The organism is Nocardioides baekrokdamisoli, from assembly GCF_003945325.1.
In the GTDB taxonomy this organism is placed as follows: domain Bacteria; phylum Actinomycetota; class Actinomycetes; order Propionibacteriales; family Nocardioidaceae; genus Nocardioides; species Nocardioides baekrokdamisoli.
In genome coordinates, this window is record NZ_AP019307.1 from 1028828 (window position 1) to 1085249 (window position 56422).

Genomic DNA, 56422 nt, shown 5'->3' on the forward strand with positions numbered 1-56422 from the left:
GTACACCCGACCGTTGGTCGGGCGGGTCTCGCGGAGGATGAGTCGCAGAGCAGTCGACTTGCCCGATCCGGACTGACCGACGAGGAAGACGAACTCCCCCTTGTCGAGGTCGAGACTGACCTGGTCCAGCGCAGGACGGCCGGTCCCCGGATAGCTCTTGGTGACCTTTTCGAAGCGAATCACCTGATCGAGGCTAGCCCACCGACCAGAATGGATCGTGATTGACGCGCGTGGCCGCAAGGAGCCCGCGCGCAAGCTGGCCATTCGGGCCAGCGAGCACGGAGCGACGCCGCGGACGCGCCGTCAGATCACGATCCCGAGCGGCGCCAGCGGATGCCGGCCTCAATGAAGTCATCGATCTCGCCGTCGAGAACAGCCGACGGGTTGCCCGACTCCTGACCGGTCCGCAGGTCCTTGACCAACTGGTACGGGTTGAGGACGTAGTTGCGCATCTGGTCACCCCAGGAGGCGGCCACGTCGCCCTTGAGGTCCTTCTTGAGCGCGGCTTCCTCGGCCTTCTTCTTCGCGAGCAGCTTGGCCTTGAGGACGACCATCGCGGACGCCTTGTTCTGCAGCTGCGACTTCTCGTTCTGGCAGGAGACGACGATGCCCGTCGGGATGTGCGTGAGGCGGACGGCGGAGTCAGTGGTGTTGACCGACTGACCACCTGGGCCACCGGAGCGGAACACATCGGTACGGATGTCGTTCTCGTCGACCTCGATCTCGTCGGTCTGCTCGAGCACGGGGACGACCTCGACGGCCGCGAACGACGTCTGTCGACGGCCCTGGTTGTCGAACGGTGAGATCCGGACCATGCGGTGGGTGCCGGCCTCGACCGACAGGGTCCCGTACGCGTACGGCGCGTGGATCGCGAACTCGGCCGACTTGATGCCGGCCTCCTCGGCGTAGGAGACGTCGAAGACCTCGACGGGGTATTTGTGGCGCTCGGCCCAGCGCGAGTACATCCGCATCAACTGCTCGGCGAAGTCCGCAGCGTCGACGCCGCCGGCGCCGGAGCGGATCGACACGATCGCCTCACGGACGTCGTACTCACCGGACAGCAGGGTGCGGACCTCGAGGGCCTCCACGTCCTTGCGGATGCGACCGAGGTCGGCGTCAGCCTCCCCGAGGGTGTCGGCGTCGCCCTCTTCCTGAGCGAGCTCGACGAGCACTTCCAGGTCATCGACGCGGCTGGCCAGCGACTCGAACCTGTCCACCTCGCCATTGAGCATGGAGAGCTTGGACGTGACCTTCTGCGCAGCGGCCTGGTCGTTCCAGAAATCGGCGGCGGCCGTCTGCTCGCCCAGCACGTCGATCTCGGCCTTCATCGCACCGAGGTCCAGCACCTGCTCGACGGTGTGAAGGGTCGCTCGGAGCTGCTTCAGCTCGGCATCAAAATCGGTGGCAGCCACGAACGGGCAATCTACCCGTCGTTCGCCTGGTCGAACGGATCGCCGAAGGTCTCCAGCCTGCGTACGACCTCGCGGAAGTCCATCTGCTCCAATCCGAGCGGATCCTCGGCCCCCGCCTCAACCTCGGCCCAGCTCACCGGCGCTGCGGCAGTTGGTCGGTCTCCCCCACGCAGTGACCACGGCGCGAGCGTGGTCTTCGAGCCGGAGTTCTGGGACCAGTCGACGAAGACCTTCCCGGCGCGTCGAGCCTTCGTCATCGTGGCGGTGACGAGCCTCGGGTGGCTGACCTCCAGGCCATCGGCGATCGCCTTGGCGATGCCGGTCGCCACCTCCGGTTCAGCGGGCGCGGGCAGGGTCGCGTACAGGTGGAGGCCCTTGGATCCGCTCAGGACCGGGATCGCGGTGAGTCCGTGGCCTGCGAGCGTGTCGCGTACGAGCAGGGCAACCTGCGAGCACTCCTGGAGCCCGGCCGGGGCACCGGGGTCGAGGTCGATCACGATCCGGTCTGCGCCGACGGGTTCTCCGGAGTCGTCGACTCGCCACTGGTGGACGTGCAGCTCGAGCGCAGCCAGGTTGGCCATCCAGGTGAGGGTGGCCAGATCATCGGCGACCGGAAAGGTGAGCGTGCCCTCGCGTTGGTCAGCGGTCCGGCTCCCCGACGTCGGGACCGTGACGGTGCGTACCCAACTCGGCGTGCCGGCCGGGGCGTTCTTCTCGAAGAAGTTGGCCTGTCCGGTGCCGTGCGGCCACCGGACACGAGTCACGGCTCGATCGCGCAACTGCCGCAGGATCGCTGGCGCAACCCGGGCGTAGTAGTCGAGCACCTCCCCCTTGGTGGTGCCGGTCTGCGGATAGAGCACCTTGTCCAGGTTGCTCAACTTCACCATCCGGCCGTCGATCTCGACGCGCATCTCGCTCACGGGCACCTCCGCCCGATCTTCCGAACGTTCGGACGGCGCGTGGCGGAACCTTCCGAACGTTCGGAAGATCGCGAGGTACTGCCGGCGGCTCGGGCCGTGCTCACAGGTCTGTCCTGACTCCGATGAAACTCGGCTGCCGCAACCGATGGACCGCCGGACCGTGGGACTCGACGTCGACTATGACCGCTGGCGCGACCCACGTGGTGCCTTTCGCGTCCAACTTCGGGACCTCGTCGGCGAATGGGCTGTCCGCGATCGGCTGCAGCAGCGCCTTCAGTGCGACGGAGTCCCGGCTGCTGATCCCACTTCCCACCCGACCTCTGTAGAGCAGGCCGGCATCGGTGACCTGACCCACCAGCAACGAGGCCAGTCGATCTGCCGTGCCGACCTGCGGTCGCCAGCCGCCGACAACGTACGAATCCCGGTGACGATGGACGAACTTGAGCCAGTTCTTCGACCGCACGCCGGGCTCGTACGCACTCTCACGCCGCTTGGAGACGATGCCCTCGATCCCGTGGGTACGAGTGAACTCGAGCAGCATCGCGCCGTCGTCGTGCACCTCGGGCAACTCCCAGGCCCCGAGATCGAGGCTGTCCAACAATTGACGGCGCGCCGACCACGGGAGGCCGGTCGTGTCCTGCCCGTGCAATCGCAGCAGGTCGAAGACCATCAGCTGAGCCTGCGCCCCGCCGCCCAGGGCACCGAGGTGCGGTCGCCCGTCAGGCGCGAACGCGACCACCTCACCGTCCACCAGGACGTCGTATCCGGGATGCACCACGATCGACGGCCAACTGGCCGTCCGGTCGTTGCCGTTCCGGGTGGTCATCCGCACTCCGTCGTCGGTGCAGTCGACCAGCAGCCGGATGCCGTCCCACTTGAACTCATGAGCCCACTCCGGACCACCCGGGACATGCGTGCCGGCGGTTGCGAGCATCGGCAACAGCGCGGGCATACGTGCATCCTGCCAAGCCACGCGCGAGGATGGGGTCATGCGTGCGATCTGGAAGGGTGCCGTCTCCTTCGGCCTCGTCAACGTTCCGGTACGGGTCTACTCCGCCACCGAGTCCCACGACGTCTCGTTCCGACAGGTGCACGAGGCTGACGGCGGCCGGATCAAGTACCAGCGGGTCTGCTCGATCGACGGCGCCGAGGTGCCGTACTCGGAGATCGCCAAAGGGTTCGAGACCGAGGACGGCGACCTGGTCGTCCTGACCGATCAGGACATGAAGGATCTGCCGTCGAACTCGACCCGTGAGATCGCGGTGCAGAAGTTCGTACCCGCCGATCAGATCGACCCGCTGCTCTTCGAGAAGTCGTACTACCTGGAGCCGGACCAGACAGCGGCCAAGCCGTACGCACTCCTGCGTCAGGCGCTGCTGGATGCCGACCGGATGGCCGTGGTCACGGTGGCGCTGCGGCAGCGGACGACGACGGCCGTGCTGCGCGTACGCGATGACGTGATCGTGCTCCAGACGATGATGTGGCCAGACGAGATCCGTACGCCCGACTTCGCGATCGATGCCGGCGCGCCCACCGACGCCGAGGTCCAGATGGCCCACCTCCTGGTCGACACCCTGGCCGGGGACTTCCACTCCGAGGACTACGAGGACGACTACGCGACGGCGGTCCAGGAGATGGTGACCGCCAAGATCGAGGGCGGCGAGGTGCGGCGTACGCCCGAATCGACCCCGACGACCGGCGAGGTCGTCGATCTTCTCGCCGCGCTGCAGCGCTCGGTTGCCGCCGCGCGAGAGGCCCGCGGCGAGGCTTCCTGACCCGCCCCGACGATAGGGTCGAGGCATGGCCAAGACCATGACGTTGGAGTTCGAGTACGCGGCGGCCGAAGCCACCGTTCTCGGGTTGCTGAAGGACCCGGCCTTCCGGGAGTCGGTCTGTGAGGCGCAGCATGCGACCTCCCACACCGTTGCGGTCGAGGGCGACGTCGTCGAGATCCGCTACACCCAACCCGTCCGTGGGCTACCCGCCTTCGCCACGAAGTTCGTGGGCGATTCGGTCGAGATCCACCAGCGCGAGGTCTGGTCCGGTCAGCGGGCGACCTTCGAGTTGTCGCTCCCGGGAAAGCCGGGCGACATCACCGGCACCAGGACCCTCAGCACTCAGGGCAGCGGGTCACGCGAGGTCTTCAGCGTGATCGCGAAAGTCTCGGTGCCGCTGGTCGGCGGCAAGTTGGAGGACCTGATCCTGCAGATCTTCAAGAAGGGCGCCGAGCGCGAGCATCGCACCGCGCTCGCAGAGCTCGGCGGCTGAGTTACTTCGCCCTGCGCTGGTCGATGACGTAGAGGACCACGTAGGCCGGCACGATCGTCAACGCAATGACGAACAGCAGGATGACCAGCAACAACAGGACCGCTTGCACGCTTCGACGCTAGCAACCGCCCCAACCGTTTGTGAAATGACAGACGGCGCGACCCGCGGTCACCCCAACAACGCCGGGATCTCCTGGACCCCGAACCAAGCCAGATCCTCGTCGGCATCAGCATCCGCCGGGCGCTCGTCGAGATCGGCATGGACGGCCAGCACCTCCCGGAACGGCACCGGGGCCGCCGCACCCGCATCCACGACGAGCACCAAGCGCCGTCCGGGGCCGGCGAGACGTTCGGCCGAGGCATCCGCAGCCGACATCAGGGCGGCGTACTCGCCCTCCTCGGTCTCGTCAGGTGCCTCGTACGCGTCCGCAAAGGCAGCCGCCGGGACCGAGCCAGCGGCGTGCCACTGCGACAACTCGTCGATCGTGGCCGGCACGTAGATACGCGTCATTGGTCCGTCTCCCGCTTCGTCTCCGAGCGACGACGGCCGCGCGGCGCCTGCTCCCGTCCTCCGTTGGACGCATCCAGCAGCTCCAACAGCGCTTCGCTGATGCATTGCCCCAGGACCTCGGCATCCGGAATCAGGTCACGGTCGGCGTTGATGCCGATCATCACCTTCCCGGCGTACGAGGTGATCCCGATCGCGAGCCCGTGGCCGGGCAGCAAGGGGTGCACGGGGTAGCTCGCCACGAGTTCGGCGCCGGCGGCGTACCGCAGTGTCTGGGGCCCTGGGACGTTCGTCACGGAGACCTGGAAGTGTCGCTCCTGGACGGCCGCGACCCGCGCACCCATCGCGTGGAACGTCGTGGGCGCGAAGCCGGTGATGCCGGCGAGCCTGTTGGCGGCCACCGCCCTGGTCACCTGCTGGTGCTTCTCGAAGGAGTACGACACCTGGTGCAGCCGGACGACCGGACTGTTCTCCGCGATCGGCAACTGCACGAAGTGCGGCGCGATCTGTGAGCCGAGCGCGGTCGCCTCGAGGTCGTCATCGATGACGCTGACCGGCACCAGCGCGGAGATCTCGCGCAGCCCGACCAGCGACTCGGCACGCGTCATCAACCAACCGCGCAGCCCGCCGGCGATGACGGCGAGGATAGCGTCGTTGATCGTCCCGCCGTGAGCCTTGCGGATGGTCCGGTAGTCCTCGAGCGAGCTGTCCGCGGTCACGAAGATCCGCTGCTGGGACAGGTCCCCCAGCAGCGGGTTGTCCGGCACCACACGACGTACGCCGAGAAGACCGCGTACGGTCTCGACCCGCCGGCCGATCATGCCGGCCCGCTTGCCCAGGGACGTACGCGCCCCGTCGACCGTGTTGGTGAAGGTGTCGACGTCCATCAGCGTGTCGCGGACCGCGCCGAAGACGAGACCGCGGGCGGAGGCCCGTCGCGGGTTCCAGGCATCCGCGCCGAGCGGCTTGGCTTCGGGACTGACGTCGAGCAGGATCTGGCCGAGATCGACGGTGTCGAGGCCGTCGACGAGCGCTTGATGGGTCTTGGCCAGGATCGCGATCCGACCGCCCTCAAGACCTTCGATGAAGTACATCTCCCACAGCGGGCGCGACCGGTCCAGCGGTCGCGACAGGATCCGCGCCGTCAGATCACGGAGTTGAGCCATGTTGCCCGGACGCGGCAGAGCTGACCGACGGGCGTGGTACTCCAGGTCGAAGCGCTCGTCGTCGATCCACACCGGGTTGGCAATGCGTCCCGGGACGACCTGGATCCGCTGGCGGTAGCGCGGGACGAAGGAGAGCCGGTCCGCCACCAGATCCAGGAACGCGTCGTAGTCGAATCCGGAGTCGCCCGGCTCGAGGATGTCGAGGGTGGCGTTGTGCCGCGGAGCGGTCGCCGTCTCCTGGACCAGGAAGGCTAGGTCGCGCGGGCTGAGTCGATCTGCCACCGCTGCTCCTGCCCGGACCTGATGGCCCTGGTTTTGGTACATCTGCGATTCTGTCAGAGCCCACCAGCCTTCATGCTCCCGACGCACGGGCGTGGAACTCCCCCGAAAGGCTCGTCATGCGCCGCAACGCTGCCGTCATCTCCGCCGTTCTCGTCGTCCTCACGCTCGGTGCGACGACTGGGTGCTCTTCGACCTCCTCGTCGAACGGCTCCTCGGCCTCGCAGGGCACCGACACCTCCAACCGCAAGGTCATCGAGATCACGTTCTCCGGTGGCAAGGTCACCCCGATCGCGGAACAGGTGGACGTCAACGTCGGTCAGACGGTCGTCCTCGACATCACCGCAGATGTCGCAGGCGAGATCCATGTGCACTCCACGCCCGAGCAGCATGTCGACTACACCGTCGGGCACACCCAGGTACCCCTTAACCCCCTGACCCTGCCGGGGACGATCGAGGTCGAGTCCCACTCCCTCGGGAAGACGATCCTCCAACTCCAGGTGCACTGACGTGCAGCTGTTCGCCCACGGCTTCGGCGGCGTCAAGGACCTGCCGATCCCGCTCTGGCTCGCCATCACGGCAGCCGTAGGCGCGCTGGTCGTCTCGTTCGTCGTCCTGGCGCTGACCACCCGGCCTGACTCCGCCGCGCGACCGGTCCGGGACCGCAGCGTCCCGCTGCCCCGGCGGATCGTCGACTCGACCGGATGGGTCGTCGCCTGGCGGGTCGTCGGCGTCCTGATCGCCGCCTACACCGCGTACGTCGCGATCTGGTCTCCCGATCTGGCCACCAATCCCTTGTTCGGCATCTTCTACGTGCTGATGTGGGTCGGCGTCGTCTTCGCCTCACTGCTGTTCGGCGAGGTCTGGAAGGCGATCTCACCGGTTCGCGCCGTCGCAGAAGTCCTGTATACCGCCCGTGGTACCCGTGAACCGCTTCTCCGCTACCCCGAACGGCTGGGGATGTGGCCGGCCACACTGGGGTTGCTGGCGTTCACCTGGCTCGAACTTGTCCATCCCGACAACGATTTCCAGTCGCCGGTACGCACCTGGCTCACCGTGTACGTGGCCGTCATGATCGTGGGCGGCCAGATCTGGGGTGACACGTTCTATGAGAACTGCGACCCGTTCGAGGTCTACAGCTCGCTGATGGCCCGGCTGTCACCGTGGGCACGGGTCGACGGCCGACTCGTCCTCCGTCGCCCCCTGGCGAACCTCGATGCCACCCCGACCAAGCCGGGGCAGGTCGCAGTGTTGGCGATCCTGTTCGGCACGATCGCGTACGACGCCTTCCACGAGTCGGTGCCCTGGTTCAGGTTCACCCAGGCGTCGGGTTGGAGCAACGCCCATCCGGGCTGGGTCATCTGGGTCAACGACGCCGGACTGATCGGGTTTCCGTTGGTGATCGGGCTGTTCTACATGGTCGGCACGATGTGCACCGGCGTCGGAGACGTACGCCGTCGCGACCTGCCGGCGGCCCTGGCTCCGTCCCTGATCCCGATCGTGGCCGGGTACGTGGTGGCGCACTATCTGAGCTACTTCTGGTTGAGCAGCCAGCTGACGCTGCAGATGGCGAGCGACCCCAACCACACCGGAGCCGACTGGTTCGGCACCTCGGACATGTCGATCAACACCTGGCTCCTGCGGGACGCAACCTTCCTCGCGGTGCTCAAGGTCCTGGCGGTCGTGATCGGCCACATTCTCGGTGTGATCTCGGCACACAAGCGCGCACTGCGCGTACTCCCCCGCGAACACGTCGTGACCGGTCAGCTTCCGCTGCTGGTGACCATGATCGGGCTCACCGGCGGAGGGTTGTACCTGCTGTTCTCAACCTGAGCGCCGAAAGGTGAGGAAATCCGCGCCGAAAGGTGAAGACAGGTTCCCGCCGCTCGACATCCGCTCACCTCTCGGCACGGATTTCCTCACCTTTCGGCAGAGGGGATCAGCGGCGGACGTACATGATGGACGCTGGCGCGATCACCGTGGTCGGGTTGGTCGTGTATCCGCTCGGCGTGGGGGCGGCAGCGGGTGCCGGGCTGAGGGCGATGAATCCCATCATGGCGGCGCCGACTGCCCCACCGCCGACGGCGGCGAAACTGATGACGCGCCGGTGCTCGCGGTGCTGGCCACAGTGCTCGGGCCGCAGAAGGTCGCCCTTGAGGGAGCTGGGTGCCGTCGTCAGCGCGGACAAGCCGGCCATACGCTGCTTGATCCAGGTCTCCCGCTGCACTGCCTCGCGGCACGTGGAACAGGCTGCGACGTGAGCCCAGGCGCAGTCGGCCTCGGCGGCCGACAACTGCCCGTCGAGCAGCGAACTCACTCGCGTGCCGAGGTGCTGACTCCGCGATCCCTGGGTCCAGTTCATGAGGCGCCGCCCCACGCGATCCTGGGTCCGCGGAACCGCTGGCGGCCAGCGCCCGGAGCGCGGTGCGCGAGCGCTTCGCGGAGCATCGTGCGACCCCGGTGGATGCGGGAGCGTACGGTGCCGAGCTTGGTGTCGAGGATGTCGGCGATCTCCTCGTACGACATCCCCTCGACGTCACAGAGCACGACCGCGGCACGGAAGTCGGGCGGGAGTGCCTGCAGCGCCTGCTCGATGTCGTCGTCGAAGGTCTGGTTGATCATGTCGCTCGGGTCGACTCCGGACGTGAGCCGCGCCGCGCGCTCGTCGGACAGGGCGTCGAAGCGGATCCGCTGGCGACGCCGCGCCTGGTCGAGGAACAGGTTCGTGGTGATCCGGTGGAGCCAGCCTCCGACGGTGCCCGGGGTGTAGGTGTCGAGCGAGCGGAAGGCGCGTACGAAGGCGTCCTGGGTGAGGTCCTCGGCGTCGTGGCGGTTGCCGGTGAGCCGGTACGCAAGCCGGTACACCCGGTCGGAGTACTGCTCGACGATCTCTTCCCAGGTCGGGACTGGTTCGGCAACCGTGTCGGTCATGTCAGGCACGCTAGGGAGCGCACCTGTGGGTGCGCTGTGCGAGGCGTGTGCGCCGCGTGAGCCAAGAACCGTGTGCGTCATCGATGGGTGAACGAACTCCGACCCGCGAGTGTTCCCGCGGAGCACGGCGTGTCGCGAGGTAGGTTTTCTTCTGTGACCGACCCGATCTCCACCGCAAGCTGGTCCTACTCCGACGCGTACGTCGCCGAGGACGAGATCCTGAGCGCGTCCCGCGCTCGCGCCGAAGAGGTCGGCGTGGTCCCGATCGGGCCTGGTGGCGGCGCCGCACTGCGCTTCCTGACCTCGGTGATCGACGCCCGCGCCGTCGTCGAGATCGGCACGGGCACCGGTACGTCCGGCCTGTGGATGTTCCGCGGCATGCGCGCCGACGGGATCCTCACCACCATCGACGTCGAGGCCGAGCATCAGCGCCTCGCCAAGCAGACGTTCACCGAGGACGGCATCGCGCCGCAGCGCGTACGCACCATCGCCGGGGCGGCGCTCGATGTGCTTCCGAAGCTGACGGACGGCCACTACGACCTGGTCTTCGTCGACGGCGACAAGCGCGAATACTCGGCCTACCTCGCGGAGGCTCTGCGGCTGCTGCGCCCCGGCGGCATCGTGGCGTTCGACAACGCCCTGTGGCACAACAAGGTCGCGAACCCCTCCGAGCGTGACGAGCAGACGACGGCGATCCGCGACCTGGTCAAGGAAGTCGCCAAGCGCGAGGACCTCGTACCGCTGCTGATCCCGATGGGTGACGGCCTGCTGGTCGCGAAGAAGATCTGGCTGCCCGAAGAGGCGTGACTCAGGTCAGACCTTGACGACCTCGACCATCCCGAGGTCAGCCAGGGCGTCGAAACCTGCGTCCTGGGTCACGACTGGCATGTCGTTCGCACGCGCGACGGCAGCTATCCAGAGGTCATTCACGTTGACCCGGCGCCCAGCTTCGTAGAGCGCTGCCCGCATGGTTGCCCAGGCAGTGGCGGCCGCGCCATCGATCGGGAGCGGAGTGAGCAGCGCGGCGCGATCCGCAGTCGCCAGCCGCCGGGCTCGAGTGGCCACATCCCTGGCGGCGAGGACGCCGGCCTGGAGCTCGGCGACGGTGACCACGGAGACGAAGGCGTGCTCCGGCAGCGCTCCTCGATCGAGGCTCCGACCCGACTCAGTGGCAACGAAGATCGAGGTGTCGAGCAGCCCACGCGTCACAGCGGTCCGAGGTCGTCGGTGGATTCGTCGCCCATGGCATTCAGATCGTCCAGAAGGCCGCGGTCAGCAGTGGCTTCGTCCAGCATCGCGATGACTTCGTGCCTGTAGAAGAAATCCGGGCGCTTCCTACGCACCGGCACGACCTCTGCCACCGCTTCGCCGTGCACCGTGATCGTGACGGTCTCTCCGTCGCGTACGCGCCGGATCACCTCGGCCGTGTGGTTGCGCAGATCACGCGAGGCGACAGTGGTGGACATGTGGCAAAGCGTAGCACTTGTGCCACATGTCAGCCTGCCTGCGCTCCCGTGACCGTCCAGCCCTTGGCGCCATCAGCCAACGTCATCGTGAACACGAACTGCACGACTCTCGACGCGTGCGCGTCCCCGCGTACGACCTCCTCGGTGCGGCGGTCGACCTCGTAGTAGATCCCCTCGGCCTGCACGGCCACGCGGAACGTGATCGGCTCACGCGCGACCAGTTCACGGACCTCGACGTGCTGCACGGTCGCCGAACGCATGACGGTCCGGTTCGGCGTACGCACCGCAGTGAAGTCGAGGCTGCCGTCGTTGATCCGCCATTCGTCGAGGAACGCGCCGATCGCCACCTCGAGCACCGTCTTGTCGAAACGCGCGTCCACGACGCTGAGGTCCCCAGCGGCCTCGTCGGCGTCCGATGACCACGAGACGCTCGTCAAGGACAGGACATCGTCGACTCCGGGGGTGCTCCGGGCGGCCGCCTCCAGTGTCGCGTCGCGGGCGACCGACTTCTGGTCCCAGGTGTCGATCTCGAGCTGATCGGTGAGGTGGTGCTGGCCCTCCTCCGCCTGCTCGATCGAGGAGACGATCCACTCACCCCCGGCGTTCTTGCGCAGCGTCCAGTACTCGACCGGCCGCGTCGAACCATCCTTGCGCGTCGCCCGACCGTACGCACCGCGCACGTAGTCGTTGAGCGTCGCAGTGATCCGGAACGTCGCCGTGTCGTCGGTCTCCCCGGTGCGGTTGGCGACGCTGACGAACTCGACCTCTGGCCCGGCGACGATCTCGACCACGTTGACCTCGCCCCGCGACTCGTACTCGCGCAACTGCTCGTCCCACTTGCCGTAGAGCACCGGCCCGAGGATCGTCCGCAACGTCCCGCGGTCACGGGCGGTCCATGCCTGCTGGGCGCCGACATAGAGCTGCGTCGCTCGCGCCTTGAGTTGCTCCACGTCGAAGGTCGCGTCGTGATCCGACAGGCCGCCCACCTGGGCCTCGACGCTGGCAGCACGTACGCACGCCACCTTGTCGACCCGATGAGCCACACGGTCCTTGGTGGTGTTCAGCGTGCGACGGTTCGCCTGGTTGCGCTTCCAGGTCTTGTAGAGCCAGTACGCGACGAACGCGAGGATGATGATCAGCCAGATCAGGCCGCTTCCACCGCCACCGACCGGGATGAAGAAGAAGTGCCCGCCGCTGAACCCGCCGCCGATGCCGTGGCCACCGCCACCGAAACCGCCTCCACCCCCACCGAAGCCGTGGCCACCGCCACCACCACGTGCGTACGCGGCTCCGGGCGCGAGAAGCACCAGCAGGACCGCCGCCGGGATCAGCTTCTTCACAATCGACTCCTCACATCGACGGAGCGCGCAGCCACTCCAACAAGAGCCGTGCCCCGAAACCGGTCGGCCCTGCAGTCCATTCGTACTCGTCGATCGGCGCATCTCCAACTGAGGCCACGTCGAGGTGCACCCACGGGATCCCGCCAGCGAACGGCTTGAGGAACAACGCGGCCGTGATCGCACCAGCGCCACCGGGTGCGTTGTCGGCGTCCGCAACCGTCGAGGCCAACTTGTCGAGATAGACATCGGCCAACGGCATCCGCCACAACGGTTCCCCTGACGCAGCACCGGCGGCAATGAACTGCGCTGCCAGATCATCGCTGGTCGCGAACAGGCCACCGAGCTGTTGCCCCAGAGCGACCTTGATCGCGCCGGTGAGTGTGGCGATGTCGACGAGGACATCAGGCTTGATCTTGTCCGCGGCGTACGCCATCGCGTCGGCCAGCACCAACCGGCCCTCGGCGTCGGTGTTGGTGACCTCGGTCGTACGCCCGCCGTAGTGGCGCAGGACGTCGCCCGGACGCATCGCCGAGCCGCTGACGGCGTTCTCGGCTGCTGCGACGAGCCCGACGACCCTGACCGGGCAGCCGACGGCCGCGAGCGCACCCATGACGGCGAGCACGACCGCGCCGCCGGTGGCGTCGCGCTTCATCGTCTTCATCGAGGCGCCCGGCTTGAGGTTGAGGCCGCCGGTGTCGAAGGTGATGCCCTTGCCGACGAGGACGACCGTCGGGGTCTTCTTCGACGCACCTGTCGGGATGTAGTCCAACCGGATGAGCCGAGGCGGCGACGCCGAACCGGCGCCCACGGCCACGATCCCGCCGAAGCCTTCCTTGGCCAGAGCACCCTCGTCCCAGACCTGGACCTTCACGCCCGGGATCGAGCGCGCCTGCTCGGCGAGCCACTCGGGGTTCTTGATGTTCGACGGGACGGTCGCGCCGAATCGGGCGCGCCAGGAGGCGCGGGCGAGCGCGACCGCGATCTCCAGTTCTTGCTCGAGACCGTCCAGGTCCGCGAGGCGTACGGTCCGCACCGGCGTCCACTCCGGGCCACGGGACCGCCAGGAGAACGAGAACGACGCCAGGGTGAGGCCCGCGACGAACGGCTCCAGAGCAACCGACGGCGACAGCGCAGGAATGGTGGTGACGACCGCATCGCGATCCCGAACCGCGCGGCCCACTGCCGCACCGGCGCGACGGAAGTCAGCGGACGTCTGGTCCCCGACACCGACGAGCAGCACCCGGCGAGCCGTCCGCCCGGGAATGGTCAGCGACGTGAGCTCACCAGCAGCACCGGTCGCACCCTCGGCGTCGAGCAGACCGAGCAGGTCGTACGCGTCGTCGATCTCGGCCGCTCCGGGGCCGACCATCAGATCGCCGGCCTCCGACCACACCGGCAGGGCGATCAGGTCGGCCTTGGCCGGAACGGCGGGAAGTAGTTCGAACTCCGGAGGCGGAGCCTGCGGCGGGAGTGACCCGTTCACGACTGGGCGCTCAGGCCGGAATCAGTTGATGAAGTCCTTGAAGGCCTCGCCAAGATCGTTCGCCTCCTGGGCGTTCAACTCGACGACCAGACGGCCACCGCCCTCGAGAGGAACGCGCATGACAATGCCACGGCCTTCCTTGACGACCTCGAGCGGACCATCACCAGTACGAGGCTTCATCGCGGCCATGCGGCACTCACTTCCGTGGATTGGAACGGGGTTGCCTTGCGGCACCGACCATTATTCCTGATCGCTGTCTGAGGTGGCGACCGGACGACCTTCCATCTGATCCGCAAGACGCGCGATCAGGGCGTCGACCTCGTCCATCCGGTATCCCCGAACCGCCACATTGAGGCGTACGTCACGCAGATCCGCGGCGCCGATCGGACCCGCGGGCAGGTTCAAGGGCCGCCGATCGTCCTCGGCCGGCGCCATCTGGCCACCGAAGCCGGCAGCGACGGCGGCGACGCCGCCGAGCGTGAGTACGACCAGGATCCCGGCCAGCCACAGGATCACGGCTGGCGCTCTTCCCGTGCGCGGACCATCAGCGCCACGGCCTCATCGATGTCATCGGTGAGGGTCAGCATGTCGAGGTCGTGCGGGCCGATCCGACCGTCGGCCTGCATCGTCCCGCGCATCCAGTCGATCAGTCCCTGCCAGTGGCGTACGCCCATGAGGACGATCGGGAACCGGGTGATCTTCTGCGTCTGGACCAGCGTCATCGCCTCGAACAACTCATCCAGCGTCCCGACACCGCCCGGCATCACGATGTAGCCCTGCGAGTACTTCACGAACATGGTCTTGCGGACGAAGAAGTATCGGAAGTGCAGCGGCAGGTTCACGTAGTCGTTGAGGCGGTCCTCCCACGGCAGTTCGATGCCGAGGCCGACGCTGGCGCCTCCGGCTTCGATGGCTCCCCTGTTGGCTGCCTCCATCGCGCCCGGGCCACCGCCGGTGATCACGGCGAATCCGGCCTGGGCGAGCGCAGAGCCGACCTTGGCGGCGAGCTCGTAGTCAGGGCTGGTGGAGGGCGTACGCGCCGAGCCGAAGACGGAGATCGCGGGGCCGAGATCGGCCAGATCGTTGAACCCTTCGACGAACTCGGCCTGGATCTTGAGGACCCGCCACGGGTCGCTGTGGGTCCACCCCGGTTGACCGCGGTTGTCGAGCAGCCGCTGGTCGGTGGTGGAGCCGTCCTTGCTCAGCCGAGGGCGTCCCTCGTTGTACCCGTTGCGCACGTGTCCATCCTGTCAGGGAGTCGTCAACCAGGTCCGGAGCGTGGCCCAGACGTGCTCGAGTTGGGCGATCGGGACCCGCTCATCCTGCTTGTGGGCCAAGCTCGGGTCGCCCGGACCGAAGTTGACCGCCGGGATGCCGAGGACGGAGAACCGCGCCACGTCCGTCCAGCCGTACTTGGGCTCCACGGCGCCGCCGGTCGCCTCCACGAACGCCTTGACTGCCGGCAGGTCGAGGCCTGGGCGGGCCCCGGGCGCGGAGTCTGTGACCTCCAGGTCGTGCCCGACGAAGAAGTCCCGGAGGAAGGCCTCCGCCTCCGCCTCCGAACGGTCCGGCGCGAACCGGTAGTTGACCGTGATCGTGCACCGGTCGGGGATCACGTTGCCGGCGACGCCGCCCTCGACGAACACCGCATTGAGACCCTCGTGATAGCGCAGCCCGTCCACGATCGGCTGGCGTGGCTCGTACGCACTGAGCCTGGCCAGCAGCACCCCGGCCTCGTGGATGGCGTTCCTCCCCATCCAGGCACGTGCACTGTGCGCGCGCTCGCCGGTGACCGTCACGACGACGCGCATGGTGCCCTGGCAGCCCGCCTCGACGCCGGCGTTGCTGGGCTCCCCGAGGATGGCGAAGTCAGCCTCGAGCAACTCCGGGTGGGACTCGGCGATCTTGCGCAGGCCGTTGTGGATGCTGGCGACCTCCTCAGCCTCATAGAAGACGAAGGTCAGGTCCTTGGTCGGTTCGGCGATCGTCGCCGCCAGGAGCAGGACGGCATCCCCGCCCTTCATGTCGCAGCTGCCGAGGCCGTGGACGAACTCGGCGTCCTGACGGCTCGGGAAGTTGTGATTGACCGGGACCGTGTCGAGGTGGCCGGCGAGGATGACGCGCTCCCCGCGGCCGAGGTTCGTGCGGGCGACGATCGTGTGCCCGTGGCGCTCGACGCTCAGATGCGCCTGCGTTCGCAGAGCCGCCTCGACCTGATCGGCGATCGCCCGTTCGTCGTGGCTGACCGACTCGATGTCGCAGAGGGCACGGGTCAGCGCGACCACATCGGTCGTCAGATCGAGACTCACGAAGCTAGTGTCGCAGCCGTGGCGACTGCAGCTGTGAAGACGATCGGGATCGTGTTGTTCGACGGTGTCGAGGAACTGGATGCCGTAGGCCCGTGGGAAGTCCTCGCATGGTGGACCCAGAACATCCCCGAGGACGGGTACCGGGTCCTCACGATGTCGCTCGACGGGTCCCCCGTCATCGCCGCGAAGGGGCTCACACTGACACCTTCGCACTCGTTCGCGGCCGCCGGACCGCTCGATGTCCTGCTGTATCCCGGCGGTCGCGGCACTCGCGCCCACACCACCGATCCCGATCGACTCAGCTGGGTCAGGTCCCAAGCATCAACATCCACCCTGATGACCAGTGTGTGCACGGGCGCCCTCGTCTACGCGGCCGCCGGGCTGCTCGCCGGACGCCGCGCGACGACCTATTGGGGAGCGTTCGACGAACTACTCGCTCTCGACCCGACCATCCGGCCTGATCGCGACGCGCGGTTCGTCGACGAGGGCGACGTGATCACCAGCGCGGGTGTCAGCGCCGGGATCGACATGGCCTTGCACCTGGTCCACCGACTCGGCAGCCTGGAATCGGCCCAACGCACCCGGCGTGGGATCCAGTACGACCCCGAGCCTCCGGTCTGACCGGCAAGACTCGCAATTCAGGACATGTGGGCGGCCGAGGGCATATATCCCTCGGCCGCCCACATGTCCTGAATTGTTACGTCAGACGCGGGTCACCGAGATCGTCGCGGGGTCGCCCTCGCCGACGGACACCTGCGTTCCCTCGGCCGAGTCAGCGACCTCGAATGACGTCGCCAGCGTCTCCTCGGCGATGAGTTCGGCGTGCGCCTCGGCGGCAGCGCGTACGCCCTCGCCACCGGCGATGGTGAGCGAGATCCGATCCTCGACATTGAAGCCGGCGTCCTTGCGGGCCTGCTGGATGGCGCGGATCAGGTCGCGCGCCAGACCCTCGGCAGCGAGGTCGGGCGTGACGACTGTGTCGAGCACGATGAACGCTCCCCCCGCCATCATGCCGACCGCAACACCTTCGCCGGCGGCGCCGGCTACCGTCTCGAGGGCGTATTCACCCTCCTCGAGCGAGAGTCCTCCGGCAGTCACGACACCAGCTGCGTCGATCGACCAGTCGCCCGACTTCGAGCCCTGGATCGCCTTCTGGACCTCACGGCCCAGACGCGGACCTGCGGCACGTGCGTTGACGTTGAGCTTCTGCTCAATGCCGTACGCGGCAGCCTCGGGGGCATCAGCGGCGAGCAGGCGCACCGCCTTGACGTTGACCTCGTCGGCGACGATGTCCTCGAAGCCGCCGATCGCTGCGCCCACGACCGTGAGGCCGGCGAGCGGGAGCCGGTTGCGGAGCTTCTCGGCCTTGCGGAGAGCCGAGGTCGCGGAGCAGACGTCGCGGACTGCATCCATGGCTTCGACCAGGGCAGCGTCGGCCGGCAGGTCATCGGCCGACGGGAAGTCGGTCAGGTGCACCGAACGACCACCCGTGAGCCCCCTCCACATCTCCTCGGCAACCAGCGGCAGCAGCGGCGCCACGGCACGCGCGGTGACCTCAAGCACGGTGTAGAGCGTGTTGAACGCATCCTGATCCTCGGACCAGAACCGCTCCCGCGAACGACGGATGTACCAGTTCGTCAGGACGTCGACGAACCGCTGCGTCGCCTCGCAGGCATCAGCGATGGCGTACACATCGCACGCCCCGCGCATCTCCTCGATGAAGACCCGGGTCTTCGCGAGGATGTATTTGTCCAACGGATCGGTCGACGCCGTCGACCACTCGGCGGTGACGTTGCCCGCGTTGGCGTAGAGCTGGAAGAAGTACCAGCTGTTCCAGAGCGGGATCATCACCTGACGGACCGAGTCGCGGATGCCCTGCTCGGTCACGATCAGGTTGCCGCCGCGCAAGATCGGCGAGGACATCAGGAACCAGCGCATCGCGTCGGCACCGTCGCGGTCGAAGACCTCGCGTACGTCGGGGTAGTTGCGCAGTGACTTGGACATCTTGTTGCCGTCCGAGCCGAGCACGATGCCGTGGCTGACACACGTCTGGAAGGCCGGGCGGTCGAAGAGCGCAGTCGCCAGGATGTGCAGCGTGTAGAACCAGCCACGAGTCTGGCCGATGTATTCGACGATGAAGTCCGCCGGGAAGTGGTGCTCGAACCACTCCTCGTGCTCGAACGGGACGTGGTTCTGCGCGAAAGACATCGAGCCCGAGTCGAACCACACGTCGAGGACGTCATCGACGCGCCGCATCGTGCTCTGCCCCGTCGGGTCGTCCGGGTTGGGGCGGGTCAGGTTGTCGATGTACGGACGGTGCAGGTCGGGCTCCCCCGCATCGTTGCGGGGAAGGGTGCCGAAGTCGGCCTCAAGCTGATCGAACGACCCATAGACGTCGATCCGCGGGTACGCCTCGTCGTCCGACTTCCACACCGGCACCGGCGAACCCCAGAAGCGGTTGCGGGTGATCGACCAGTCGTGGGCGTTCTCCAACCATTTGCCGAACTGGCCGTGCTTGATGTGATCGGGGGTCCAGTCGATGAGCTCGTTGAGCTCGAGCATCCGGGCCTTGATCTTGGTGACCTCGACGAACCAGCTCGAGACGCCCTTGTAGATCAGCGGCTGCCGGCAGCGCCAACAGTGCGGGTACGAGTGCTCGTAGGACTCCTGGCGGAGCAGCACCGTGCCGGGCGTGACCGATCCGGTGCGGTTCTTCAGGTCGGCGATGATCGGCTTGTTGGCCTCGAACACCTGCATCCCGGCGTAGTCGGCGACCGGTGCGGTGAACTTGCCGTCCTTGGCGACCGGCATCACGGGCGCGATGCCCTCGCGGTCGGTGACCTCCTTGTCGACCTCACCGAAAGCGCCGGCGCTGTGTACGAGCCCGGAACCGGAATCGGTGGTGACGGCATCATCGGCTGCCACCACACGGAAGGCGTTCTCGTGCCCGCGGTAGTAGCTGAACGGCGGGTCGTAGGTGAGGCCGAGCAGGTCCTTGCCGAGGCCGCGCCAGGCCACGTTCGGCTCGTCCCCGAGCTCGCGGGCGTACGCGCCGAGGCGAGCCGCGGCGAGGATGAGCCGCTCGCCCTCATGAGCCACGACGACGTACTCGATCTCGCTGCCGACCATCACCGCGAGGTTGCTCGGCAGGGTCCACGGCGTCGTGGTCCAGATCAGCAACTTCGCGTCCTGGAACGGCCCCTCGGTGGTGACGTCGAATCCAACAGTGACGGCGGGGTCCTGACGCATCTTGTAGACGTCGTCGTCCATCCGCAGCTCGTGGTTCGAGAGCGGGGTCTCGTCGTTCCAGCAGTAGGGCAGGACGCGGAAGCCCTCGTACACGAGACCCTTGTCGAAGAGTTCCTTGAACGCCCAGATGACCGACTCCATGTAGTCGGGCCGGAAGGTCTTGTAGTCGTTGTCGAAGTCGACCCAGCGCGCCTGGCGAGTGACGTAGTCCTGCCAGACGTCGGCGTACTTCATCACTGATTCGCGACATGCGGCGTTGAAGACGTCGATGCCCATCTCGACGATCTCGTCGGTGGTCTTGATGTCGAGTTGGCGCATCGCCTCGAGCTCGGCCGGCAGACCGTGGGTGTCCCAGCCGAAGCGGCGCTCGACGCGCTTGCCCTTCATCGTCTGGTAGCGCGGGACGATGTCCTTGACGTAACCCGTGAGCAGGTGGCCGTAGTGCGGCAACCCGTTGGCGAATGGCGGGCCGTCGTAGAAGACGAACTCGTTGTCACCGTTGGTGCCGGCGTCGCGCTGGTCGATGCTCGCCTGGAACGTGCCGTCCTGCTTCCAGAACTCGAGGACTCGCTCCTCGATCTCCGGGAACCGAGGGCTCGCCGGGACGGAGCCAGTGGGGTCGGTGGTGACCTTCGGGTAGACGGCGTCCTTCATGGGTGAGGTACTCATGTGCGGTGGCACTCCTGCAGTCGAAACACCGTATTGGTGCAAACAGTGGGCTGCGAGGACGGATTGCTCCGCGGTACCACCTCGCTTGCCGACCGAGGTCGACCGCTCTGTGACGGCTGTGACGGGCCACCCGTCCGGTTCTACTTGCCGAGGCGTTCTTCCGGAAGCTCGCCGCTGATGACGGCTCTGACGCTGTGCGCCCAGAGTACGCGAGCGGGCACAGCCACGCGAACCGGTTGCGTCCCGCCACTTCCGCGGTTCGCGTACGGATTGAGCACACCCACAGTGCCGAATCCACACCTCAAGCGCAGGACGGTCCTCACGAGAGCCGCTGGTTCCCGCCCTGCCGGTAACCTTGGCCAACGTGACTCGCACCGCCTGGGGCTACGGCCTGACCACGTTCGCCTCCGACACTGGTTCTGAACAACCCGCCGTCCTCGACGTGTGGTTCCCGATCCCGGCGCTGGGCGATGCCCCGACCAGCGCAGTGGCTCCGGCCGAGTTGACCGCCCTCGAAGGGCCCGACGACCTGCGGGGCGTCACCCGCAAGGTCGAGCTCGTCACCGCGGACCTCGACAGCGCTCCCACGAGCACCCAGGACGTCTGGCTCCGCCTGCATCTGCTCTCCCACCGCCTGGTCCAGCCGCACGGCCAGAACCTCGACGGCGTCTTCGGCCTGCTCACCAACGTGGTGTGGACCAGCGCCGGCCCGTGCGCGGTGGAGAACTTCGAACTCACCCGCGCGCGGCTGAAGTCCGCCGGCAACGTGGCCGTGTACGGCGTCGACAAGTTCCCCCGGATGGTCGACTACGTGATGCCCACGGGCGTACGCATTGCCGACGCCGACCGGGTCCGCCTCGGCGCTCACCTCGCTGAAGGCACCACAGTCATGCACGAAGGCTTCTGCAACTTCAACGCCGGCACGCTGGGCACCTCGATGGTGGAGGGCCGGATCAGCGCCGGCGTCGTCGTCGGTGACGGCTCGGACATCGGCGGCGGTGCCTCGATCATGGGCACCTTGTCCGGCGGCGGCAAGCAGGTGATCTCGATCGGCGAGCGCTGTCTGCTGGGCGCCAACTCCGGTATCGGGATCAGCCTCGGCAACGACTGCGTCGTCGAAGCCGGTGCGTACGTCACCGCCGGCACGAAGGTGCGTCTCGCAGACGGCAGCACGATCAAGGCTGCCGAACTCTCGGGCGCGAGCAACGTGCTGTTCCGCCGGAACTCCGTGTCCGGTGCCATGGAGGCTGTTGCGTGGAAGGGTGAGGGCATCACCCTCAACGCCGCGCTGCACGCGAACTGATGCGCCGGCTCGTCATCGCAGCGGTGGTCGTCGCCGCGCTCGCCTTCGGCGGCACCAAACTGTGGCAGGCCCTCAGCAAGCCGTTCGGTGACATCCTCGGGGCCTCGCCACAGTGCACGGCGACGATCGACACCGGCTCCGCCAGCCTCACCCCCGAACAGACGGAGAACGCCGCCGTGATCACGGCCGTCGCCGTCCGCCGCGGCCTGCCGGCCCGGGCGGTGACGATCGCTCTCGCGACGGCGATGCAGGAGTCGAAGCTCCGCAACCTCAACTACGGCGACAGCGACTCGCTCGGGCTGTTCCAACAGCGGCCGTCGATGGGCTGGGGCACCGCCGCCCAGATCACCAACCCGGTGTATTCCGCGAACGCGTTCTACAACGCGCTGATCAAGATTCAGGGCTACCAGACCAGACCGATCGGCGAGGTCGCCCAAGCTGTGCAGCACAGTGCCGACGTGTCCAGCGGGCCCTCGTACGCCCAGCACGAACAGGACGCGCGGGCCTTTGCCTCAACGATGACCGGCTATTCGCCGCACGGGCTGAACTGCCAACTCGAGACGCCGACGACGTCGCACCCGAAGACGGCGACTGCCGAAGTCGACTCGTTCTTCGGTGCGTTCACCGGCACGGCACTGACGCACGGGACCACTGCGACGTTCCCGATCACCGGAACGCCCACGCAGGGCTGGTCGGTCGCGGCCTACCTCGTCGCCCAGGCTCAGCGGATCGGCATCCTGCAGGTGTCGTGGGACGGCTGGTCGTGGACGCCGGGCGGCGGCTGGAAGCAGTCGGACGCCAGTACGGTCGGCGTCGTCGCGTTGATGGCCGGCTGACGCCGGTCAGGCCGTCAGGCGGGCGACCGCGGCGTCGATCCGCTCGTCGGTTGCCGTGATGGCGATGCGTACGTGCTGCCGGCCGGCGGTGCCATAGAACTCACCGGGCGCGACCAGGATGCCCAGGTCAGCCAGGTCGCCGACGGTCTTCCAGCAGTCCTCACCTCGGGTCGACCACAGGTAGAGCGCCGCCTCGGAGTGGTCGACGGTGAAGCCTGCGCGCTCGAGCGCCGCCTTCAGACGCGTACGCCGGGCCGCGTAGCGGGCATGCTGCTCCGCAGCGTGGGCGTCGTCGGCGTACACCGCCGTCATCACCTGCTGGACCGGGCCGGGCACGATCAAGCCGAGGTTCTTGCGTACGGCAAGTAGTTCTGCGATCACCCCGGCATCGCCGGCGACGAAGCCGGCTCGGTAGCCGGCGAGGTTGGAGCGCTTCGACAGCGAATGCACCACCAGGATGCCGTCCGCCGAACCGCCCGAGATCGACGGGTGCAGGACCGAGATCGTCTCGCCCTCCCAGACGCAGTCGAGGTAGCACTCATCGGAGACGAGCAGCACCCCGCGCTCCCGGCACCAGTCGACGACCTTCTTGAGGTGGTCAGCCGGCAGGATGCGGCCCGTGGGATTGGACGGGCTGTTGAGCCAGAGCACCTTCGGGGTCTGCGGGCCGAGCGCGGTCAGCGAATCTGCGGCGATGCCAGTCGCGCCCGCGAGCGCAGCGCCGACCTCGTACGTCGGGTAGGCAGCCTCCGGGAAGACCACCAGGTCGCCCTCACCGATGCCGAGGTGCAGCGCGAGCTGGGCGATCAGTTCCTTGGTCCCGATGACGGGAAGCACCTGATCGAGACCGAGGCCTGTGACGTCGTGGACGCGGGCGAACCAGTCGATGACCGCCTGGCGGGTCTCGGTCAACCCGATCGTCGTCGGGTAGCCGGGCCAGTCGGCAGCGTCGCGCAGCGCCTGCTTGGCGACCTCAGGCGTCGGATCGACCGGCGTGCCGATCGAGAGATCGACGATGCCGTCGGGGTGCGAGCGTGCCGTCGCCGCGTACGCAGTGAGCTTGTCCCAGGGAAAGTCGGGAAGCTTGTCAGAGACCTTCACGGTCCCTCCTCGAGGTCGTGGCCCCGAGTCCGGGATCAGTGGGCTTCTTGGTTCTGCGGAGGCAGGGCGGCGATCATCGGGTGGTCGAGCTTGCTGGTCTGCTCGATCATCTTCGCGGCACCGCCCGGCGAACCGAGCGCGTCGAAGAAGTTCACGTTGGCCGCGTAGTAGTCCTTCCACTGCGCGGGCGTGTCGTCCTCGTAGTAGATCGCCTCGACGGGGCAGACCGGCTCGCAGGCGCCACAGTCCACGCACTCATCCGGGTGGATGTAGAGCATGCGGTCGCCCTCGTAGATGCAGTCCACGGGACACTCGTCGACGCAGGCACGGTCCTTGACGTCGACACACGGCTGAGCAATGACGTAGGTCATGGCAGGGATCTTAATGTGTCCCTGTGGTGAACCTGCCCCCCACTCCCCTCCTCGGACCTGACTGTGTCGGACTCCGGGTCGTCGTCCGCTCGATCGTGCCCGGCGAGACCGGGCCGACCGGGGGTCCGGCCTTCACTGATGTCATCGGGATCTGCACGGAATGGACCGACCAGGACTGCGTGATCACCCGGTCAACCGGCGAGGTCGTTCGGGTCCCCCGGGCGCTGATCGTGGCCGGCAAGCCGGCGCCGGCGTTTGAGCGGAAACGTCGCGATGCTGGCACTGAGCGCGATCAGCCCTAGTCCGAGCACCGCATAGCCCGTCGTCGTCGAGCCCACCAGATATCCACCGGCCGACGTCGGTGTCACGGCCAGCGCGAGCACGACCATCCAGCCCAGCGCGTACGGCACCCGTCCGCGTACGCCCGCGGGCAGGGCCCAGAGCGTCGACCCGGTGGCGACACCGGCGAGGACCAGGGTCCAGGTGAGGTCATGGAGTACGACCGCGGCCGCCGCCGTCACCAGGCCGAGCGTCAGGGCAGCCAGCGCAAGCACGAACCTCAGCAGCGCCGGAACGAGCTTCACACGAGACCTGCGAACAGGTCGGCCTCCAGCCCGTCATCCCCGACCGGACCACGCGTGCCGTGCGCGAGCGTGTAGTACTCCTCGCCCCAGCCGCCGTCGCCGAGTGCGTCGCTGCGCTGGAAGAACGGGCCGTCCGCCGCCACCTGGGTCGGGTACGCACGCAACGCATCCAGCTTCTTCTCGGTCATCTCCCGCGCGTCGACGCGCGCCGCCAGGTCCTCGTCGGGGCTGGCCATCATCAGGATCATCGACAGGAAGCCCGGGTCCTCGCCGCCTGCCTGGAGCGTGTCGATCGCCCGCTGGATCGAGGTCTGCGACAGCGCCGTCCAGTAGAGCTTGCTGACGTCCCACGCCTCACCGAGATCGCGACGATGAGCAGCCACCCGGGCCAGTGCGGTGCCGAGCATGGACACCCGGTGGGCCTGGATGTGGTCGGGGTGGCCGTAGCCGCCGAACGGGTTGTAGGTGACGACGACCTGCGGCTTCACCTCGCGGATGATCTGCACCAGGTCGTCCGCGGCCTTGCCGAGATCGGCGTTCCAGAAGGCGTTGTGGTGGGTGTCGTCGGCCGGGATCGCGTACCCCTCGTCGTGCCATTGCATGCCCGAGTCACGGTACGTCCCGAAGCCACCGAGCCAGCGGTGGTCGGTGACACCGAGGACCTTCATCGCGTCGGCGATCTCACCGCGGCGGTGCTCGCCGAGTCGGTCCTCCTGATCTGCGGCCAGGTACGCCAGCTCGGGGACGAGGACCTCGCCCATCTCCCCGGCCGTGCACGTCACCAGGGTGACGCCGCGGCCCATCGACACGTACTTGGCCATCGTGGCGCCGGTACCGATCGATTCGTCATCGGGGTGGGCGTGGACCAGGAGGAGGCGCTGCTGCGCGGCGTCAGTCACGCGGTCAGCCTACTGGGGCCGCTTGATCCGTTTCGGCGCCACCGGAAGGACCAGCGGTGTGACCTTCGGCGGCTCGGGCAGATCGAGCCAGCCGTCGTACTGCTCGACGAGCATCTCGACCATGATCTGCGGGGCATCGCTGACGACGGCCCACGGCTGGTCCTCCTCGTCGTCCTCCCCTTGATACCGCTCGCGGACGATGTCGGCCGTCCAGCCGTCGCGCGTCAGCCTCTCCGCCACCGCGATCGCGTCCTGCTCGTCGAACAGGATCGCCCGGGTCAGCGGTCCGCTGAGGGCTTCGCGGACGTACACGAGGAAGGGCCGGTCGGCCTCGACCCACTCGACCGATTCCAGATCGTCGAGCGCGAGCCACCGGATCGCGTCGTGCACGTGCGGGTGTGGTTCGCCCTCGATGATGCGGGCCAACGCCGTCCGCATCTGCCACCGCTCGCCGATGTCGACGGTCAGTGGGAACCAGTCGCCGACGCGGATGCGTACGCCCAACTCCTCGTGGATCTCGCGGGCGAGCGCCTCGTCGAAGCTCTCACCCTCGTCCACCTTGCCGCCGGGGAACTCCCACAGCCCCTTGAGGTGGGCGGGTTCGGTGCGACGGGCGGCCAGAACCGTGCCCGCGTGCAGGATTGCGGCCCCGACCACGGGCGTACGCGCGCTCACCGTGGTCTCAGCGTCAGGGCGGTGCGGCGGTCGCACTCCAAAGCGGTCCTCACATCTGGCAACCTATCGCCATGGCCTCTCGTACTCCCGACCACGTCTACGACGTCGGAGACGAGCCCGATCCGCGGTTCTCGCTGGCGAACGAACGCACGTTCCTGGCGTGGGTACGCACCGCGATGGCGCTGATGGCCGGCGGTCTCGCGCTGCACTCGTTGAACGTCGTGCACACCGAATGGCTGCGGACAACGGTGGCTCTGGCCCTGCTGCTCCTCGGCGCCGGCTGCACCTGCGCCGCGTACCTCCGGTGGCGGAAGGTCGAGCGCGCGATGCGCCTGCGGGAACCGCTGCCGCGCTTCACCCTCGGGCTCTGGATGACCGCGGCGGTCGTGGTCATCGCGCTTGCCCTGGCCGTGGTGATGGCGCTCTGATGGGGATCGTGACCCGGATCAAGGAAGACCTCGGCCTGCCGATCACCAGCCTGACGGTGCGCATCACCGACACCGCGCTCGGCTCTCCGGCGGCCGGAGTCCACCTGACCCTCTCCGCACCGGACGGGCACGGGCTGAACGGGCGGACCGATGAGTTCGGGAGCGCCCGCGTCGATGACGGGCTGATTCCCGGCTCGTACGCCGTCGTGCTCGAGGCCGGCAAGTGGTTCGCGGCCCACAACCGGCCATGCGGATACGGCGACATCGTGATCAACGTCGAGGTCAGCACGGGCGCTGCACACGACGTCACGGTGAGCCTGGCGGGCTTCGCGTACTCGATCACCCTGGAGCCGAACGCGTACCAGCCTCCCGCGAGCTAAGCAGCCCGGGCGCCGGCCGCGGTCGTCGCCAGGATCAGCGCCCCCGCCACGAACATCGGCGCCGCCAGGTGCCAGTGCAACATGGCCGCTCCCGCAAGAGCACCGAGCAGGATCAGGGCGACGGCTCCCGCTCGACGGCGCCAGGGCCCGCCGGTCCCGTTGCCGAACCAGCTGTCGGCAGCCAGGCCGGTGATCGCACTGGTCACCACGACGGTCGTGACCTCCTTGACGGCGACGTGCCTTGCGGTCGCGGCCTGCAGTCCCATCGCGATGGCGGCAATCGTCGTGATCACGACGTCGACGGTGTGCGTACGACTGGCCGTGGCCAGCACCGTCGCGAGGGCGAGCATCACCAGCCCCACGAGCGCGAAGAGCGCGGTCGTACGCGGACCCCACGGTCGCGGATCACGGGACAGAGCTCGACCGCCAGCGGCCGCGCCCGCACCGAACCCGGCCAGCGCGAGAGCCGGGCCGAGAACGGGAAGGCCCGTCCCGCCAGCGAGGGCCATCCCGAGGACGACGACGTTGCCGGTCATGTTGCCGGTGAAGACCTTGTCGAGCCCGAGATAGCCGACGGCGTCGTTGATGCCGGTGGTGAAGGTGAGCACCAACATCAACGTCAGGTGTACGCGCTCGGTCCTGGTCACCGGTGCAGTATCCCCGAACCGTGAGGAACGCAGGCGCGAGCCGTGAGGAAATCAGGGCCGAACAGTGAGCATTCCTCACCTCTCGACCCGGAAATCCTCACCTTTCGGCTCAGATGGCGGCCGCAGCCGCCCGGCCCGCCACGCGACCGCCGAAAAGGCAGCCGCCGAGGAACGTGCCCTCGAGCGCGTTGTAACCCATCATTCCGCCGCCACCGAAGCCGGAGACCTCACCGGCTGCGTAGAGGCCGGGGAGCGGAGTCCCCGCCGAGGTCAGGCAGCGACCCGACAGATCCGTCTCGAGCCCTCCGAGCGTCTTGCGCGACAGGATGTGCAGCTTCACCGCGATCAAGGGGCCGTTGGCCGGGTCGAGGAACTTGTGCGGCTTGGCCACCCGCGACAGCTTGTCGCCGCGGTAGTTGAGCGCGGCGTACATCGCGGTGACCTGGGCGTCCTTGCAGTACGAGTTGTCGATCTGGCTGTCGCGCGCCGCCACGATCGCCTCGATGGCAGTGCCGTCAAGGACAGGACCGTCGCTCAGACGGTTCATGCCCGCGACCAGGTCGGCCAGGTTGTCCGCCACCACGAAGTCTTCGCCGTGGATCGTGAACGCGTCCACATGCTTGGACCCCTTGCGAGCGCGTTCGAGTACGCCCGGGATCGACTTGCCGGTCAGGTCGGAGTTCTGCTCGGATCCGGAGAGGCCGAACTCCTTGTCGATGACCTTCTTGGTGAGGACGAACCAGGAGTAGTCGTGGCCGGTGCCACGCAGGTGCTTGAGGGTGCCGAGAGTGTCGAAACCCGGGAAGTTCGGTGCCGGGAGCCGCTCGCCGGTGGCGTCGAACCACAGGGACGACGGGCCGGGAAGGATCCGGATGCCGTGGTTGTCCCAGATCGGGTCCCAGTTGCGGATGCCCTCGACGTAGTGCCACATCCGGTCGCGGTTGATCACCCGCGCGCCGGTCGACTCGGTGATCGCGACCATCCGACCGTCGACGTGGGCGGGGACGCCGGCGACCATGTCCTTGGGTGCCGCGCCCAGGCGCGCGGGCCAGTTCTTGCGGACCAGGTCCAGGTCGCCACCGATCCCACCGCTGGTCACAATGACCGCCTGGCCGCGGACCTCGAAGTCGCCGACCTCGACGCGCGAGGACGGCTGGCCGCGCAGGATCGTGCTCGGCTCGAGCATCTTGCCGCGTACGCCCACCGCAGCTCCGCCCTCGATGACCACCTCATCCACGCGGTGCCGGAAGGCGAACGTGATCCGTCCGGCCTCGGCATGAGCGCGTACGCGCCGCTCGAACGGCTCGATGACACCCGGACCGGTCCCCCACGTGATGTGGAACCGGGGCACCGAGTTGCCGTGGCCGTTGGCGCGACCGTCTCCGCGTTCGGCCCAGCCAACGACCGGGAAGGTCTTGAGGCCCATCCCGCGGAGCCAGGAGCGCTTCTCGCCCGCGGCGAAGTCGAGGTACGCCTCGGCCCAGCGCCGGGGCCACAGGTCCTCGTCCCGGTCGAACTGCGCCGAACCGAACCAGTCACGCGTGGCCAGTTCGAGCGAGTCCTTGATGCCCATCCGACGCTGCTCGGGGCTGTCGATGAAGAACAGCCCACCGAGGCTCCAGAACGCCTGGCCACCGAGCGACTGCTCAGGCTCCTGGTCGACAAGGATCACCGAACGGCCCGCATCGGCGGCCTCCGCCGCCGCCGCCAGTCCGGCCAGTCCGCCACCAACAACGACCACATCGGCTTTCATCACGGAGCGATCCTCCCAAATCGTGCGCCGTTCGTCGCCCCACGAGCGTGTTACACACCTTTAACGCCAGGGCCGGCTGCGACGAAACAAACGGCCACTGAACTAGTCCCGACCCGCCAGATGGCGGGGCGCCCCTAGGGTTCCGCAGCCGATCCGGCTGGCCTGGTCCGAGAGGGGAGGCGGCGCCGCAGTGTTGCGGGGCCGTTCCACGGCGGGAGAAAAGCCCGGGAGGCCCCACGGCCCCGGTGCGCCTCGTGCATTTCCGGGCATCTCGGAAGGCATTCCATGTCCACCGCATCTCTCGACCAGGCAAGTGCAGTCGACCTGCACGGCTTCGGATACGTCCAACAACTCTCCCGCCGAGTCGGCACGTACGCGTCGTTCGCAGCCGGCTTCTCCTTCGTCTCGATCCTCACGACCGTCTTCCAGCTCTTCTTCATCGGGTACGGCTTCGGCGGGACCTTGTTCTTCTGGACCTGGCCGGTCGTGCTTGTCGGGCAGCTCGCGGTCGCGTTGTGTTTCGCCGAACTCGCGGCGCGCTATCCGATCTCGGGTGCGATCTTCCAGTGGGCGCGACGCCTGGGCGGCAGCGTCTGGGGCTGGTTCGCCGGCTGGACGATGATCATCGCCCAGATCATCACCCTCGCCACCGCGGCGATCGCCCTGCAGGTGGTCCTGCCGATGGTGTCGACGAAGTTCCAGATCATCGGCGACGGCAGCGGCACCTCCGGTGCGGAGAACGCGGTCCTGCTCGGCTGCATCCTGTTGGCCATCACCACTGCTCTGAACGCGTTCAGCATCCGGATCACGGCGATCGTCAACAGCGTCGGCGTGACCTGTGAGCTCGTCGGTGTCGCACTCCTGGTGATCCTGCTCTTCAGCCACGCCCACCGCGGCCCCGGCGTGGTGTTCCACAACTCGGTGCTGAGCGGCAGCACCGGCTACCTCACTCCCCTGCTGATGTCCGCGCTCATGGCCGCGTACGTCATGGTCGGGTTCGACTCCGCCGGCGAACTGGCCGAGGAGACGCACAGCCCGCGCTCGGTCACCCCGAAGACGATCGTCCGCGCGCTGATCGTGTCCGGCATCGGTGGCGCGTTCCTGCTGATCGCCGCCCTGATGGCCGCCCCGTCGCTCACCGACGGCAACCTCTCCTCCCCGACCGGCGGTCTGCCGTACGTCCTCACCAGCGTGCTCGGTACGACCGTGGGCAAGCTGCTGCTCATCGATGTCGCGTTCGCGATCACGGTCTGCACCCTCGCCGTCCAGACCGCCGGTGCGCGGATGATCTTCTCGATGGCACGCGATGAGGTCCTGCCGTTCTCCGGCGCGCTGCGCAAGGTCTCCCCGCGGTTCCACACCCCGCTCCTGGCGACGGTCGTGCCGGGTGTCGGTGCGGCAATCTGCCTCGTCGTCAACGTGAAGAACACCAGCCTGTTCCTCGGCCTCGCCAGCGTCTGCATCATGCTGCTCTACATCGCCTACCTCATGGTGACGGCGCCGATGCTGGTCTCCCGACTGCGCGGCGGCAAGCTCGCCGACGGCGCGGACGAGGCGGGCAAGCCGCTGTTCTCGCTCGGCAAGTGGGGCCTCGCGATCAACGTCGTGGCAGTCGGTTACGGCCTGTTGATGGCGATCAACCTGGGCCTCCCCCGTCAGGCCGTCTACGACCCGGCCAACACCGGTTGGTACGTCCACTACCTCCCGTTGCTGACGATCGTGGCGACCTTCGGCATCGGAGCGATCGCGTACGCCGTCAAGCGCGGTGCGTACCACTCGACCGTCTCGGTCGAGGCCCACGCGATGCTGGGAGCTCTGGACCAGGCATGACCGCGATCGCCCACGAGATTCCGGGCGGTGCGTGTTGGTCGATCTCGGTCCCGGCGGACCGACTGATCACGTTGACGGCGCTCGGCGCTGCCACGAACGTGAGCATGCAGTTGTTCGCCGCCGACCGTCTCGACCGACTCAACGTCCCGGACACGATGAAGGCCCAGATGTCCGCGTGCATCAAACCTCCGATGGTGCTGATGTCCGACCGCGGCACCGGCCTCGCGTCGGTCGTCGCCTCGACCCTCGGGTGGCACGACTGCCTCGGCGGGCTCGGATCTGACGCCCACCTGGTCGGCGGGACGTCGTACGCCTCACACCGCAACGACTGGAAGCGATCGGCTCGCACCCTGATGCTGCTGGAGTTCGCCAAGTACGGGCTCGGCGAGTCCGACCTGCACGCCTCGGTGAACTGGTTCAGCAAGGTGGCGATCAGCGACCCGGACGCCGGGCTCAGCCTGACACCGGGCCACTGCTCCGCAGGCGACGCCGTGACGCTGCGCACCGAACAGCCCGTGCTGGTGATGCTCTCGACGTGTCCGCATCCGCTGTCCCCCGACGGAGCGACCGACGGAGTCGCGGTGGCAATCAGCGAGGCCGAACCGGTCTCCGCCGACGACCCGAGCCGGACCTGGCGTGCCGAATCGGGTCGTGCGCTCGACGTGACCGAGATGGTGGTGCTGCGATGACCTACGACACCATCGTCGAGGCCGGGGACGGGGCCCTCATCACAGTCCCCTCCGGTGGCCGCCTCCGGATCATCGATCTGGAGGGCAACCAAGCGGTCGACACGCTGCTCTACGACGCTCACGACATCCGCCACCGGTACAGCGCCTTCGACACCATCCGCGAACAGGGCGCGGTCTATCTGACCACCGGCTCCCGACTGCTCTCGGATCGTCTCGAGGAGCTCGCCGTCATCTCGGCCGACACCTGCGGTCGCCACGACACGGTCGGCGGTGCCTGTGCCCAGGAGAGCAATGTCATCCGGTACGGCATGCACACCCGGCATCAGCACGCCTGCCGCCAGACCTTCCTGGCGTACGGAGCTCCGGCGGGGATCGGTCAGCGCGAGTTGGGGCCCAACATCAACTTCTTCATGAACGTGCCGGTCGACGCCGCCGGGAACCTGCATTTCGAGGACGGGCTGTCGGCGCCCGGCAAGTACGTGGAGATCACCGCGAGTCGGGACATCCATGTCCTGATCAGCAACTGTCCCCAGCTCAACAACCCCTGCAACGGCTGGAATCCCACGCCCGTACGACTCGTGGGGACCTGGTGATGGGCGAACTCAGGGTGATCAGCGCCGGCGTCCAGACCACGATCCAGGACGTACGCGGTCGCCAGGGCTACTGGGATGTCGGCGTACCTCCTTCAGGTGCGTTCGACGACCTGACTCTCGGGCTCCTCAACGCCGCGCTCGGGAATCCGGGCACCGCGGCGGGACTCGAATGCGTGATGGTGGGTCCGGTTCTGGTCAGCGACGTCGACCGGATGATCTGCGTCGGCGGAGCAGTGCGCGAGGCGACGCTCGATGGTCGCGTCATCGAAGCTGGCATCCCGGCCCTGTGGCGAGCCGGCACGGAACTGGATCTGGGGCCGCTCGACGGGCCCGGGCTCCGCGGCTACCTGGCCGTGCAAGGGGGCCTCGATGTCCCCCGGGTTCTGGGCAGTCGTTCGACCTTCGTCCTCGGCGGGTTCGGCGGGATCGACGGGCGGCCACTGGCCGCCGATGACGTGATCCCCCTCGGCAGGCTGGAGAACCTGCTCACGCCTCAGGTGATCGAACTGCCGGCGCTGGGTCATGAGTGGGAGCTCCGGGTCATTCCGGGGCCTCACGGAGCGCCGGACTACCTGAGTCCTGAAGGCGTCGAGGAGTTCTTCGGAGCGACGTGGACGGTCGACCACCGTGCCGACCGCACCGGGATCCGGCTGCTCGGACCGAGCCCACAGTGGTCGCGGACCGACGGCGGCGAGGCGGGGATCCACCCCTCCAACCTGCACGACTCCGCGTACCCGGTGGGCGGCATCATGCTGTCGGGCGACACCCCGGTGATCGTCGGTGTGGACGGCCCGTCCTTGGGCGGGTTCGTGGTGCCCGCCGTCGTGGTCGAGGCTGACAGGTGGAAGTTGGGGCAGCTGCGTCCGACCGACACCGTCCGGCTGGTGCCGGTCAACCTGGAGGGAGCGCCGTCGGCACCCGAGCGTCCGCCTGTCCTCGCCAGTGGCGAGGCGTGGCAGGTCCGATGGACGATCCGGGCCTCGGGGGATCGCCATGTACTGGTGGAGGCAGGTTCGCGCGAGTTCGATCTACGCATCCGGATGTGGATCCATCTGCTCGCCACCAGCGCCCGGGACTCCCACGTCGTCGGCGTGACCGAGATCGTCGCCGGCGTACGCTCCTTGCTCGTCGCGATCGACACCACCCGGACCAGCGTCAACGAACTGGCGGGACTACTCGCAGGACTCGTGGACGCGCTTCCGGACCCTGACCATGTCGAGGTGCCCTCGCGGGAGGTCGTCCTCCCGATCGCTTTCGATCACCCGACCTCGCACGAGGCGATGCAGCGCTACTCCAGCGTGAACCCGACCGCCCCGTGGTGTCCGGACAACGTCGAGTTCATTCGGCGGGTCAACGACCTGGAGGACCGCGACGACGTGTTCGGCATCGTCGAGGAAGCGACGTACCTCGTCGTCGGGCTGGGTGATGTGTACCTCGGCGCACCGGTCGCCGTACCGCTGGATCCACGCCACCGACTGGTGACGACCAAGTACAACCCCGCCCGCACCTGGACAGCGCAGAACTCGGTCGGCATCGGCGGGATCTACATGTGCATCTATGGCATGGAGGGACCCGGCGGCTACCAGCTGGTCGGCCGGACCGTCCCGGTGTTCCGCCTCGGGGGCTCGAGCGACGACACGCGGCCGTGGCTGTTGCGCGAGTTCGACCGGATCCGGTTCAGGCCGGTCAGCGCCGCCGACCTCGCCGCCGCGCGTACCGCGATCGAGACCGGCGAAGCCGATCTCGAGACCAACCCGGGGACGTTCTCGCTCGCAGAGGTCAGGGCCCTGGAGATCGAGGCGGCTGACGAGATCGCAGCCGTGCGCGCTCGGCGCCGGGCCGCGTTCGACGCCGAGCGGACGAGGTGGGCCCAATGAGCGGCCAGCCGACGGCGTGGATCTCACGCCATGTCCTGGCCGGCGCCGACCTGGGACCGCTGGCTGGCCTGCGATTCGCCGTGAAGGACAACATCGCCGTCGCCGGCGTCCCCACAACCGCAGCCGACCCCCGGCGTACGACGCCTGCCGCGGCGCACGCACACGTCGTCCAGCGGTTGCTCGACGCCGGAGCCAGCGTCGCCGGCACGACCAACATGGACCAGTACGCCACGGGTCTGGTCGGTACCCGGTCGCCGTACGGGCTCTGTCATGCCGTGGACTCGCCCGATCACGTCTCAGGCGGCTCGAGTTCGGGGAGCGCCGTCGTGGTCGCCGGCGGCGAGGTCGACTTCGCGCTCGGCACCGACACTGCGGGCAGCGGGCGGGTGCCGGCCGCGTTCAACGGCCTCGTCGGAATCAAGCCGTCACGCGGCCTCGTGTCGGCCACGGGCGTCGTCCCGGCCTGTCGCAGCCTCGACTGCGTGACGGTGTTCGCACGGACCCTCGCCACCGCACGGACTGCGTACGAGGTGATGGTCGGCCATGATCCGCACGACCCGTACGCGCGGTTGCTGACCCAGGTGTCGCCGACAGAAGGGCGGGCGCGGATCGCCGTACCTCTCACTCCCCTCGACCTGGAGCCGACTCACGCTCAGGCCTGGGAGGCCGCGCTGGCCGCCGCCGCGGAGGTCGCCGAACTGGTCCCGGTGGACATCGGACCATTGCTGGAGGCTGCTGCCTTGCTCTACAGCGGCCCGTGGCTCGCCGAGCGCTGGTTGGCGTTCGGCGCCGCCATGGACGAAGGGCCGGAGGTCGACCCGACCGTACGGACGATCGTCCGCGCGGGCGCCACGATCACCGGAGCCGAGACCTTCGCCGGCTTCCATCAGTTGGCGCAGCTGGCCCAGGCGGCCTCCGGGGTCTGGCTCGGCGTGGACGCACTGCTGCTGCCGGTGACCCCGGAGCACCCGACGATCGCCGAGGTCGATGCCGATCCGATCGGGGTGAACGCCCGGCTCGGCCGATTCACCAACATGACGAACCTGCTCGATCTGTGTGCGATCGCGTTCCCCGGGCCTCGCCGAGTCGACGGCCTCCCGTTCGGCGTACAACTGCTGGCACCGGCAGGGGCCGACGACCGAATCCACGCCATCGCCGCAGACCTGCTGGGCGAGCCGCGCCCGGCCGCGAGCGCGGGACGGATCAAGGTCGCTGTCGCGGGCGCGCATCTGTCCGGTCAGCCACTCAACGCCGACCTGGTTGCCCGGGGAGGGCGTCTGGTCCGCAGCACCCGCACTGCCGCGGACTATCGGATGTTCTCGGTCCCCGGCCCACTGCCGCGGCCGGGGCTCACGCGCGTGATCGACGGCGAGGCCGGCGACGGCATCGAGGTGGAGGTCTGGTCGTTGCCCACCGACGCGGTCGGCGGTTTCGCGGCCACCATCCTGCCCCCGCTCGCCCTGGGACCAGTGGACCTGATCGACGGGCAACGGGTGCTCGGGTTCGTCTGCACCGCCGACGGCGCGGATCCCGAGCGGGACATCAGCTCGTTCGGCGGGTGGAGGTCCTACCTCAGTCGCTGATAGGGGCGACTCAGGACCAGACAGAACTCGAGGGAACATTCCCCTCGGATGCGGCCCTGACCTGTTAGGTCTTCAGCTGGCCCGGCGGCACCGGTGTCGATCAGCTCGCACGATCTCAAGGATCAATGCCTCGAGGCGTGGCCATTCATCGACGACCTCGTGGTACTTGAATCTGAGGGAGAGGTAGCCTTGGCGCACCAGTTCCCGGTCTCGTTCGTAGTCGCGCTTCGAGGTGTATCCGTCATGGAAGGCGGCGCTGTCGCATTCGATGACCAACCGGTCCCCGACGACCAGGTCCACCCGACCGACGTCGTCGATCTGGACCTGGGTACGCACAGCGATCCCGAGCCGCCGCAGGCCGACCCGCACGATGCTCTCGGTGCCGGACTCAGCAGTTCCGTCGCACCACCCCGCCAACCGCGGCGCAGCAACCTCGAGTTCCTCCAACCGCAGCAGGCCCCGGTTGAGCGCTGAATCGGCCAGCGCGACCGCGACATGTCGAGGTTGGCAGCGCGCCGAGTCCAGCACGATCTGGAGCGGGGTCGCGACGGGAGGCTCCCGCTCGATCGGCCCGCCGGCCCAATGGAGACAGATCTCCCGTGATCGGATCCGCTCCGGACGGACCCGGGATGCGTTGCGGGCCACCAGCACATGGAGTTTGTCGTCGGCGAGCGTCCACACTCCGTGGTGACGAGAGCCAGAAGTCGCCGTCAGGACCCCACCGAGGCGAGCCGCCTCGATGGCATCGGCATGCGCGGACGAATCGTGGAACCATCCGGGCCGGATCCGGACGAGGCGCCCGTCGGTGATGTGTTGCGCGACCGCAGGTGTCGACAGGCCGAGGAGGGAGAGCCGCCGCGATGAGTAGATACCCAGGAAGGGGCCTGATGCCATGCCTCGTAGCGTTGCCGCCGCCCTCTTCCCGACGGGCGGATCGCTCGGACACCTGTGGACAACGACCGAAAGGCCGTCGGCTGTGGACCGGTGGTGGTCAGATCATTCAGGACAGGACGGTACTCGAGGGAACATTCCCCTTGAGTCGGCCGCTGACCTGCATCACCCAGTCACCACTTGAGGCCCTTGAAGAGCCGCACCACCATCTCGCGCTGCGACTCGTGCACCGGAGCCTGACCCTCGTCCTCGACGTGTGCCTTCGCGGCCGCCGAGTCCGGGAACAACTGGTACGCGACGTTGAGCACGCGGTGCGCGGACTTCGGCAGGTAGCGCTGCAGCAGTGAGCCGGCGTAGCCGGAGAGCGTGTTGATCTCGTGCGGCTTCTTGACCATCGCCTCGATCAGCATGTCGGCAGCTTGGGCCGGCGAGATCGTGGGGAACTTGTCGTACATCTTGGTCGGCGCGATCATCGGCGTCCGCACCAACGGCATGTGGATGTTGGTGAACGTGATCCGGTCATGGGCCAGCTCGCTGGAGGCAACGGTGGACCACGAGTCGAGGGCCGCCTTCGAAGCCGCGTACGCACTGAACCGCGGCGTGCTGGTGAGGACGGCGATCGAGCTCACGTTGACGATGTGACCCGAGCGACGCTCCGACATCCCCGGAAGAACGCCCATCACGAGGCGGATCGCACCGAAGTAGTTGAGCTGCATCGTGCGCTCGAAGTCGTGGAACCTGTCGTACGACAACTTGAGCGAGCGACGGATCGACCGACCGGCGTTGTTGATCAGGAAGTCGACCCGCGGCAACTCCTCGTTGAGGCGGCGCGCCAGATCGTCGATCGACTCGTAGTCCGAGAGGTCAGCCGAGAAGACGTACGCGGTGCCGCCACCGATCTCGATGGTGCGCTTGAGCGCGTCCAACTTGTCCTTGCCACGCGCGACCAGCACCGGGATGCCGCCGGCCTGGGCAACCTTGACGGCCGTCACCAGACCGATGCCCGACGAGGCACCGGTGATCACGACGTACTTGTCCTTGAGCTCCTTGCGGACCTTCTTGTCCGACGTGGTGGCGTCGTCCATCTGCTCCTCCCAGTACGACCACAGGGTGCGTACGTAGGAGTCGAGCGGCGGGACCTCGATGCCGGACCCGGCGAGAGCCTTCTGGGTCTTGCGGCTGTCGTAGGTGGCGGTGAGGTTGACGTGCGCCAGGGCCTCCGCCGGGATCCCGAGACGACCGACGGTCTGGTCGAGAGTCGCCTGGGCCGGTGAGGACCGGACCACATTGCTGAGGATCGTGGCCGGCTTGAGGGCGTTCGGGAGCTTGGAGATCGGGCCGCGCTCGCTGAAACGGCGGTCGATCGGAGTCGCGAACTGCGGAGCGCCGGCGGCGGAGCAGAACGCGTTCATCATGTCGATCACCGGCTGCGGCTCGGGGTTGACCAGGTGGAAGACCTCGCCGTCACGCTTCGGCAGGTGGCCGAGGTGGTCCATGGCCTTGGCCACGTAGTCGACGGGGACGACGTTGGTGTCCCGCAGGTCGATGCCGACCAACGGGATCCAGGACGGCATCGAGTCCCGCAGACGCTTGATCATCGGGAACAGGTAGTACGGCCCGTCGACCTTGTCCATCTCACCGGTGACCGAGTCGCCGATGACCAGCGACGGCCGGTAGATCCGCCACGGCACAGGCGAGTCCTCGCGGACGATCTTCTCCGACTCGAACTTCGTGCGGTGGTACGGCGAGGGCAGCGGCTGACCCTCGTCGAACATGTCCTCGGTGAACGTGCCGCGGTAGTCGCCGGCAGCGGCGACCGACGAGACCTGGTGGAAGACGCCGGCGCCGAGCTGGCCGGCCAGCTCCATCGCGTACCGGGTGCCCTGGATGTTCATCGCGTCGTTGGTCGCGTCGTCGGCGGTGATGTCGTAGATCGCAGCCAGGTGGAAGAAGTGGTCGATCCGACCCTTCTGGGCCTTGATCCACTTCTCATCCACACCGAGGCCGGGGCTGCCGAGGTCGCCGACGATCGGGACGACCCGGTCGCTGCCCCACTCCTCGATGAGGAGCTGCATCCGGCCCAGCGAGCTCTGGCGGCAGAGCACGAAGATCTCACCGTCGCGGTGGTCGACGAGCTCGTGGATCAGACGACGGCCGATGAAACCGGTCGCGCCGGTCACGAAGTAGGACATGCCGCTGACCGTAGTGGCCGCGCGGGCGTTCGTCACCTAGTCGCGACGTGGTGCACCGTGTCGCGAGAAACCGAGGTCTCCGTCAGTCGGACACAGGCCGGAAGCGCATGGCCGACCAGACCGAGTCGATCGCTATCTGGCGTACGGGCTGCAGGTGGTGCTCGGCCATCAGGGCGACCAGTTTGCCGCGGCTCAGGTCCGTGCCCAGTTGGCCGCCCTTCGGGTACGCAATCCAGGCAACCCGATCGGTGCGCGCCGACGCGATCACCACGTGCAGGTCCTCGGCGGTGGCGGCGTTGATCGCGAAGCCGATGGCCACATCGGGCGCTCCCGCAGCCGGGACGTGGTCGGGAAGTTCGAGGTCGACATCGGCCGGGAGTCCGAACACCGCGATGCTCTGCCCCGCCTTGACCTTGAGCTTCGCACCGACCGTCATGACACCGATTGTCCCAGCAATCTCACTCCTCCGGCGAGCCGAAGGCGGCGAGCAGGCTTCGCAGAGCCGCGATGATCCGGTCGTTCTCGTACTGAGGCGGGTCCTCCAACACGAGCCGTCCGAACTCCTCGAGCGCCGCCATCACGATGTGCGACACCAGGTCGGCGTCGAGTCCGACGGTGCCGCGCAGTTGCAGGCCCGCTTCGATCGCGGCCGCCAGATAACGACGAACGACCTTCCGGGTGTCCTCGATCCGGTCACGGACCTCGCGAGGGGCGCCGCGTACCAGGCCGAGGATCGGGCGCCAGACGTCCGGGTCCTCCTGCATCATCACGATCACGCGGGTGGTGCCGTCGACGAGCCAGGCATCGACGTCCTCGGGCGCGCCAATGTCCTTGAGCACGGCGAGGACCTGTCGCAGCGCCCGCTTCTGGGTCCGGTCCAGGAGCGCGTTCAGGAGCGGCTCGAGACCGCCGTACGCGTCGTAGACGACCGGTCGGGAGACACCGGCTTCCTTCGCGATCGCCTCGATCGAGACGTTGTAGAACCCCTCGCGTCCGAGTACCCGGAGTGCGCAGTCCAGGAGATGTTCGCGACGCTCGTCGGGCGCCATCCGAGGCGCGTACGTGCGCTTGACTGCGGGGTCTCCGGCCACGGGGCGACCCTACTGGGAAGGGCCCGCGCGGGAGCACACCGAAGAAAAATCCGCGTTCACGTGACACGGTGTCGCGGTTAATGGGTTACAGTCGATCCACTGAACCTACGGATCCGTAGCATTGCGCTGCGGTCGTCCTTCCGAGAGGAGCCGACGTTGATCGGTATCAAGACCCGTGAAGACCTGATGAAGGAATTCGAGCCGATGGCCGACTACGGCTTCCTCGGCCCGGACTCGGTTTCGTGGAAGGTGTGGGGCTACCCCACCTCGTACGTGCTGGGCTTCGTCCGCTCGGTCACGATCGAGCACTTCGACCCGAACCTCGCCGCCGCCGTCGTTCAGTCCGGTGGCGTGAAGTACCGCCCGGCGACCCGGTACGGCCGCACCCTGCGCTACTTCGGCCTGCAGATCTTCGGTGGCGCGGAGCAGACCGCGAAGGCCGCCGACGTCCTGGTCAAGGTGCACTCGAAGGCGATCGGCCACGACCCCGTCACCGGCGGCGAGTACGACGCCAACTCGGGTGACTCCCAACTGTGGATCCACATGACGGCGTGGCACTCGATCCTCAAGTGCTACGAGATGTTCGGCCCCGGCCAACTGCCGACCGACGAGGAGAACCAGTTCTGGGCCGAGTGCCGCGAGGTCGCGAAGCTGCAGACGATCGACCCCGACAAGGTGCCGACGAGCCGCGAGGCCGTGCACGCCTATTTCGAGGACTGGCGTCCGCGCCTGGCCGCCTCCGAGGCAGCGCAGGACATGATCAACTTCATCCTGCCGATCGACGTGGCGTTGCCCGCGGACACGCCTGCCTGGATGAAGAAGGTCTTCAAGCCGATGACCGGCCTGCTCCGCAAGGGCGTCATCGCGACCTACCCGAAGTACATGCGCGACATGGCCGGCATCCACCAGAGCGCCGTCGTCGATGCGCTGGTCATCCCGCCGATCAAGGCATTCCACACGCTGCTCGCCCAGAACCTGCAGATGCGCCTGTTCGCGATGAGGTGGATCGCTCCCGCAGCAGTCGACGTCGCCGCTCCGGCGATCCTCGGCATCCCGCCGCTCTCGGACAAGGTCTGGGAGGTCCGCGAGGCACAGATGGCCTTCGGCTTCGACGCGCCGTTCAACGCACACAAGGACGTCCGCGCCAAGCAGCGTGACCGGGTGTTCAACAAGGGCCTGAAGCCGTCCGACGACGGCCTGATCGAGTCGCAGCAGCACATCGGTTCGATGGACGTGCACAACGCGGCAGCCCTCGGCTGAGTTCGCATCTCCACGAAGGCCCCGGTCAACGGCCGGGGTCTTCGCACGTCCCAGACCCTGAGAGGATCACGCCATGTCTGAACCACGCCAGGACGCGTACGCAGCCCTGCTCGGTGCCACGGTGACCCAGCTCGGTGGCGGCAACGCGACCGCCGCGATCACCGTCACCGAGGACCACCTCAACCCGCACGGCACCGCCCACGGGTCCTTCATCTACTCGATCGCGGGCCTGGCCCTGGCGGCCGCGGCCAACAACGACACCCACTCGGGCGTGGTCTCCTCGGTGCTCATCGACTACCTGTCGCCGGCCCGTCCGGGAGATGCGTTGCTGGCCACGGCTCGCGTGGTCGAACGGATGCCGAAGGAGGACATCTTCGAGATCCGGGTGACCCGCGGCGAGGACGTCATCGCGCGGGCCACCGGTCGGGCCAATCGCCGCGCCCGCACCTGACCGCTACGTCCTGAAGCGGTAGGTGATCCGTCCCTTCGTCAGGTCGTACGGGCTCAACTCGACCTGGACCCGGTCACCCAACATGACCTTGATGTAGTTCTTGCGGACCCGTCCGCTCAGGTGCGCCAGCACCGTGTGGCCGTTGGTCAATTCGACCCGGAAGGTGGCGCTGCGCAGGCAGTCGGTGACTGTGCCTTCAGCTGTGAATGCGTTCATGGAGGTGCCTCTCGTTGACGTTGATTCCGTACACGGGGTTCCACCTCCTCAGGTCGCTGCAATGTGCGTGACGCACGCTAGCGAGTGCGTACGCGCCAGCCAACTGATTTTCCGATTGAATACGCCCATGAGCGCCTCGACCACCTGGATGGACTGGGTCGGGTTCGCCTGCGGCGCGGCCGTCGTCATCGGCACCTCGGCCAGCATCATCGGCGCCCTGGTGGTCCCCCGCCGGGTCGACTCGATTGTGACCGGCGTCGTCGACAAGGTCCTGGACAAGCTCTTCCTGCTCATTCTCAAGCCAGTGCGGGCGTACGACGTCCGCGATCAGGTGCTCGGTTGGCAGGCACCGATCGCACTCGTCGCCCGCCTCACGGTCTGGATGACGATGCTGGTCTTCGGGTACGTCCTGCTGATGCTGCCGATGGCGAACGGCAACTGGGGCCAGGCCGTCAACGACGCCGGTTCCTCCGTATTCACTCTCGGGTTCTCGGTGCCGCAGAGCGCGGGCGGTCACCTGATCACCTACATCGCCGGCTTCACCGGCATGGTCGTGGTCGGTCTCCAGGTCGGCTACCTGCCCACGATCTACAGCGAGTTCAACCGTCGCGAGACCGAGGTCAGTCTGCTGGTGGCGCGTTCCGGCCTCCCGGCCTGGGGCGCCGAGATCCTGGTGCGTACGCACTGGGGCACCGACGGTGGCGAGATCGCCCCGGTCCTGTCGGACCTGTTCATCCGGTGGGAGCGCTGGACGGCCGAGGTGGCGGAGTCGCACACCACGTACCCGGCGCTGCTCCGACTCCGCTCCCCTCGGGTGAACGCCCACTGGCTGACCTCACTGGTCGCCGTGATGGACGCTGCCGCCCTGCACCTGGCGCTTGCCCCCACGACCGAGCCGAAGATCGAGGCGCGCCTGGTCCTGCGGATGGGATTCGAGACCCTCAACCAGATCGCACAGGTCCTCAAACTCACCGTCCCGGAGCGGATCCTGGCCGGCCAACCCGTCCCTCCGGACGTCGCGATCTCGGTCACCTACGAGGACTTCGCCGAGGCAGCCCAGCAACTGCGGGACGTCGGCTATCCGGTCGAGATCAGCACCGAGGACGCCTGGCCACACTTCCGGGGCTGGCGGATCAACTACGACGTCGCCGCCCTCGCGCTCTGCCGCAACCTCGACGCTCCGCCGTCGATGTGGACCGGGTCGCGACGGTGGCACTCGGAACCGCTGCGCCCCTTCCGCCCGGCGCCGGGACTGCGCCGCACCTGATCGGTCAGGAATCGAGAAGCAAGGACGTACGGACGTCCCTAGCGTTGTCGCCATGACCACCATCTCGAACCTGATCATCGAAGCCGACCACGCTGAGGCGGCTCGTTCCTTCTACACCGAGGTCCTCGGCGTCGACGCCATCGAGGTCCGTACGTCCTCAGCCGCGACCAGCGGGTTCCGCGGATTCACCGTCTCGCTGATCACCTCCCAGCCGGGCAACGCCACCGCGCTCTTGGACGCCGCGGTCTCCGCCGGCGCAACCGTGCTCAAGCCCGCGAAGAAGTCGTTCTGGGGTTTCGGCGGCGTCGTCCAGGCTCCCGACGGCACCATCGTGAAGGTCGCCTCATCGGCCAAGAAGGACACGGCGCCGGTGTCCAGGACCTTCGAGGAGGTCGTGCTCCTGCTCGGCGTCTCCGACATGTCCGCCACCAAGGACTTCTACGTCGCCCAGGGCCTGACGCTCGGCAAGAGCTACGGCGGCAAGTACGCCGAGTTCGCTGGGGACGGGGCGATCAAGCTCGCCCTCTATCCCCGCAAGGCTGCCGCGAAGGACGCCGGCGTACCCGCGGAGGGATCGGGCTCTCACCGTCTGGTCGTCGCGAGCACGGGCGGAGCCTTCGCCGACCCGGACGGATTCATCTGGGAGTGATCCGGGCCGCCCGGATAGGATCGCCCAGTCGGAGGACGCGTTCAGACGGGGGCGGCGTGGGCAAGCGAAACGAATATCGCCGGATGATGCGCGCCCTGGAGGACCTGGACCGGGTTGATGCCGGGAAGGCGCCTCGACGCGGACTGCGGCCCGAGGTCCGATCCGTCACCGACCGTTGGGTCCACGGCAACACCGCGAAGGTCGCCAGCACGTACGCGAAGGCGGGCAGCCCGGTGGTCGTTCCGCTCCGACCGCGGAGCCGCCGGCCGTGGGTGATCGCACTGATCGTCCTCCTTGTCATCACCGGTCTGATCGCGGCCATCCCCGGGGCACGGCACCAGATCACCAAGAGCTGGAAGTCGATGACCTCCGGTCCGCAGCGGATCCTGCCGGCAGTCGCGGTCACCACCCACGGTGCGTACGTCTTCGAGAACATGTCGTCGGGTCCGGGCCCTCGGGTCCCGGTCACGTATCGGCCCTGCCAAGCGATCCGCTACACGGTCAACTCGGACCTGGCGCCAGCGGGCACCGACGGCATCATCCCGACCGCCGTCGCCGAAGTCAGCCGGCTGACGGGCCTCAAGTTCGAGTACGCAGGGGTCAGCCACACCCCCGTGAACTTCTCCCGACCGACCGGACCGGCAGCGATCACGGCCACCTATCCCCCGGCACAGATCGGCTGGTCGGAGGCAAGCGTTTTCACCGGTCGCGGCGCTGACGTCGTCGGTCTCGGTGGCAGCGAGTACGTCACCGAGGACGGATTCTCACCGCACTACGTGACCGGCTCCGTCGCACTGCGCGCCGACAGCCTCGGCCAGATCCTCAGGCAGCGCAACGGTCGCGCGGAGGTGACCGCGGTGGTGCTCCACGAGCTCGGACATCTGGTCGGGCTCGCCCACGTGAAGGACTCCCACGAACTGATGTACGCCAAGAACGACGGCCAACTCGACTTCGGCCCCGGTGACCGAGAAGGGCTGGCCCTGCTGGGGCAGGGCTCCTGCACCTGACGCTTCCGACGGGTCAGCGCGCCATCCAGCCGCCGTCGACGGTGAGCACCTCGCCGTGGACGTACGCGGCCCCGCGGCCGGCGAGGAAGACCACAGCCGGTGCGATGTCCTCGGGCTGCGCCCAGCGTCCGGCGGGGATCCGGGCCGAGATCGCGGTGCTGCGTGCGGTGTCGGCACGGAGCGCGTCGGTGTTGTTGGTGACGACGTAGCCGGGCGCGACCGCGTTGACGTTAACTCCGTGCGCCGCCCATTCGTTCGCGAACGCCTTCGTGAGACCGGCGACCGCGTGCTTGGTGGCCGCATACCCGGGCACCGTGACTCCGCCCTGGAAACTCAGCAGCGAGGCGACCGTGATGACCGATCCCGAACCTCGCGCGACCATCGCGGCCCCGAAGCGCTGGGTCAGCAGGAACGTGGCGTCGAGGTTGACCGCGCGCACCAGGTCCCAGTCCTCCAGCGACATCTCCGCAGCGGGCGCGCGCTTGATGGTGCCCGCGTTGTTGACCAGGACATCGATGCGTACGGAGGCCAGCAACTCGGCTGCGGTGGCGAGGACGGCCTCGCGGTCGTCGAGCGCGGCGACGACGCAGGTCGCCGTCCGACCGAGGTCGCGTACCTCATCGGCGACCTCGTCGCAGTCACCGGCCGACCGGCCCCACAGCACGAGGTCGGCGCCGGCCTCGGCCAGCGCGAGCGCGCACGCTCGGCCGATGCCGGTGCGGGCGCCGGTGACGAGCGCGGTCTTCCCTGCCAGGCCGAAGGTGTGTTCGACCCACGTCATCGCAGCCGACGTCATCTCAACTCCGTGGTGACGACCGGGTCCATGTCGTTGTAGGCGAGGTTCTCCCCCGCGGTCGACCACACGAACTTGTACGGCGCGGTGCCGGCGCCGAAGTGCACCGACCACGGCGGGCTGATGATCGCCTCACGGTCGGCGACGATCATCGACCGGGTCTGGCCGGGCTGACCGGCGATGTGGACGACCCGCTCGCCGTCGGGGACGTCGAAGTAGAGGTAGCACTCGGTGCGCCGGTCGTGGGTGTGGCACGGCATCGTGTTCCAGACGTTGCCCGGCTCGATGGTCGTGATGCCGAGGGCGAGCTCGCAGGACGCGACGCCCTGGTCGTGGACGTACTTGCGCAGCGTCCGGAGGCTGGCCTTGTCGGCATCCCCAATGATCAACGTCTGGGCATCGGCGCGCTTGATCAGAGTGGTCGGGTGGGACAGGTGCGCGGGTGCGCTGACCAGGTAGAAGGTCGCGTCGCCGCTGACGCTGATCGAGACCGTGCCCGCGCCGACGTACACGATGTCCTCGGCTTCGACCTCGAAGGTCTGGCCGTCGACGGTGACCGTGCCGGTGCCGGAGAGGCAGACGACGCCGAGCTCGCGACGGTCGCAGAGGTTGATCGCCCGGACCTCGTCGGGGGCGGTGATCGCGAGGTTCGCGCCGTTGGGGACGGCACCTCCGAGCAGGATCCGGTCACTCTGGCTGAGCATCCAGCGCACCTCACCCGCGGCAAACAGGTCCTGGACGAGGAAGCGCTCCCGCATCTGCTCCGGCGTCAGGGTCGCGAACTCGTCCGGGTGGGTGGCGATGCGTACGTCTGTCATGGCGTGCACCCTGCCCGGGGCGTACGCGCCTCAGGTGATCTGGAGGTGGAGGGAAGGTGAACTGTTGGGCGAAGGTCGCCGGGCGGTCGGTGCGCGGAATAGCGCGGATGCGTACTGATCTGCCGAGATCAGGACGGTACTTTGAGCCGCAGATGGCATCGTGTGGCCATGCCGTACGAACCGAACCGACTGCTCCGTCGTCTGGTCGGGATGCGCCTGCTCTCAGTTGAGTTCATCCTCGACTACGTCATCGTCCGGTTCGACGGAGACGCCGGCGGGCCCCAGGCAGCGCTTACCTGCGAGTCCTTCCCACCGTCGAGATCTCGCCCTCGATATCTGTGGGTAACGGTTCGCCAACCTACGCGGATGCTCTACGGCAGTTGATCGGTGGCGAGGTGAAGGTAACCGAGGAGCAGGACGGGAAGGGTCTTCGTATCCAGGTCGAGTCAGGAGCCATAGTGGTGAACCCAGATGCGACCGATCTGGTCGGGCCAGAGATCGCAATGTTGCGATTCGAAGACGCCGAATGGATGTGTTGGCGCCCCGGCGAAGAGTCGTTCACTCATCTCGCCTGAAACACACTGACTTGCCGCAACTAACGTGGCCGTATGCGCCCCCTCGCTCGGGCGCGGGTAGACGCGGCGCGCGCTACAAACTGTGTCGTATGGACCGGATCCCAAGTACCCGGATCTGCCGCAGCGAACCCTCTATCGTGAGAGCGCCGTCGTTGCAGCGTCGAGTGTCGACCCGCCGTGGCGACTGACTTCGACGGATCGGGCAACGACCTCGATCAGGCACTCCTTGAGTGGCGCGATGTAATGCTCCAGAAGGTCGTATCGCCCTGGATCGTGCCTCGAATGGACAGCGTTCTGTGCTGCGAGGGTGTGAATTCGAGAGCTGTCCTGAACCAACCCGAGCCACAGGACGGTTCTTAGGCCGGCATCCCACAGCGGGTGCCCGGCGAGCGCTTCGTCGTTGGGCGCCCCGAACGTTGAGTAGGCGACGCCACGCCAGAGAAGGACCACGTTTCGTTCATCGGAATCGCTCGGGTGCGCGGCAACCGCGAGCGCCGTCACACCAAAATCGTTACTGACCATTACGGCGTCGGGCACGTTGGGGTCCCATTCGATGTTGATGCCACTCGGAACCACCCGCTCGCCCACAGCATCGACCGTAGCGAATGGATGTACAGGTGTCCCGTTCTGCCGCGAATACGTTTTGCCGCCCGGAACTAGGCCGGTCGGCGCCGATACCCACCTGCGAGCGCTCTCGCTGCGACGACGACGCCGATGAGCGCCTCGCCGATGTACGGCCGTGTCTCGTCGGGCGGTCCCTGGCCGACAGACCCTAGGACTGCAGATCCGTAGAGGAAAAGGACTGGTTCTAGGACCAGAAGCAGAGCTACTACTGCGACAAGGATTCCCCGACGCCGCGTCTTTCCAAGTAGTCCGCCGAATGCGCCGAAGAGCGGCCCGGAAACGAGCCCGGCTTCGAACCAGACCTTGTTCGCCTTCGTGACGAACCAGACGAGATGCATGAATGGCTGACCGTTCTCATTGCCCAAATGACCAAGCATCGTGATCGTCAATCCCACATAGAACGTTACGAGTGCTAGGACCGTTGCGCAGGTCCCGACGGCGGCGCCACGCCACACCGAGCGAGTCCACCAAGCAGGCAAGAGCGCCACGAGAAGCCACGGGGTTGAGATGTTGCCGATCGTTCCCCGAACGCCCCCGTTGTTTCCGTGGACCAGCCCGCCTAGGAATCCAAAGGCAGCCGCGCCCAACACGATGATCAGACCGCGGCGCAAACTCATGCCGGGAGGATTGCACAGCCTGGGCGCTGAACGAACGCATCTGCCGCGACTCGGACGCGGCGTGCTCTCAGACGACTAGATCGCGGCGAACCTCGAAGGTGTGCTTGCCGTCCGAGGTCTCGACCCCGTGACGGAGAGCAACGGTGACCGCGTCGTCCGTGGGCCCCGGTGCGATGTCGCAATCCAAGACCGCGGCGATTGGGTAGTGAGCATCGCTCGTGATCGTCGCCACTGACTCGAATATCGGTGGTTTGTCGAAGAGCGAGTGGGTTACCCCGTGAGCGTCGATCAAGTGAACTTCCACCCATCCGGGTTGCGGTTCGTCTGAGATCCAGCGAACAACCTGAGCCTTGACGCCGTCCATGGCATCGATGTTGTCACGACCTTCCTTCACACAACCGGATCTGCCGCGAATCGGTCGAGATCAGGGTGAGACTTCAAGGGACTACACCCAAAGTCGGACTCGACCGTAGGAGTGGCCGGATCGTGCCGTTTCGACCTCGTCGCACGAACGGCACACGCCCGCAATGTGGCTCGCCTAGCGTCGTTCTCATGATCGCTGAAGTTAAGCGGCGACTTCCATGAGACTCTGGCGAAGGATTCAACGCCGCTACCGTTGCCGCCGCAAATATGGCGGTGCCTGCCCCCACACCGAAAACCATACGCACCCGCTCCGCCTCTTCCGGAGCACCTCCTACTAGCGGCGCCAGTCGGGCCGATCGGCCTCCACCAAGGAGAGTTACGGAGAGGCACTCTCTTCCCGCGACTACGTCAGCCCATACGTCAAAGTGCAGACGACGACCAAGGCCCAGAGAATCGGCAGCACGATCAATACTCGACGGGCTGACTTCGCGGCCGCAGCCGGATTCACATGCCGCTCATATAGGGAACGGCCCGGCTGGTTCTCGTGCCAGAGATGCCATGCCAAGCCACTAACCGCGGCGGTCTCCGCCAGTAGGAAGAGCACGGTCCACATGACTCTGATCGTGGCACGGGAATGTCCTGCTCTGCCGCGATCAGTAGCGGCAGAGACGTCTCACCTGCACGTTCAAATCGACCAAAAGGACGATGCCTCGACCCGGCTGGCCGCGGGAGGATCGTAGGATCCAAAGGTTGAAGACGGAGGGGCATGGGGATGTCATCACATCGGGACCGGCCATGGGTCTACAAGGCGCTCATCGCTGCCGTCGTCGCTGCCGTCCTCGGCGGTTCGGTGTCGCCGGCAGATGCCGGCACCACGGCCTCGATCAGCGGGCGAGTCGTCGATGCCAGTACCGGCCTCGGAGTGGCCGGCGTGACCGTCGACGTCCTCATCAACAACAACAGTGGGCTGTGGGGTTCGCTCGGTGGCGCACCAATCGTGACTGCGGCAGACGGCACGTACACCGACTCCAACCTCCCCTACGGGACGTACCGGGTGAGTGTCGAAGCCTCCCAGGATCACGTCAGCCGGTGGTACGGCGGCGGGACGTCGCTGTCGACGGCGACGGACATCGCGGTTCATGAGGACCAGGCGACCACCGGCATCAACATCGCTGTCCCGGCCGCAGCACACATCACAGGCGAAGTCACCGGAGCCGACACCAGCGCTGGAGTCGGCCAGGTCTACGTGGTTGCGTACAAGTCGACGGATCTGAGTTATCCCGCCCGAAGCGCCTGGAGTGACGCGAACGGAACATACGATGTCGGCGGCCTCGACGCGGGGACCTACATCGTCTGCGCACGCACATCGCCACCGAGCCCCTATCTCTGGCAGTGCTGGCAAGCCGCTGCGGACACCAGCAGCGCACGACCCATCACCGTGCCCGCCGGTGCGACCATCGCCAACACCGACTTCGTGCTCGTACGCGGAGCAACCCTGACCGGAACCGTCACGATCGCCGGCAACGGGCCCGCAACCAGTGGCTACGTCGAGGTCTACCAACGTGACAGCCAGGGCGTCCTCTGGCAGAGGGGTCGTAGCGCGATTGGGAGCAACGGGTCCTACCAAGTGCTCGGCTTGCCGGCGGCCTCCCTCTTCGTCTCCTTCTCGGGCCCGGGGTTCGCGACCGAGTACTGGGAGAACGCGACCGACCTGGCGCACGCGACGCCGGTGCCGGTCACGGCTGGGTCCACGACAACCCTCAATGCGACGGTTGAGCCTCCGCCACCGCCACAGCTCGGCACGGTCACGGGGCGTGTCGTCGACTGGCAGGGCGCTCCGATCGCGGGGGCGACCGTCAATGTCGGGCAGCACAGCACGACAACACTCAGCGATGGGACCTACTCGCTCACCATCCCCGTCGGGACCTACGGCGCCTACTTCACCGCTCCCGGCTATCTCGAAGCGAACTACCAGCCCGCCGATCCGTCTGCCAGTAGTTACGTGACCGTCACCCTTGGCCAGACGACCGGCAACATCGACGCAACGCTCTACCCTCCGGCGCGGGCCTCGGGCACTGCCACGGACCCGGACGGTCATCCGCTGACCAACTTCGCCGTATGGGCGATGCGTCGCAACAGCAACGGGCACTGGGACACGGTCGGCTCAGCGGGCGGGAGCAGCACTGGGACCTGGCAGATCACCGGACTCCTGGGCGGCACCTACACGTTCGTGTTCCTGGCCGGACCCGGGCAAGGCCTCGCCACGACCTATCTCGGCGGGACTCACTCGATCGCCACGGCGCAGACGGTCGACGTACCCACCGGCGGTTCAACTGGGGACATCGCAGGTGTACTTGATCGAGCCGGAAGCATCAGCGGCACACTGACCTGGACCGGTATGTCGCTGGCCGCGCATCCGATCTCTGTGGTCAAGACCGCGCCCCAGGATTGGCTCAACGACCTCGTTCCGACCGTCACGACCCACGAGAACGGCACCTATACCGTCAACGACCTGGTCCCTGGAACGTACACGCTGACGTACTTCTGCGACGCCCCCCAGGTGTTCGGGCTCGCACCGGGCGCGACCCCGACTCCGTCGACCGTTCCAGTGGCGGCCACAAGGACGATCACCGTCACGAGTGGCGGGAGTGTGCGCGAAGACGTTGACGAGACCGGATGCCAGTTGGCCACCACCGCGAAGGCGACGACAGTCGGCGTCCCCCGAGTCGGGCGCACACTCACAGCGAGGGTCGGAACCTACCGGCCGTACGCAGTGCGGATCAGCATCACCTGGTTCCGTGGCACGCGGGCGACGACATTCCATGGTTCGACCTACCGGCTCACGAAGCTGGACCGCGGTCAGCGGATCTCTGCCCACGTTCGAGTCACACGGACCGGCTACCGGCCACTGACCTACGCCACGAGCCCCACGCACCCGATCGCCGCGGGATAGCGTCAATCCGGCCCTTCCCACGCAGCCGCCCTCACGTGCCGCAATCTGTCCTTGTGAGGACATAGTTCGGAAGTGCAGATCCGTAGGAGCCGAGGGAGTGACGACAACGGTCGGCGAGGTCGTTACGGTGCATGAATGACGGCACCAGAGGTCCTGAGTAGTCCCTCAATCCGTCACCATGTCCCTGGTTCGTCGTCTCCTGTTCGGTCTGCGTGAGAGGTCCACCGTGAGTTTTGTCGCCGTGAGCGGTCGTACGTTCGCTGCCGTCGCTGCCATCGCTGCGACGCTTGCCCTCACCGTGATGCCGTCGGCAGCACAGGCGGCCACCAGCCAGCCACCGACCCCGTCAATCGCGCACCCTTTGACCCACGTGCGTCTGGGCCATATTGGCGGGATCGTTCCCCAGCACAAGGGTGGGACCTTGCCGGGCAACCACCACGCTGCGGCGCCCCTGGCGTACGCGACGAGCCCGAGCGGTCAGGCTGCCCAAGCAGCTGCGACCGGGCCGAACACCCTGTACTTCCAGGGCGGCCAGACGATCAACGGGCAGCACAACCAGGACGTCTACACCGCCAAGCCCAAGGTGTATCTGGTCTTCTACGGCAACCAATGGGGCAACGAGACCACCAACGCGCAGGGCTACCAGGCGTTCAGCAACGACGCTGCCAACGCAGCTGTGGCAGCGCAGCAACTGTTCAAGGGTCTGGGCACCAACAACGAGTCGTGGTCGGGCGTGATGACCCAGTACTGCGACGGCCCCACCGTTGCGGTCAACGCGTCGGTGTGTCCGGCCGCGGCTCCTCATGTGGCGTACCCGACCGGCGGAGGCGTGTTGGCCGGGATCTGGTACGACAACTCCGGGCCGACGCCGACCACGGCTACCGGTGACCAACTCGCTGCCGAGGCCGTCGCCGCTGCGACGCACTTCGGCAACACCACCGCAGCCTCGAATCGCAACGCCATGTACATGGTGATGTCGCCCAAGGGCGCCAACCCGGACAACTACCTCAACGTGAACGCGGGTTGTGCGTGGCACTCGGACGCCTTCGACGCCAACAACAACTGGGTCCCGTTCACCAACCAGCCGTACAACCTGGACCTCAATAACCCGAGCGGGAACTGCGGCGAGTACTTCCTGGGCAATAGTGCCTCGGACATCAACGACGGCTACACGATCACTTTGGGTCACGAGTACGCCGAGACCCTGACCGATGAATACACGGGCTACGGCTGGTTGACCCCCACCGCCAGCGACGGTGGGGAGAACGGTGACCACTGTGCGTGGGACGCAACCAGTGCGTTCGTCAACTTCTCCAGCGGTGCGGTCGCGATGCAGCCGACGTGGTCCAACGACACCAACCGGTGCGACATGAGCCATGTCACCGTCGTGGCCAACACGGTCACGGTCACCAACCCGGGCAGCCAGTCCGGCACCGTCGGCACCGCGACGAGCCTTCAGATCAACGCAGCCGACTCCTCCTCCACTGCGACCGTGACCTACATGGCTACTGGTCTGCCAGCTGGCCTGTCGATCAGCACTTCGACGGGCCTGATCTCGGGAACGCCGACCGCCGCCGGGACATCCGCGGTCACGGTCACGGCAACAGACAACACCAGCGTCAGCGGCACGGCCTCCTTCAGTTGGACGATCGCGCCGGCGCCAACGCTGACCACCGGCGGCAACGCCACCGGTGCCACCTTCACGTCGAATGCGTCAGGAGCCCTGACCACGACCCCGCGGATCACCGCGGCCGCCAACTCCGTTGATGGATCCGTCATCACGATGAGCCCGACGGGCCTCCCGGCAGGACTCGCGCTCAACCGGATCGGCGCAGCAACCTCTGCGGCCGGGGTCCGTCCAGGCACGACCGAGCACGACGTCACCGGTCAGACGACGGTCACACCAGGTAGCTATCCCGTCACCGTGACCGTCAGCGACGGTCCCGGACATGCGGCCGACACCACGGTGTCGTTCACCATCGTGGTCCCGGACCCGGCGCTGATCGCTCCGAACGTGAACGTCCCACCGTTCCAGTCTGACAAGCCCTTCACGTACCAGATCCAGGCCAGCGGGGGCACCGGCGCGTACACGTACACCTTCATCCCGAACTCCCACACGCCACGCGGCGTGACCATGGACGCCAACGGACTGATCCATGCGAACGTGCCGATGAACAACGTCGACATCTCCACCGGCTGGACCTTCAGCTACCAGGCAACCGACGCCTACGGCGGTACTGCCCGCGGAACCGTCAATCTGACCCTGACCCCGGGTGACCTCTACTTCCGATGCCTCGGGACCACCAGCGCGCAGGCTGGCAACTGTGCCGCCCACAACCTGTCAGACCCGGCGGTCGGCGGCGTCGCACACGTCGGCCAAGCCTGGGCCACCCAGGTGATCAAGGTTGGGCGCGGATGGTCCGCCCCCAGCGGCTCCGGCGGAGGCGACCGCTTCACCCTCTACAAGGGCACTCTCCCCCCGGGGATGTGGCTCAGCCCGATCAACGGCTGGTACGGGAAGCAATACGTACTCATCGGAGGCACCCCTTCCCGAGCAGGTACGTACACCTTCCAGATCAAGGCGACCGACCAGCACGGCAACTACCAGGTCAGCTACTTCACGATCACAGTTCGATAGCCCGGCCTAAGTGTTTGCCGCCCCTTCAAGCGCCAGACTCGATCGCGACATCCGCTTGCGCTCTAGTCGTCACCGTGCGTCTTGAGTTGTCCCGCAACGTGACCGTCCACCGGCTCTCGCCGGACGGATTCGTGTGTGACTGGCTGATCTCGCCGGTCACCGGGCGGCCGTGTGAGGACCTCGGCCTCGTGGTCGATGCGGATGGGTCGCCGTGGGACCGGGACGGGAAGCTCGGTCGCTGGCGGCTGACCCAGGGACCGGATGTCGCTCCGGTGAAGGACGCGCTGTACGCGGCCGTCCGGCCCGCGCTCCCGGAGTCGGTTCCGACCACGGGCGACGATCTCGACCGCCACCACACCCCACCCAACGGCGTGATCGAGCGCAGCATCTTCTGCTACACCCCGACGTATCGCACGTTCACCGCGACGACCGTGCTCGAGGTGGACCAGCCCGAGACCCGGGTGCTGCGGTTCCGCTCGACCGGGCCGCTCCGTGTGTGGGTCGGCGGCGTACTCGTCCTCGACCATGCCGAGTTCGGCTACATGCACCCCTGGGTACGCGACGTCGAGGTGCTGCTTCCGTCCGGGGCGACGGAGGTCGCCGTCTGGTCGTTGAACGTTGCTCTGCGCGAAGTACGTCAGACCGTCTCGCTCCAGATCGTCGGGCTACCGGTCCGCGTACTGCTGCCGACTCCGGGGGCCGATCCGGTCCTCTCGGCTCAGGCAGAGGCATTGCTCGAAGGCGTCGGCGTACGGACCTGGGAGTCGGACGGCCAGTCGTTCGAACTCTCCGGACCGGTCGGCGCCAGGCTGCAGGTCAGCGTCAACGGTGCCTCCGCCGGAGTGGTCCAGCTCGGCGCGCAGGGCCGTGCGACGGTGACCGTCGACGAGGCGAAGGGTGACTCGTCACAGGCCTCGATGCTGGGTACTGGGGAGATGACCGTCCGGGTCGAGGTCGACGACGACCGCGCCGCGGCTCATCGCGACTTCCTGGTGGCGAACCTCCCGTTCGAAATCCGCGACGAGCCGGTCGGCGGCCCCGAGGACTGGCGCCTCGAACTGCTCACGCATGTGGCGGCGTCGACCGGCTCCGCGCGCGCACTGGCCCGCGCCGCCCTCAGCGCGGATGGGATCGCAGTCACCGAGGACGACCTGGCCACGGCGCTGCAGTTCATCGCCGATCGTTGCGACTGCGCCGACTTCGAGACCGTCGGTCTGATGCTGCTGTGGCACCGGGTCCCGGCTGAGCGCTGGGAGCTGGGCCTGCGCGACCGCGTACGCGACGCACTGCTCGGCTTCAAGTACTGGATCGACCAGCCCGGCCTCGACGCCATGTGCTACTTCACCGAGAACCATCAAATGGTCTGGCACACCGCCGAGACGCTGGTCGGCGAGGTGTTCGCGGATGAGAAGTTCACCAATGCCGGCTGGACCGGGGCCGAGCACGCGGCCCATGGCAGCGCGATGGCGCTCGCCTGGATCCGTCGCAAACTCACGTCCGGCTTCAGTGAGTTCGACTCCAATGCGTACCTCGCCATCGACGCGCTCGCCCTCGTCGCCCTCGTCGATCACGCCTCCGACCAGAGTCTCCGGACGGCCGCTCGTACGCTCCTCGACAAGGTGCTGCTGACGCTGGCGACCAACTCCTGGCGAGGTGTCCACGGAGCCGCGCACGGCCGGTCGTACACCCCGACACTCCGCGCCGCGTGCCTGGAGGAAACCGCCCCGATCATGTGGTGGGCCTGGGGCATGGGCGCTCTCAACGAGGCTGTCCTGCCGGCCACCGCGTTGGCGACGTCGCCGAGCTACGCCGTCCCCGAGGTCGTACGCGCCATCGCCACCGATGCCGACGCCGACTGGACCGGCACCCAGCACTACGAGGGCGCGTACGCGTTCGAACGCGACCTGTTGGTCCGCGACTACGCCTCCGACATGGTCATCCGCCGGGGCCGCGGCGGCATGGTCGCCTCGGTCCAGGATTACCGCTACGGCCTGCCCGGCCTGCAGGAACACGTCTGGGGCATCACCCTGCCGGGGCAGCTCCAGGTCTGGGCGGTTGCACCGGCGGCGTACAACCACGGCTCCCACACCCGCCCCAGCGGCTGGGTCGGGAACCTTGTGCTCCCCCGGGTCCGCCAGCACGATCGGACGGTGATTGCGCTGTATGCCGAAGCCTCCGCGCCGACCCTGCCCGCGGTGCATCTGTGGTTCCCTGCCGACCGGTTCGAGGAATGGGCCGAGTACGGCGAATGGCTGATCGGACGTCGCGGGGTCGGCCTGGTGGCGGTCGCCGCCGAAGGCGGGTTCGAGCCGGACCGAACCGGCGACGAAGCCTGGCAGCGCTGGGTGCCGCGGACCGGTCGGTCGCTGGTCGCGGTGCACGGGGATGACTCGATCGGGTCGCTGGAGGACTTCGCCGACTCGCTGCCGACGCTGACGTGGCGCCGGGATGGCGGTGCCCTTGTCGACG

Annotated in this window: 58 protein-coding genes and 1 riboswitch (2 of these 59 cut by a window edge); of the genes, 24 read left to right on the plus strand and 34 right to left on the minus strand. The window is 67.5% G+C overall.

From position 1 onward, the window contains the following. The 4 genes from ftsE to KCTC_RS04925 form a co-directional block, all read right to left on the minus strand. Nucleotides 1-183, minus strand: the beginning of a protein-coding gene (ftsE, locus tag KCTC_RS04910; protein ID WP_125567300.1) for a cell division ATP-binding protein FtsE. The gene continues 507 nt to the left of window position 1, outside the view; 183 of the gene's 690 nt are visible here — the first part of the coding sequence; its start codon is at nucleotides 181-183; its stop codon lies off the left edge, out of view. A gap of 125 nt (nucleotides 184-308) precedes the next feature. Continuing rightward, nucleotides 309-1412, minus strand: a complete 1104-nt coding sequence (gene prfB, locus KCTC_RS04915) for a peptide chain release factor 2 (RefSeq protein ID WP_125567302.1) — start codon at nucleotides 1410-1412, stop codon at nucleotides 309-311. An 11-nt stretch (nucleotides 1413-1423) separates the two neighbouring features. Continuing rightward, on the minus strand, nucleotides 1424-2323 hold the full coding sequence (ligD, locus tag KCTC_RS04920) for a non-homologous end-joining DNA ligase (RefSeq protein WP_125570020.1): 900 nt from the start codon (nucleotides 2321-2323) through the stop codon (nucleotides 1424-1426). Nucleotides 2324-2432: 109 nt separating this feature from the next. Then, nucleotides 2433-3284, minus strand: coding sequence for an ATP-dependent DNA ligase (locus KCTC_RS04925; RefSeq protein ID WP_125567304.1), 852 nt, complete (start codon nucleotides 3282-3284; stop codon nucleotides 2433-2435). Nucleotides 3285-3321: 37 nt separating this feature from the next. Between KCTC_RS04925 and ku the strand changes: the two genes are divergently transcribed. Both ku and KCTC_RS04935 read left to right on the plus strand, forming a co-directional pair. Continuing rightward, nucleotides 3322-4107, plus strand: a complete 786-nt coding sequence (ku, locus tag KCTC_RS04930) for a non-homologous end joining protein Ku (RefSeq protein ID WP_125567306.1) — start codon at nucleotides 3322-3324, stop codon at nucleotides 4105-4107. Nucleotides 4108-4132: 25 nt separating this feature from the next. Continuing rightward, nucleotides 4133-4600, plus strand: coding sequence for a DUF2505 domain-containing protein (locus KCTC_RS04935; protein WP_125567308.1), 468 nt, complete (start codon nucleotides 4133-4135; stop codon nucleotides 4598-4600). A gap of 168 nt (nucleotides 4601-4768) precedes the next feature. On the opposite strand, the gene KCTC_RS04940 is transcribed toward KCTC_RS04935, so the two are convergent. Next, nucleotides 4769-5110 (minus strand): DUF6912 family protein, encoded by a 342-nt coding sequence (locus KCTC_RS04940; protein WP_125567311.1) that lies wholly within the window; start codon nucleotides 5108-5110, stop codon nucleotides 4769-4771. Further along, a complete protein-coding gene (locus KCTC_RS04945) occupies nucleotides 5107-6555 on the minus strand; it encodes a WS/DGAT/MGAT family O-acyltransferase (RefSeq protein ID WP_125567313.1) in 1449 nt (482 codons plus the stop codon). The genes KCTC_RS04940 and KCTC_RS04945 overlap by 4 nt, the downstream gene beginning before the upstream one ends. 116 nt (nucleotides 6556-6671) lie before the next feature. On the opposite strand from KCTC_RS04945, the gene KCTC_RS04950 reads away from it, so the two are divergent. Continuing rightward, nucleotides 6672-7061, plus strand: coding sequence for a hypothetical protein (locus tag KCTC_RS04950; RefSeq protein ID WP_125567314.1), 390 nt, complete (start codon nucleotides 6672-6674; stop codon nucleotides 7059-7061). A 1-nt stretch (nucleotide 7062) separates the two neighbouring features. Next, nucleotides 7063-8385, plus strand: a complete 1323-nt coding sequence (locus KCTC_RS04955; RefSeq protein WP_231998843.1) for a hypothetical protein — start codon at nucleotides 7063-7065, stop codon at nucleotides 8383-8385. 106 nt (nucleotides 8386-8491) lie between these two features. Here KCTC_RS04955 and KCTC_RS04960 read toward each other — a convergent pair whose 3' ends face one another. Both KCTC_RS04960 and sigE read right to left on the minus strand, forming a co-directional pair. Next, nucleotides 8492-8914: an anti-sigma factor gene (locus tag KCTC_RS04960; RefSeq protein ID WP_125567316.1), complete on the minus strand. Its 423-nt coding sequence runs from the start codon at nucleotides 8912-8914 to the stop codon at nucleotides 8492-8494. Continuing rightward, nucleotides 8911-9483, minus strand: coding sequence for an RNA polymerase sigma factor SigE (gene sigE, locus KCTC_RS04965; protein WP_125567318.1), 573 nt, complete (start codon nucleotides 9481-9483; stop codon nucleotides 8911-8913). The genes KCTC_RS04960 and sigE overlap by 4 nt, the downstream gene beginning before the upstream one ends. Nucleotides 9484-9636: 153 nt before the next feature. Between sigE and KCTC_RS04970 the strand changes: the two genes are divergently transcribed. Continuing rightward, complete coding sequence (locus tag KCTC_RS04970; RefSeq protein ID WP_125567320.1) at nucleotides 9637-10290, plus strand: O-methyltransferase; 654 nt, start codon at nucleotides 9637-9639, stop codon at nucleotides 10288-10290. A gap of 6 nt (nucleotides 10291-10296) precedes the next feature. Here KCTC_RS04970 and KCTC_RS04975 read toward each other — a convergent pair whose 3' ends face one another. The 8 genes from KCTC_RS04975 to dapE are packed head-to-tail and all read right to left on the minus strand — an operon-like array spanning nucleotide 10297 to nucleotide 16081. Next, complete coding sequence (locus KCTC_RS04975; RefSeq protein WP_174233032.1) at nucleotides 10297-10692, minus strand: type II toxin-antitoxin system VapC family toxin; 396 nt, start codon at nucleotides 10690-10692, stop codon at nucleotides 10297-10299. Further along, a complete protein-coding gene (locus tag KCTC_RS04980; RefSeq protein ID WP_125567322.1) occupies nucleotides 10689-10949 on the minus strand; it encodes a type II toxin-antitoxin system Phd/YefM family antitoxin in 261 nt (86 codons plus the stop codon). The genes KCTC_RS04975 and KCTC_RS04980 overlap by 4 nt, the downstream gene beginning before the upstream one ends. 29 nt (nucleotides 10950-10978) lie before the next feature. After that, the gene (locus KCTC_RS04985; protein ID WP_231998844.1) at nucleotides 10979-12289 is read right to left on the minus strand and encodes a Tim44 domain-containing protein; all 1311 of its coding nucleotides are present in this window, start codon (nucleotides 12287-12289) and stop codon (nucleotides 10979-10981) included. 10 nt (nucleotides 12290-12299) lie between these two features. Further along, the gene (locus KCTC_RS04990) at nucleotides 12300-13772 is read right to left on the minus strand and encodes a leucyl aminopeptidase family protein (protein ID WP_125567324.1); all 1473 of its coding nucleotides are present in this window, start codon (nucleotides 13770-13772) and stop codon (nucleotides 12300-12302) included. Between the two features lie 21 nt (nucleotides 13773-13793). Continuing rightward, nucleotides 13794-13961 (minus strand): DUF3117 domain-containing protein, encoded by a 168-nt coding sequence (locus KCTC_RS04995; protein WP_125567326.1) that lies wholly within the window; start codon nucleotides 13959-13961, stop codon nucleotides 13794-13796. A 51-nt stretch (nucleotides 13962-14012) separates the two neighbouring features. Beyond that, a complete protein-coding gene (locus KCTC_RS05000; RefSeq protein ID WP_125567328.1) occupies nucleotides 14013-14288 on the minus strand; it encodes a DivIVA domain-containing protein in 276 nt (91 codons plus the stop codon). Next, nucleotides 14285-15010, minus strand: coding sequence for an LOG family protein (locus KCTC_RS05005; RefSeq protein WP_125567330.1), 726 nt, complete (start codon nucleotides 15008-15010; stop codon nucleotides 14285-14287). The genes KCTC_RS05000 and KCTC_RS05005 overlap by 4 nt, the downstream gene beginning before the upstream one ends. A 12-nt stretch (nucleotides 15011-15022) precedes the next feature. Further along, nucleotides 15023-16081, minus strand: coding sequence for a succinyl-diaminopimelate desuccinylase (gene dapE / locus KCTC_RS05010; protein ID WP_125567332.1), 1059 nt, complete (start codon nucleotides 16079-16081; stop codon nucleotides 15023-15025). Between the two features lie 18 nt (nucleotides 16082-16099). On the opposite strand from dapE, the gene KCTC_RS05015 reads away from it, so the two are divergent. Then, nucleotides 16100-16702 carry a DJ-1/PfpI family protein gene (locus tag KCTC_RS05015; RefSeq protein WP_197715251.1) on the plus strand — a complete coding sequence of 201 codons (603 nt, stop codon included), beginning with the start codon at nucleotides 16100-16102 and terminating at the stop codon, nucleotides 16700-16702. A gap of 81 nt (nucleotides 16703-16783) precedes the next feature. Here the strand turns inward: KCTC_RS05015 and ileS are convergent, their stop codons facing one another. Next, on the minus strand, nucleotides 16784-19999 hold the full coding sequence (gene ileS, locus KCTC_RS05020; protein ID WP_125567334.1) for an isoleucine--tRNA ligase: 3216 nt from the start codon (nucleotides 19997-19999) through the stop codon (nucleotides 16784-16786). A 364-nt stretch (nucleotides 20000-20363) separates the two neighbouring features. Between ileS and dapD the strand changes: the two genes are divergently transcribed. Both dapD and KCTC_RS05030 read left to right on the plus strand, forming a co-directional pair. Further along, nucleotides 20364-21302 (plus strand): 2,3,4,5-tetrahydropyridine-2,6-dicarboxylate N-succinyltransferase, encoded by a 939-nt coding sequence (gene dapD / locus KCTC_RS05025; RefSeq protein ID WP_125567336.1) that lies wholly within the window; start codon nucleotides 20364-20366, stop codon nucleotides 21300-21302. Further along, nucleotides 21302-22138, plus strand: coding sequence for a hypothetical protein (locus tag KCTC_RS05030; RefSeq protein WP_125567338.1), 837 nt, complete (start codon nucleotides 21302-21304; stop codon nucleotides 22136-22138). The genes dapD and KCTC_RS05030 overlap by 1 nt, the downstream gene beginning before the upstream one ends. 6 nt (nucleotides 22139-22144) lie before the next feature. Here KCTC_RS05030 and dapC read toward each other — a convergent pair whose 3' ends face one another. Both dapC and fdxA read right to left on the minus strand, forming a co-directional pair. Next, complete coding sequence (gene dapC, locus KCTC_RS05035) at nucleotides 22145-23239, minus strand: succinyldiaminopimelate transaminase (protein ID WP_179951408.1); 1095 nt, start codon at nucleotides 23237-23239, stop codon at nucleotides 22145-22147. 35 nt (nucleotides 23240-23274) lie between these two features. After that, nucleotides 23275-23610, minus strand: a complete 336-nt coding sequence (fdxA, locus tag KCTC_RS14825; RefSeq protein WP_125567340.1) for a ferredoxin — start codon at nucleotides 23608-23610, stop codon at nucleotides 23275-23277. Between the two features lie 26 nt (nucleotides 23611-23636). Here fdxA and KCTC_RS15275 point away from each other — a divergent pair, with 26 nt between their 5' ends. Continuing rightward, nucleotides 23637-23912: a putative acetyltransferase gene (locus KCTC_RS15275; RefSeq protein ID WP_456299594.1), complete on the plus strand. Its 276-nt coding sequence runs from the start codon at nucleotides 23637-23639 to the stop codon at nucleotides 23910-23912. Here the strand turns inward: KCTC_RS15275 and KCTC_RS05045 are convergent. The 3 genes from KCTC_RS05045 to KCTC_RS05055 are packed head-to-tail and all read right to left on the minus strand — an operon-like array spanning nucleotide 23802 to nucleotide 25804. Then, nucleotides 23802-24194, minus strand: coding sequence for a hypothetical protein (locus KCTC_RS05045; RefSeq protein ID WP_125567342.1), 393 nt, complete (start codon nucleotides 24192-24194; stop codon nucleotides 23802-23804). The two genes, KCTC_RS15275 and KCTC_RS05045, sit on opposite strands and share 111 nt — an antisense overlap. Next, on the minus strand, nucleotides 24191-25093 hold the full coding sequence (mshB, locus tag KCTC_RS05050) for an N-acetyl-1-D-myo-inositol-2-amino-2-deoxy-alpha-D-glucopyranoside deacetylase (RefSeq protein WP_125567344.1): 903 nt from the start codon (nucleotides 25091-25093) through the stop codon (nucleotides 24191-24193). The genes KCTC_RS05045 and mshB overlap by 4 nt, the downstream gene beginning before the upstream one ends. Before the next feature lie 9 nt (nucleotides 25094-25102). Beyond that, complete coding sequence (locus KCTC_RS05055) at nucleotides 25103-25804, minus strand: (deoxy)nucleoside triphosphate pyrophosphohydrolase (protein WP_231998845.1); 702 nt, start codon at nucleotides 25802-25804, stop codon at nucleotides 25103-25105. 35 nt (nucleotides 25805-25839) lie between these two features. Here KCTC_RS05055 and KCTC_RS05060 point away from each other — a divergent pair, with 35 nt between their 5' ends. Then, the gene (locus KCTC_RS05060; protein WP_125567346.1) at nucleotides 25840-26196 is read left to right on the plus strand and encodes a YidH family protein; all 357 of its coding nucleotides are present in this window, start codon (nucleotides 25840-25842) and stop codon (nucleotides 26194-26196) included. Beyond that, nucleotides 26196-26576 carry a hydroxyisourate hydrolase gene (locus KCTC_RS05065; RefSeq protein ID WP_125567348.1) on the plus strand — a complete coding sequence of 127 codons (381 nt, stop codon included), beginning with the start codon at nucleotides 26196-26198 and terminating at the stop codon, nucleotides 26574-26576. Before KCTC_RS05060 ends, KCTC_RS05065 begins: the two co-directional genes overlap by 1 nt. On the opposite strand, the gene KCTC_RS05070 is transcribed toward KCTC_RS05065, so the two are convergent. Continuing rightward, on the minus strand, nucleotides 26573-27223 hold the full coding sequence (locus KCTC_RS05070; RefSeq protein WP_231998846.1) for a YoaK family protein: 651 nt from the start codon (nucleotides 27221-27223) through the stop codon (nucleotides 26573-26575). The two genes, KCTC_RS05065 and KCTC_RS05070, sit on opposite strands and share 4 nt — an antisense overlap. 109 nt (nucleotides 27224-27332) lie before the next feature. Beyond that, nucleotides 27333-28976 (minus strand): FAD-binding dehydrogenase, encoded by a 1644-nt coding sequence (locus tag KCTC_RS05075; protein WP_125570028.1) that lies wholly within the window; start codon nucleotides 28974-28976, stop codon nucleotides 27333-27335. Nucleotides 28977-29099: 123 nt separating this feature from the next. Next, a riboswitch (guanidine-I (ykkC/yxkD leader) is annotated at nucleotides 29100-29209 on the plus strand. Between the two features lie 52 nt (nucleotides 29210-29261). On the opposite strand from KCTC_RS05075, the gene KCTC_RS05080 reads away from it, so the two are divergent. The 5 genes from KCTC_RS05080 to atzF are packed head-to-tail and all read left to right on the plus strand — an operon-like array spanning nucleotide 29262 to nucleotide 35548. Continuing rightward, entirely contained in the window at nucleotides 29262-30806 is a 1545-nt protein-coding gene (locus KCTC_RS05080; RefSeq protein ID WP_125567349.1) for an APC family permease, read from the plus strand. After that, nucleotides 30803-31495 carry a DUF1989 domain-containing protein gene (locus tag KCTC_RS05085; protein WP_125567351.1) on the plus strand — a complete coding sequence of 231 codons (693 nt, stop codon included), beginning with the start codon at nucleotides 30803-30805 and terminating at the stop codon, nucleotides 31493-31495. The genes KCTC_RS05080 and KCTC_RS05085 overlap by 4 nt, the downstream gene beginning before the upstream one ends. Continuing rightward, nucleotides 31492-32088, plus strand: a complete 597-nt coding sequence (locus KCTC_RS05090; RefSeq protein ID WP_125567354.1) for an urea amidolyase associated protein UAAP2 — start codon at nucleotides 31492-31494, stop codon at nucleotides 32086-32088. Before KCTC_RS05085 ends, KCTC_RS05090 begins: the two co-directional genes overlap by 4 nt. Then, nucleotides 32088-33965, plus strand: a complete 1878-nt coding sequence (locus KCTC_RS05095) for a 5-oxoprolinase/urea amidolyase family protein (RefSeq protein ID WP_125567356.1) — start codon at nucleotides 32088-32090, stop codon at nucleotides 33963-33965. The genes KCTC_RS05090 and KCTC_RS05095 overlap by 1 nt, the downstream gene beginning before the upstream one ends. Further along, complete coding sequence (gene atzF, locus KCTC_RS05100; protein WP_125567358.1) at nucleotides 33962-35548, plus strand: allophanate hydrolase; 1587 nt, start codon at nucleotides 33962-33964, stop codon at nucleotides 35546-35548. Before KCTC_RS05095 ends, atzF begins: the two co-directional genes overlap by 4 nt. A gap of 72 nt (nucleotides 35549-35620) precedes the next feature. On the opposite strand, the gene KCTC_RS05105 is transcribed toward atzF, so the two are convergent. The 4 genes from KCTC_RS05105 to KCTC_RS05120 form a co-directional block, all read right to left on the minus strand. Then, on the minus strand, nucleotides 35621-36442 hold the full coding sequence (locus KCTC_RS05105) for an endonuclease domain-containing protein (RefSeq protein WP_125567360.1): 822 nt from the start codon (nucleotides 36440-36442) through the stop codon (nucleotides 35621-35623). A gap of 170 nt (nucleotides 36443-36612) precedes the next feature. Next, the gene (locus KCTC_RS05110; RefSeq protein WP_125567362.1) at nucleotides 36613-38631 is read right to left on the minus strand and encodes an SDR family oxidoreductase; all 2019 of its coding nucleotides are present in this window, start codon (nucleotides 38629-38631) and stop codon (nucleotides 36613-36615) included. An 82-nt stretch (nucleotides 38632-38713) separates the two neighbouring features. Beyond that, a complete protein-coding gene (locus KCTC_RS05115; protein WP_125567365.1) occupies nucleotides 38714-39067 on the minus strand; it encodes a hypothetical protein in 354 nt (117 codons plus the stop codon). Between the two features lie 22 nt (nucleotides 39068-39089). Next, nucleotides 39090-39722 carry a TetR/AcrR family transcriptional regulator gene (locus KCTC_RS05120; RefSeq protein ID WP_231998847.1) on the minus strand — a complete coding sequence of 211 codons (633 nt, stop codon included), beginning with the start codon at nucleotides 39720-39722 and terminating at the stop codon, nucleotides 39090-39092. A 156-nt stretch (nucleotides 39723-39878) separates the two neighbouring features. Here KCTC_RS05120 and KCTC_RS05125 point away from each other — a divergent pair, with 156 nt between their 5' ends. Together KCTC_RS05125 and KCTC_RS05130 are read left to right on the plus strand one after the other, a co-directional pair. Then, complete coding sequence (locus tag KCTC_RS05125; RefSeq protein WP_231998848.1) at nucleotides 39879-40982, plus strand: oxygenase MpaB family protein; 1104 nt, start codon at nucleotides 39879-39881, stop codon at nucleotides 40980-40982. A 73-nt stretch (nucleotides 40983-41055) separates the two neighbouring features. After that, nucleotides 41056-41433: a hotdog fold thioesterase gene (locus tag KCTC_RS05130; protein WP_125567367.1), complete on the plus strand. Its 378-nt coding sequence runs from the start codon at nucleotides 41056-41058 to the stop codon at nucleotides 41431-41433. A gap of 3 nt (nucleotides 41434-41436) precedes the next feature. On the opposite strand, the gene infA is transcribed toward KCTC_RS05130, so the two are convergent. Continuing rightward, nucleotides 41437-41649: a translation initiation factor IF-1 gene (infA, locus tag KCTC_RS05135; RefSeq protein WP_125567369.1), complete on the minus strand. Its 213-nt coding sequence runs from the start codon at nucleotides 41647-41649 to the stop codon at nucleotides 41437-41439. 127 nt (nucleotides 41650-41776) lie between these two features. Between infA and KCTC_RS05140 the strand changes: the two genes are divergently transcribed. Genes KCTC_RS05140 through KCTC_RS05150 form a run of 3 tightly spaced genes read left to right on the plus strand, consistent with a single transcriptional unit; the run spans nucleotide 41777 to nucleotide 44572 of the window. After that, nucleotides 41777-42916 carry an MFS transporter gene (locus KCTC_RS05140; protein WP_197715252.1) on the plus strand — a complete coding sequence of 380 codons (1140 nt, stop codon included), beginning with the start codon at nucleotides 41777-41779 and terminating at the stop codon, nucleotides 42914-42916. Nucleotides 42917-42968: 52 nt separating this feature from the next. Continuing rightward, complete coding sequence (locus tag KCTC_RS05145) at nucleotides 42969-43565, plus strand: VOC family protein (RefSeq protein ID WP_125567371.1); 597 nt, start codon at nucleotides 42969-42971, stop codon at nucleotides 43563-43565. A gap of 56 nt (nucleotides 43566-43621) precedes the next feature. Continuing rightward, nucleotides 43622-44572 (plus strand): matrixin family metalloprotease, encoded by a 951-nt coding sequence (locus tag KCTC_RS05150; RefSeq protein WP_125567373.1) that lies wholly within the window; start codon nucleotides 43622-43624, stop codon nucleotides 44570-44572. Between the two features lie 13 nt (nucleotides 44573-44585). Here the strand turns inward: KCTC_RS05150 and KCTC_RS05155 are convergent, their stop codons facing one another. The 5 genes from KCTC_RS05155 to KCTC_RS05175 all read right to left on the minus strand — a co-directional run bounded on the left by KCTC_RS05155 (nucleotide 44586) and on the right by KCTC_RS05175 (nucleotide 48363). After that, nucleotides 44586-45368 carry an SDR family oxidoreductase gene (locus tag KCTC_RS05155; protein ID WP_197715253.1) on the minus strand — a complete coding sequence of 261 codons (783 nt, stop codon included), beginning with the start codon at nucleotides 45366-45368 and terminating at the stop codon, nucleotides 44586-44588. Then, nucleotides 45365-46183, minus strand: a complete 819-nt coding sequence (gene kduI, locus KCTC_RS05160; protein ID WP_125567375.1) for a 5-dehydro-4-deoxy-D-glucuronate isomerase — start codon at nucleotides 46181-46183, stop codon at nucleotides 45365-45367. Before kduI ends, KCTC_RS05155 begins: the two co-directional genes overlap by 4 nt. Before the next feature lie 707 nt (nucleotides 46184-46890). After that, nucleotides 46891-47346 carry a hypothetical protein gene (locus KCTC_RS05165; RefSeq protein ID WP_125567378.1) on the minus strand — a complete coding sequence of 152 codons (456 nt, stop codon included), beginning with the start codon at nucleotides 47344-47346 and terminating at the stop codon, nucleotides 46891-46893. A 68-nt stretch (nucleotides 47347-47414) separates the two neighbouring features. After that, nucleotides 47415-47999, minus strand: a complete 585-nt coding sequence (locus KCTC_RS05170; protein WP_125567380.1) for a hypothetical protein — start codon at nucleotides 47997-47999, stop codon at nucleotides 47415-47417. A 67-nt stretch (nucleotides 48000-48066) separates the two neighbouring features. Continuing rightward, a complete protein-coding gene (locus tag KCTC_RS05175; protein WP_125567382.1) occupies nucleotides 48067-48363 on the minus strand; it encodes a hypothetical protein in 297 nt (98 codons plus the stop codon). A gap of 771 nt (nucleotides 48364-49134) precedes the next feature. On the opposite strand from KCTC_RS05175, the gene KCTC_RS05180 reads away from it, so the two are divergent. From KCTC_RS05180 to KCTC_RS05190, 3 genes are all read left to right on the plus strand, one after another. Continuing rightward, nucleotides 49135-51315 (plus strand): carboxypeptidase-like regulatory domain-containing protein, encoded by a 2181-nt coding sequence (locus KCTC_RS05180; RefSeq protein WP_164512481.1) that lies wholly within the window; start codon nucleotides 49135-49137, stop codon nucleotides 51313-51315. Between the two features lie 226 nt (nucleotides 51316-51541). Beyond that, complete coding sequence (locus KCTC_RS05185) at nucleotides 51542-53953, plus strand: putative Ig domain-containing protein (RefSeq protein ID WP_197715254.1); 2412 nt, start codon at nucleotides 51542-51544, stop codon at nucleotides 53951-53953. A 74-nt stretch (nucleotides 53954-54027) separates the two neighbouring features. After that, nucleotides 54028-56422, plus strand: partial view of a PA14 domain-containing protein gene (locus KCTC_RS05190; RefSeq protein ID WP_125567389.1) — the 5' portion only. Its footprint extends 191 nt past the window's final position; the window shows 2395 of its 2586 coding nt (coding positions 1-2395); the start codon lies at nucleotides 54028-54030; the stop codon falls past the right edge of the window.

Bases quoted from the DNA above. Each gene is read 5' to 3' on its own strand.
- fdxA (WP_125567340.1), bottom strand. From the start codon at position 23,610: ATGACCTACGTCATTGCTCAGCCGTGTGTCGACGTCAAGGACCGTGCC.
- KCTC_RS05060 (WP_125567346.1), top strand. From the start codon at position 25,840: ATGGCCTCTCGTACTCCCGACCACGTCTACGACGTCGGAGACGAGCCC.
- kduI (WP_125567375.1), bottom strand. From the start codon at position 46,183: ATGACAGACGTACGCATCGCCACCCACCCGGACGAGTTCGCGACCCTG.
- KCTC_RS05140 (WP_197715252.1), top strand. From the start codon at position 41,777: ATGAGCGCCTCGACCACCTGGATGGACTGGGTCGGGTTCGCCTGCGGC.
- KCTC_RS05085 (WP_125567351.1), top strand. From the start codon at position 30,803: ATGACCGCGATCGCCCACGAGATTCCGGGCGGTGCGTGTTGGTCGATC.
- KCTC_RS04960 (WP_125567316.1), bottom strand. From the start codon at position 8,914: ATGAACTGGACCCAGGGATCGCGGAGTCAGCACCTCGGCACGCGAGTG.
- infA (WP_125567369.1), bottom strand. From the start codon at position 41,649: ATGAACGCATTCACAGCTGAAGGCACAGTCACCGACTGCCTGCGCAGC.
- KCTC_RS05030 (WP_125567338.1), top strand. From the start codon at position 21,302: ATGCGCCGGCTCGTCATCGCAGCGGTGGTCGTCGCCGCGCTCGCCTTC.
- ligD (WP_125570020.1), bottom strand. From the start codon at position 2,323: ATGCGCGTCGAGATCGACGGCCGGATGGTGAAGTTGAGCAACCTGGAC.
- KCTC_RS05180 (WP_164512481.1), top strand. From the start codon at position 49,135: ATGTCATCACATCGGGACCGGCCATGGGTCTACAAGGCGCTCATCGCT.
- KCTC_RS05065 (WP_125567348.1), top strand. From the start codon at position 26,196: ATGGGGATCGTGACCCGGATCAAGGAAGACCTCGGCCTGCCGATCACC.
- KCTC_RS05115 (WP_125567365.1), bottom strand. From the start codon at position 39,067: ATGACGGTCGGTGCGAAGCTCAAGGTCAAGGCGGGGCAGAGCATCGCG.
- KCTC_RS05080 (WP_125567349.1), top strand. From the start codon at position 29,262: ATGTCCACCGCATCTCTCGACCAGGCAAGTGCAGTCGACCTGCACGGC.
- KCTC_RS05095 (WP_125567356.1), top strand. From the start codon at position 32,088: ATGGGCGAACTCAGGGTGATCAGCGCCGGCGTCCAGACCACGATCCAG.
- KCTC_RS04980 (WP_125567322.1), bottom strand. From the start codon at position 10,949: ATGTCCACCACTGTCGCCTCGCGTGATCTGCGCAACCACACGGCCGAG.
- KCTC_RS04935 (WP_125567308.1), top strand. From the start codon at position 4,133: ATGGCCAAGACCATGACGTTGGAGTTCGAGTACGCGGCGGCCGAAGCC.
- KCTC_RS04925 (WP_125567304.1), bottom strand. From the start codon at position 3,284: ATGCCCGCGCTGTTGCCGATGCTCGCAACCGCCGGCACGCATGTCCCG.
- KCTC_RS05175 (WP_125567382.1), bottom strand. From the start codon at position 48,363: ATGGACGGCGTCAAGGCTCAGGTTGTTCGCTGGATCTCAGACGAACCG.
- KCTC_RS05170 (WP_125567380.1), bottom strand. From the start codon at position 47,999: ATGAGTTTGCGCCGCGGTCTGATCATCGTGTTGGGCGCGGCTGCCTTT.
- KCTC_RS05130 (WP_125567367.1), top strand. From the start codon at position 41,056: ATGTCTGAACCACGCCAGGACGCGTACGCAGCCCTGCTCGGTGCCACG.
- KCTC_RS05090 (WP_125567354.1), top strand. From the start codon at position 31,492: ATGACCTACGACACCATCGTCGAGGCCGGGGACGGGGCCCTCATCACA.
- KCTC_RS05105 (WP_125567360.1), bottom strand. From the start codon at position 36,442: ATGGCATCAGGCCCCTTCCTGGGTATCTACTCATCGCGGCGGCTCTCC.
- KCTC_RS05110 (WP_125567362.1), bottom strand. From the start codon at position 38,631: ATGTCCTACTTCGTGACCGGCGCGACCGGTTTCATCGGCCGTCGTCTG.
- ileS (WP_125567334.1), bottom strand. From the start codon at position 19,999: ATGAGTACCTCACCCATGAAGGACGCCGTCTACCCGAAGGTCACCACC.
- KCTC_RS04940 (WP_125567311.1), bottom strand. From the start codon at position 5,110: ATGACGCGTATCTACGTGCCGGCCACGATCGACGAGTTGTCGCAGTGG.
- KCTC_RS05075 (WP_125570028.1), bottom strand. From the start codon at position 28,976: ATGAAAGCCGATGTGGTCGTTGTTGGTGGCGGACTGGCCGGACTGGCG.
- KCTC_RS05145 (WP_125567371.1), top strand. From the start codon at position 42,969: ATGACCACCATCTCGAACCTGATCATCGAAGCCGACCACGCTGAGGCG.
- ku (WP_125567306.1), top strand. From the start codon at position 3,322: ATGCGTGCGATCTGGAAGGGTGCCGTCTCCTTCGGCCTCGTCAACGTT.
- atzF (WP_125567358.1), top strand. From the start codon at position 33,962: ATGAGCGGCCAGCCGACGGCGTGGATCTCACGCCATGTCCTGGCCGGC.
- KCTC_RS04995 (WP_125567326.1), bottom strand. From the start codon at position 13,961: ATGGCCGCGATGAAGCCTCGTACTGGTGATGGTCCGCTCGAGGTCGTC.
- KCTC_RS04950 (WP_125567314.1), top strand. From the start codon at position 6,672: ATGCGCCGCAACGCTGCCGTCATCTCCGCCGTTCTCGTCGTCCTCACG.
- KCTC_RS05155 (WP_197715253.1), bottom strand. From the start codon at position 45,368: ATGACGTCGGCTGCGATGACGTGGGTCGAACACACCTTCGGCCTGGCA.
- sigE (WP_125567318.1), bottom strand. From the start codon at position 9,483: ATGACCGACACGGTTGCCGAACCAGTCCCGACCTGGGAAGAGATCGTC.